Annotated in this window: 50 protein-coding genes (2 of these 50 only partly in view); 27 read left to right on the top strand and 23 right to left on the bottom strand. The window is 70.6% G+C overall.

Annotated elements, in window-relative coordinates; translation table 11 throughout:
• On the bottom strand, positions 1-97 hold the 5' end (the start) of the coding sequence (locus tag AFR_RS15140; RefSeq protein ID WP_023361352.1) for an ABC transporter ATP-binding protein. It extends 653 nt beyond the left edge of the window; the window shows 97 of its 750 coding nt (coding positions 1-97); its start codon is at positions 95-97; the stop codon falls past the left edge of the window.
• A 113-nt stretch (positions 98-210) separates the two neighbouring features.
• Here AFR_RS15140 and AFR_RS15135 point away from each other — a divergent pair, with 113 nt between their 5' ends.
• Both AFR_RS15135 and AFR_RS15130 read left to right on the top strand, forming a co-directional pair.
• A complete protein-coding gene (locus AFR_RS15135) occupies positions 211-873 on the top strand; it encodes a response regulator transcription factor (RefSeq protein ID WP_023361351.1) in 663 nt (220 codons plus the stop codon).
• Positions 870-1952 (top strand): sensor histidine kinase, encoded by a 1083-nt coding sequence (locus AFR_RS15130; RefSeq protein ID WP_023361350.1) that lies wholly within the window; start codon positions 870-872, stop codon positions 1950-1952. The genes AFR_RS15135 and AFR_RS15130 overlap by 4 nt, the downstream gene beginning before the upstream one ends.
• A gap of 3 nt (positions 1953-1955) precedes the next feature.
• Here the strand turns inward: AFR_RS15130 and AFR_RS15125 are convergent, their stop codons facing one another.
• Positions 1956-2717, bottom strand: coding sequence for a hypothetical protein (locus AFR_RS15125; protein ID WP_023361349.1), 762 nt, complete (start codon positions 2715-2717; stop codon positions 1956-1958).
• Positions 2718-2815: 98 nt separating this feature from the next.
• On the opposite strand from AFR_RS15125, the gene AFR_RS15120 reads away from it, so the two are divergent.
• On the top strand, positions 2816-4843 hold the full coding sequence (locus AFR_RS15120; protein WP_023361348.1) for a hypothetical protein: 2028 nt from the start codon (positions 2816-2818) through the stop codon (positions 4841-4843).
• Here AFR_RS15120 and AFR_RS15115 read toward each other — a convergent pair.
• Together AFR_RS15115 and AFR_RS15110 are read right to left on the bottom strand one after the other, a co-directional pair.
• Complete coding sequence (locus AFR_RS15115; RefSeq protein ID WP_023361347.1) at positions 4840-5775, bottom strand: hypothetical protein; 936 nt, start codon at positions 5773-5775, stop codon at positions 4840-4842. The genes AFR_RS15120 and AFR_RS15115 overlap by 4 nt on opposite strands.
• 140 nt (positions 5776-5915) lie before the next feature.
• The gene (locus AFR_RS15110; protein WP_084298041.1) at positions 5916-7136 is read right to left on the bottom strand and encodes an epoxide hydrolase family protein; all 1221 of its coding nucleotides are present in this window, start codon (positions 7134-7136) and stop codon (positions 5916-5918) included.
• On the opposite strand from AFR_RS15110, the gene AFR_RS15105 reads away from it, so the two are divergent.
• Positions 7121-7600, top strand: a complete 480-nt coding sequence (locus AFR_RS15105; protein ID WP_238547284.1) for a MarR family winged helix-turn-helix transcriptional regulator — start codon at positions 7121-7123, stop codon at positions 7598-7600. The two genes, AFR_RS15110 and AFR_RS15105, sit on opposite strands and share 16 nt — an antisense overlap.
• 5 nt (positions 7601-7605) lie before the next feature.
• Here AFR_RS15105 and AFR_RS15100 read toward each other — a convergent pair whose 3' ends face one another.
• The 5 genes from AFR_RS15100 to AFR_RS15080 form a co-directional block, all read right to left on the bottom strand.
• Positions 7606-8649, bottom strand: coding sequence for a Kelch repeat-containing protein (locus AFR_RS15100; protein WP_023361344.1), 1044 nt, complete (start codon positions 8647-8649; stop codon positions 7606-7608).
• A 1-nt stretch (position 8650) separates the two neighbouring features.
• Positions 8651-9043 carry a carboxymuconolactone decarboxylase family protein gene (locus tag AFR_RS15095; protein ID WP_023361343.1) on the bottom strand — a complete coding sequence of 131 codons (393 nt, stop codon included), beginning with the start codon at positions 9041-9043 and terminating at the stop codon, positions 8651-8653.
• A complete protein-coding gene (locus tag AFR_RS15090; RefSeq protein WP_041840881.1) occupies positions 9040-9903 on the bottom strand; it encodes an MBL fold metallo-hydrolase in 864 nt (287 codons plus the stop codon). The genes AFR_RS15095 and AFR_RS15090 overlap by 4 nt, the downstream gene beginning before the upstream one ends.
• A 63-nt stretch (positions 9904-9966) precedes the next feature.
• A complete protein-coding gene (locus tag AFR_RS15085) occupies positions 9967-10407 on the bottom strand; it encodes a hypothetical protein (protein WP_041840880.1) in 441 nt (146 codons plus the stop codon).
• Between the two features lie 31 nt (positions 10408-10438).
• Positions 10439-11236 carry a hypothetical protein gene (locus tag AFR_RS15080; RefSeq protein ID WP_023361340.1) on the bottom strand — a complete coding sequence of 266 codons (798 nt, stop codon included), beginning with the start codon at positions 11234-11236 and terminating at the stop codon, positions 10439-10441.
• A gap of 92 nt (positions 11237-11328) precedes the next feature.
• Between AFR_RS15080 and AFR_RS15075 the strand changes: the two genes are divergently transcribed.
• Complete coding sequence (locus AFR_RS15075) at positions 11329-11934, top strand: NADPH-dependent F420 reductase (RefSeq protein WP_023361339.1); 606 nt, start codon at positions 11329-11331, stop codon at positions 11932-11934.
• Between the two features lie 6 nt (positions 11935-11940).
• Here AFR_RS15075 and AFR_RS15070 read toward each other — a convergent pair whose 3' ends face one another.
• Entirely contained in the window at positions 11941-13173 is a 1233-nt protein-coding gene (locus AFR_RS15070) for an EAL and HDOD domain-containing protein (RefSeq protein ID WP_023361338.1), read from the bottom strand.
• A 271-nt stretch (positions 13174-13444) separates the two neighbouring features.
• Between AFR_RS15070 and AFR_RS15065 the strand changes: the two genes are divergently transcribed.
• Positions 13445-16825, top strand: coding sequence for a 3-keto-alpha-glucoside-1,2-lyase-like domain-containing protein (locus AFR_RS15065; RefSeq protein ID WP_023361337.1), 3381 nt, complete (start codon positions 13445-13447; stop codon positions 16823-16825).
• 50 nt (positions 16826-16875) lie between these two features.
• On the opposite strand, the gene AFR_RS15060 is transcribed toward AFR_RS15065, so the two are convergent.
• The 3 genes from AFR_RS15060 to AFR_RS15050 are packed head-to-tail and all read right to left on the bottom strand — an operon-like array spanning position 16876 to position 21176.
• Entirely contained in the window at positions 16876-17895 is a 1020-nt protein-coding gene (locus AFR_RS15060; protein WP_023361336.1) for a UDP-glucose--hexose-1-phosphate uridylyltransferase, read from the bottom strand.
• Positions 17892-19235 (bottom strand): DUF4832 domain-containing protein, encoded by a 1344-nt coding sequence (locus AFR_RS15055; RefSeq protein WP_023361335.1) that lies wholly within the window; start codon positions 19233-19235, stop codon positions 17892-17894. Before AFR_RS15055 ends, AFR_RS15060 begins: the two co-directional genes overlap by 4 nt.
• Positions 19236-19244: 9 nt before the next feature.
• Positions 19245-21176: a DUF4832 domain-containing protein gene (locus AFR_RS15050; RefSeq protein WP_023361334.1), complete on the bottom strand. Its 1932-nt coding sequence runs from the start codon at positions 21174-21176 to the stop codon at positions 19245-19247.
• A 161-nt stretch (positions 21177-21337) separates the two neighbouring features.
• Here AFR_RS15050 and AFR_RS15045 point away from each other — a divergent pair, with 161 nt between their 5' ends.
• From AFR_RS15045 to AFR_RS15020, 6 genes are all read left to right on the top strand, one after another.
• Positions 21338-22219 (top strand): carbohydrate ABC transporter permease, encoded by an 882-nt coding sequence (locus AFR_RS15045; RefSeq protein WP_023361333.1) that lies wholly within the window; start codon positions 21338-21340, stop codon positions 22217-22219.
• Positions 22220-22231: 12 nt separating this feature from the next.
• Positions 22232-23116 carry a carbohydrate ABC transporter permease gene (locus tag AFR_RS15040; RefSeq protein ID WP_023361332.1) on the top strand — a complete coding sequence of 295 codons (885 nt, stop codon included), beginning with the start codon at positions 22232-22234 and terminating at the stop codon, positions 23114-23116.
• 31 nt (positions 23117-23147) lie between these two features.
• A complete protein-coding gene (locus AFR_RS15035; protein ID WP_023361331.1) occupies positions 23148-24479 on the top strand; it encodes an ABC transporter substrate-binding protein in 1332 nt (443 codons plus the stop codon).
• A gap of 77 nt (positions 24480-24556) precedes the next feature.
• Positions 24557-26053: a glycoside hydrolase family 36 protein gene (locus AFR_RS15030; RefSeq protein WP_023361330.1), complete on the top strand. Its 1497-nt coding sequence runs from the start codon at positions 24557-24559 to the stop codon at positions 26051-26053.
• A 51-nt stretch (positions 26054-26104) separates the two neighbouring features.
• Positions 26105-27265 (top strand): ROK family protein, encoded by a 1161-nt coding sequence (locus tag AFR_RS15025; RefSeq protein WP_023361329.1) that lies wholly within the window; start codon positions 26105-26107, stop codon positions 27263-27265.
• Between the two features lie 63 nt (positions 27266-27328).
• Complete coding sequence (locus tag AFR_RS15020) at positions 27329-28951, top strand: serine/threonine-protein kinase (protein WP_238547283.1); 1623 nt, start codon at positions 27329-27331, stop codon at positions 28949-28951.
• On the opposite strand, the gene AFR_RS15015 is transcribed toward AFR_RS15020, so the two are convergent.
• Both AFR_RS15015 and AFR_RS15010 read right to left on the bottom strand, forming a co-directional pair.
• Positions 28948-30471: a sigma-70 family RNA polymerase sigma factor gene (locus AFR_RS15015; protein WP_023361327.1), complete on the bottom strand. Its 1524-nt coding sequence runs from the start codon at positions 30469-30471 to the stop codon at positions 28948-28950. The genes AFR_RS15020 and AFR_RS15015 overlap by 4 nt on opposite strands.
• Positions 30472-30623: 152 nt before the next feature.
• A complete protein-coding gene (locus AFR_RS15010; protein ID WP_238547364.1) occupies positions 30624-31721 on the bottom strand; it encodes an RCC1 domain-containing protein in 1098 nt (365 codons plus the stop codon).
• Between the two features lie 319 nt (positions 31722-32040).
• On the opposite strand from AFR_RS15010, the gene AFR_RS15005 reads away from it, so the two are divergent.
• Positions 32041-32274: a hypothetical protein gene (locus AFR_RS15005; protein WP_023361325.1), complete on the top strand. Its 234-nt coding sequence runs from the start codon at positions 32041-32043 to the stop codon at positions 32272-32274.
• On the opposite strand, the gene AFR_RS15000 is transcribed toward AFR_RS15005, so the two are convergent.
• A complete protein-coding gene (locus AFR_RS15000) occupies positions 32275-33918 on the bottom strand; it encodes a sigma-70 family RNA polymerase sigma factor (protein WP_023361324.1) in 1644 nt (547 codons plus the stop codon).
• Between the two features lie 283 nt (positions 33919-34201).
• Between AFR_RS15000 and AFR_RS14995 the strand changes: the two genes are divergently transcribed.
• The 6 genes from AFR_RS14995 to AFR_RS14970 all read left to right on the top strand — a co-directional run bounded on the left by AFR_RS14995 (position 34202) and on the right by AFR_RS14970 (position 42352).
• The gene (locus AFR_RS14995; RefSeq protein WP_052359716.1) at positions 34202-35575 is read left to right on the top strand and encodes a glycoside hydrolase family 10 protein; all 1374 of its coding nucleotides are present in this window, start codon (positions 34202-34204) and stop codon (positions 35573-35575) included.
• Positions 35576-35654: 79 nt separating this feature from the next.
• The gene (locus AFR_RS14990) at positions 35655-37583 is read left to right on the top strand and encodes a family 43 glycosylhydrolase (protein WP_023361322.1); all 1929 of its coding nucleotides are present in this window, start codon (positions 35655-35657) and stop codon (positions 37581-37583) included.
• Positions 37584-37641: 58 nt separating this feature from the next.
• Entirely contained in the window at positions 37642-39030 is a 1389-nt protein-coding gene (locus AFR_RS14985; protein WP_041840878.1) for a non-reducing end alpha-L-arabinofuranosidase family hydrolase, read from the top strand.
• Between the two features lie 16 nt (positions 39031-39046).
• A complete protein-coding gene (locus AFR_RS14980) occupies positions 39047-40306 on the top strand; it encodes a CE1 family esterase (RefSeq protein ID WP_023361320.1) in 1260 nt (419 codons plus the stop codon).
• 136 nt (positions 40307-40442) lie between these two features.
• A complete protein-coding gene (locus tag AFR_RS14975; protein WP_023361319.1) occupies positions 40443-41303 on the top strand; it encodes a helix-turn-helix transcriptional regulator in 861 nt (286 codons plus the stop codon).
• Between the two features lie 113 nt (positions 41304-41416).
• On the top strand, positions 41417-42352 hold the full coding sequence (locus AFR_RS14970; RefSeq protein ID WP_023361318.1) for an SDR family oxidoreductase: 936 nt from the start codon (positions 41417-41419) through the stop codon (positions 42350-42352).
• Positions 42353-42365: 13 nt separating this feature from the next.
• Here AFR_RS14970 and AFR_RS14965 read toward each other — a convergent pair whose 3' ends face one another.
• From AFR_RS14965 to AFR_RS14955, 3 genes are all read right to left on the bottom strand, one after another.
• Complete coding sequence (locus AFR_RS14965; RefSeq protein WP_052359395.1) at positions 42366-43322, bottom strand: alpha/beta hydrolase; 957 nt, start codon at positions 43320-43322, stop codon at positions 42366-42368.
• A gap of 83 nt (positions 43323-43405) precedes the next feature.
• On the bottom strand, positions 43406-44248 hold the full coding sequence (locus AFR_RS14960; protein ID WP_023361316.1) for an AraC family transcriptional regulator: 843 nt from the start codon (positions 44246-44248) through the stop codon (positions 43406-43408).
• A 25-nt stretch (positions 44249-44273) separates the two neighbouring features.
• A complete protein-coding gene (locus AFR_RS14955; protein WP_023361315.1) occupies positions 44274-45005 on the bottom strand; it encodes a tetratricopeptide repeat protein in 732 nt (243 codons plus the stop codon).
• A 90-nt stretch (positions 45006-45095) separates the two neighbouring features.
• On the opposite strand from AFR_RS14955, the gene AFR_RS14950 reads away from it, so the two are divergent.
• Positions 45096-48218 (top strand): ATP-binding protein, encoded by a 3123-nt coding sequence (locus AFR_RS14950; RefSeq protein WP_023361314.1) that lies wholly within the window; start codon positions 45096-45098, stop codon positions 48216-48218.
• Here AFR_RS14950 and AFR_RS14945 read toward each other — a convergent pair.
• Positions 48215-48940, bottom strand: a complete 726-nt coding sequence (locus tag AFR_RS14945) for an alpha/beta fold hydrolase (protein ID WP_023361313.1) — start codon at positions 48938-48940, stop codon at positions 48215-48217. The two genes, AFR_RS14950 and AFR_RS14945, sit on opposite strands and share 4 nt — an antisense overlap.
• A gap of 163 nt (positions 48941-49103) precedes the next feature.
• Here AFR_RS14945 and AFR_RS14940 point away from each other — a divergent pair, with 163 nt between their 5' ends.
• The 5 genes from AFR_RS14940 to AFR_RS14920 all read left to right on the top strand — a co-directional run bounded on the left by AFR_RS14940 (position 49104) and on the right by AFR_RS14920 (position 53954).
• A complete protein-coding gene (locus tag AFR_RS14940; RefSeq protein ID WP_023361312.1) occupies positions 49104-49754 on the top strand; it encodes a pyridoxamine 5'-phosphate oxidase family protein in 651 nt (216 codons plus the stop codon).
• A 107-nt stretch (positions 49755-49861) separates the two neighbouring features.
• A complete protein-coding gene (locus AFR_RS14935; protein ID WP_023361311.1) occupies positions 49862-50686 on the top strand; it encodes a helix-turn-helix transcriptional regulator in 825 nt (274 codons plus the stop codon).
• A gap of 108 nt (positions 50687-50794) precedes the next feature.
• Positions 50795-51730, top strand: coding sequence for an NADP-dependent oxidoreductase (locus tag AFR_RS14930; RefSeq protein ID WP_023361310.1), 936 nt, complete (start codon positions 50795-50797; stop codon positions 51728-51730).
• 50 nt (positions 51731-51780) lie between these two features.
• Entirely contained in the window at positions 51781-53388 is a 1608-nt protein-coding gene (locus tag AFR_RS45075; protein ID WP_084298039.1) for a serine/threonine-protein kinase, read from the top strand.
• Positions 53385-53954, top strand: coding sequence for a hypothetical protein (locus AFR_RS14920; RefSeq protein ID WP_148307966.1), 570 nt, complete (start codon positions 53385-53387; stop codon positions 53952-53954). The genes AFR_RS45075 and AFR_RS14920 overlap by 4 nt, the downstream gene beginning before the upstream one ends.
• On the opposite strand, the gene AFR_RS14915 is transcribed toward AFR_RS14920, so the two are convergent.
• Positions 53942-54814, bottom strand: a complete 873-nt coding sequence (locus AFR_RS14915; protein ID WP_023361307.1) for an oxidoreductase — start codon at positions 54812-54814, stop codon at positions 53942-53944. The genes AFR_RS14920 and AFR_RS14915 overlap by 13 nt on opposite strands.
• 83 nt (positions 54815-54897) lie before the next feature.
• Between AFR_RS14915 and AFR_RS14910 the strand changes: the two genes are divergently transcribed.
• Both AFR_RS14910 and AFR_RS45070 read left to right on the top strand, forming a co-directional pair.
• Positions 54898-55524, top strand: coding sequence for a TetR/AcrR family transcriptional regulator (locus AFR_RS14910; protein WP_023361306.1), 627 nt, complete (start codon positions 54898-54900; stop codon positions 55522-55524).
• Positions 55499-55675, top strand: coding sequence for a DUF1059 domain-containing protein (locus AFR_RS45070; RefSeq protein ID WP_023361305.1), 177 nt, complete (start codon positions 55499-55501; stop codon positions 55673-55675). The genes AFR_RS14910 and AFR_RS45070 overlap by 26 nt, the downstream gene beginning before the upstream one ends.
• A gap of 44 nt (positions 55676-55719) precedes the next feature.
• On the opposite strand, the gene AFR_RS14905 is transcribed toward AFR_RS45070, so the two are convergent.
• On the bottom strand, positions 55720-56736 hold the full coding sequence (locus AFR_RS14905; protein ID WP_023361304.1) for a PKD domain-containing protein: 1017 nt from the start codon (positions 56734-56736) through the stop codon (positions 55720-55722).
• Positions 56737-56829: 93 nt separating this feature from the next.
• On the bottom strand, positions 56830-57329 hold the 3' portion of the coding sequence (locus AFR_RS14900) for a response regulator (protein WP_023361303.1). The gene runs 184 nt beyond the window's last position; 500 of the gene's 684 nt are visible here — the last part of the coding sequence; its start codon lies beyond the right edge, outside the window; its stop codon occupies positions 56830-56832.

Below are 57329 nucleotides of genomic sequence, written 5' to 3'. Positions count from 1 at the left end.
CGGTCACCACACCCGGCCGGACGGTGAAGGTCATGCCGTCGAGGGCCAGGGTCCTGCCGTACCGCTTGCGCAGCCCGGTGATCGTCAGTGAACTCATGCCGACGGTTGTACGCGGCGTCCGGTCGCAGCCCGGTCGCCGTCGCTGCGACCCGGCTGCGACCCCGGACCTGGCATCGTGGGGCCCATGGCACATCGATCACACCCGGCACGATGAGGGTTCTTGTCGTCGAGGACTTCGAGATCCTCGCCCGTTCGATCGGGACCGGGCTGCGCCGGGAGGGGATGGCCGTCGACGTCGTGCTGGACGGGACCGACGCCCTCGAACGCCTGGCCGTCACGCGTTTCGAGGTGGTGATCCTCGACCGTGACCTGCCCGGCGTCCACGGTGACGAGATCTGCCGGCGGCTCGCCGGCGCCCGCAGCGACACCCGGGTGCTGATGCTGACCGCCGCCGGCACGCTCGAGGACCGTGTCGAAGGGCTCGGCCTCGGCGCGGACGACTATCTGCCCAAGCCGTTCGCCTTCGCCGAACTGGTCGCCCGCGTCCGCGCCCTGGCCCGCCGGGCGACCCCGCCGCTTCCACCCGTGCTGTCGTGCGAGGACATCAGCCTGGATCCGGCCCGCCGGGTGGCGTCGCGCGCGGGCCGGCGTCTCGAACTCAGCCCGAAGGAGTTCGCGCTGCTCGAATGTCTGCTCGGCACACCCGGGCTGGTCCTGTCCGCCGAGGAGCTCCTCGACCGCGTCTGGGACGAGGCGGCGGATCCCTTCACGTCCGCGGTCAAGCACACCATGCACCGCCTGCGCGCCAAGCTCGGCGACCCACCGGTGATCCACACCGTCCGCGAGGGCGGCTACCGGATCGGGTCGTCGTGACCGCGCCGCTGCGGGTCCGGCTCGCGCTGTCGTACGCCACGGTCACGTTCGCCGCCGGGATCGTGATCCTCGCCGTCGTCGCCCTGCCCCTGGCGGGCATCGAGTCGACCGTCGAGGTCGACAGCGCGGGACCGCGCACGATCACCGGCACCGGGTCCGGAATCGGGCCGCACCAGCTGCTCGTCAGCTCGGCGGTCGCGATCGCCGTGCTCGTCCCGCTCGCGCTCGCGGTGGGGTGGTTCATCGCGGGACGGTTCCTCCGGCCGCTGCAGGCCATCACCACCACCGCCCGGGTGATCTCCGCCGGGAGCCTGCACCGGCGTCTCGGCCTCGGCGAGCCCGCCGACGAACTGACCGAGCTGGGAGCCGTCCTCGACGACCTGTTCGCCCGCCTCGACGCCTCCTTCGACGCCCAGCGGCACTTCGTCGCCAACGCCTCCCACGAGCTGCGTACACCGCTGGCCGGCCTCAGAACCCTCCTCGAGGTCACCCTGGCCGACCCCGAGGCGGACGCCGGCACCCTGCGTACGGCCTGCCAGGAGGCCCTCGCGCTCGGCGGGCAGCAGGAACGGCTGGTCCAGGCGCTGCTCGCGCTGGCCGTCAGCGAACGTGGCCTCGCCCGCACCGACGTCGTCGACCTGGCCCGGCTGACCTCGGCGGTCCTCGAGTCCCGCCGGGACCGGGCCGCGCAGCGCGGTATCACCCTCACCGGGGACCTGGCGCCCGCGGTGACGGCCGGCGACCCCGGGCTGATCGAGAGCCTGGTCGCCAACCTCCTCGACAACGCCCTGCGCCACAACCACCCCGGCGGGGACGTGGAGCTCAGCGTCCGGACCTCCGGCGCGCAGGCCACCCTCACCGTCACCAACAGTGGTCCGGTCGTGCCCGGCGACCAGATCGAGCGCCTCTTCCAGCCGTTCCAGCGGCTCGCGCCCGACCGGCGTAGTGGCCACGACGGCTACGGTCTCGGCCTCGCGATCGTCCAGGCCGTTGCCGTCGCGCACCACGCCCCGCTCACCACCACCGCACGGCCCGGCGGGGGCCTGACGATCACGGTCGGGTTCGCCCGGGCCGCGTGAGGGTCAGCCGAAGACCGGGGCGCGGCCGGCGTCGATCCACTGCCGCCAGGCGGACAGGCCCAGAGCCCGGTCCGCGCCGATGCCACGGATCTGCAGCGGTGTGCCGTCACGACGGATGACGTAGGCGGTGCGGCGTACGGACAGGTAGTCGACCTGGGCACCCACGAAGTCGGCGGCCGTGCGGATCCCGCACTCCTCGAGGTGGCGCAGCGACGTCAGTTCCAGCCGCGACGGCCGGCTGATCGCGATCACCGCGCGGGCCAGGCGGCCGTCGCGGTCGTAGCTGAGCAGGCGCTCCTGGTCGATCTTCGGCGGGAGCGTGAACCGCTGACGGCCCGCCCCGAAGTAGCCGAGCAGGACCCGGCGGGCGCGGACCACGTCGTGGCCGTCGTGCAGGCCGTCACACCAGGCGATGCCGACACGGGTGAGGTCGATGTCGGTGGCCAGCGCGGCGGCGGCCACGGCGGCGTCACCGGGCCACACGTCGGCGTCGTGCGGGGAGGTCTTCACCCAGTCGCCGAACCCGTGCAGCGTGAAGCCCAGTGCGGTGCACACGGCCACGTCGGGCGTACCGACCACGGCAACCTCGTCGAAACCGTCCCGCCGGACCTGGGCCAGCACCACGCTCCGGGCGCCCGGGCTGGACAGCGCGACCATCGTGCCGCCCCGCGAACGCCGGCCGGCGACGGCCTCGGTCACCGCACGCTCAGTGTCTGCCGCGTTCGCGGCGAAGCCCCGCTGCATCTCGACCAGGTCCGCTCCCATGCCGGCGACAATCGGCCGGATCCGGTACGGGTTGAGCCGTTCGGGGACCCCTGATTCGGGGATGGTGCTGCGGGCGTACCGGATGATCTGGTGGAGGCATGCCCGCCAGCCGCCGCCTGCTCGCCGGGGCCCTCGCCGCCGTCCTGGTCTCCGGCGCCGGGTGCTCGCTCTTCGGCGAGGGCGACCGGACGGCGACCTTCCACGACGGCGGCGCCGCACCCACGACCGTGACCGTCCCGGCCGAGGCCGGCGAACCCAGGATCTCCGCCCTGCCCGCCGCGGCGCCCGCCACGCTCCCGCCGGGGACGCGGGCGCTCGCCAGCCCGGTGGAGGTCGAGACACCCCGTGCCCTCGAGGGCACGGCCACCATCACGATGACCTACGACCCCGCCGCGGTCCCGGACCCGGCCGAGCTGGCGGTCTACACCTTCGTCGAGGATCTGGGCATCTGGCTGCCGGCCGGCAACACCCTCGACACCGGGAAACACACCGTCAGCGCCTCGACCGAACACTTCTCCCGGTGGATGCTCGCGGTCACCGACCCCGACCGCCTCCGGTACGACCAGAGCGTCACCGAACGACTCAAGCGGACCACCGGCGGCAGCATCGTCAGCCTGATGTACGGCGAACCGCGCGCCCTGGGCTGCGACGCCGGCCGGGTCCTGGTGCCCGCAGCCGTACGCTCCGACCTCATCGTCGGCCCGGCGAAACTGTGCCAGCAGATCATGGACGACGGCTCGTACGAGCTGGAGTGGATCAACAACACCGAGCTGCCGATCGTCTTCGACCTGCCCGCGGGCTTCACCGAGACCACCACCGACTACCGCCTGAACCCGATGCTGCAGGGAGTGCTGCAGCAGCACCGCCGCCCCGGAGGCGCCATCGTGCTGCCCGACCGCAGCCTGAAAGTGGCGTTCGGGGCGGGCGAGGACGCCGAGATCCGCGGTGAGCTGGACTGGAGCATCTACTTCATCGCCCTCATGCGCCAGATCGTCGAGATCGCCATGCTCGACGAGTCGACCGACAACCCGCAGGCGCGGAAGAAGCTCGACGCGGCGTTCGAAGGCGCCGGCTGGGCCGACTGCGCGGGCGTCGGCGTCAACGAGTGGAACGACAGCCACGACGTCGCCAAGGCGGTCCGCAAAGCCGTCTGGGACTGCAAGGACAAGATCGCCCGGCTGGTCCTCGACACGTTCGTGAAAGTCGGGAAAGGCGCTTTCGACAGCCTCAAGAAGTTCTTCGGCAAGCGGCTCGACGTGCTGCTCGGCCTGGACAAGCTGATGGCGTTCGCGCGCAGCGAGATCGCCGGCCTCCTCGCCCTGCCCGGCGCGCTGACCGGGGCGCTCGACACGACGGTCACCGTGCGGCCCGGGCGGGTGATGACCTACGACGACGCGATGCGCCTGCCGGAGGCACGGCTGTTCGACGACACCATCCCCTGCAACCCGCTGCCGTCGGGCGTCTGGCCGCCACCGGGCCTGCCGGCCGGGCGGATCTGCGTACAGGCCGTCAAGCTCGACCTGGACGGCAACGGCCGGCCGGACCGGCTGCTCACCTGGCGCCCGCCCTCCCCCGGACCGGGCATCGACGTCGACGCAAAACGCACCGGCGCCGCCGCCTACCTCGACGACGGCACCTTCCACCAGCTGGAGACCCCGGTCGCACGCTGGCCCGGCATCGAAGGGGTCGACCTCTTCGACGTGGCGGCCGTGGTCCACCTGGGTCCCGACCCCCGCGCCCAGGCCCTCGTCGCCACCGGACTCGGATCGAGCACCCTGCACCAGGCGATCCTCGCCGTCGGCACGGACCGGCGGCTGCGCCCGGTGACACTGAACGACGCGGTGGCGGACATCGCCTCCGGCGGCGCGGCCGCGTACGGCTCGGCCTGGGGCTGCGCTCTGTCCCGGAAGAAGCCGATCTTCGTCCAGACCTATTGGAGCAACGACGTCACGAACCCGCGGGCGCGTCGGGAGTGGTTCCGCAGCTTCTTCACCTACGCCGAGGGCCGCCTGACCGAGATCGGCGGCGACAAGGGCACGATCGCCCCCACCAAGCTGCCGGTCACCGGCTCGAACTGCGCCACGGCCGCCGTCGCCCGCCGCGGCCCCGAGATCAAGCTTCGCTAGGGCGCCAGCAACGCCGAGCGTTCACGTTCCAGCTCAGCGATCCGGGTGCGGTTCTCCACGATCCGGGCGGCCAGCGCGGCACGGATCCGCCCGACCTGCTGCGCGGCGTCCCCGAGCCGGCCGAGCCCGTCCTTGATCTGCCCCCGCACGGACAGGTCGGTGAAGATGTTGTCGAGCCACACATCCGCGAAGCGCGTGAAACCACCGAGCTCGAGCTGAGCGGCCAGCGACGGCAGCGCCGAGTCCACGTCACGCAACTCGGCCCGCAGCACCGCCAGCCGCCGGTCCGCCTCGGCGGCCCGCGCCGCAGCGTCGTCCAACCGGCTGTGCTTGATCATGCTGCTCAGTCCCCCACCACCGAGAAACGTGTCGGCGGTCGACCAACCATGCGCCGACTCGAGCAGCTGGTTGGCCTCGCCCAGCGCCTGCGCCGCGGCCCGTGCGGCACCCTCCGCCTCGGTCAGCTCCGCAAGCTCGGCGGTGAGCCGGCCCCGCTCCCCGGCCAGCTCGGTCAACCGCCCGGCCGACCCGGCGCCACTCGCCCGCACCTGCCGCTCCTTCTCCTCGAGCAACCCCGCGTACGTCGCCGGCGCCGTCGAGGTCGCCACCAGCCGCGCCTCGACCTGAGCGAGCTGGGCGGTGAGCGCTCCGAGCCGGTCCTGCGCCTGCGCCAACCTGTACCGCGCGGTCTCCGCCTCGGCCCGCTCCCGCGCCAGCGCCTCGTCCCGCGAACCGCGCAGGTCGGCCAGCAACCGGGTCAGCGAGAAGTTCTCCAGCCGCTCGACGTCACGCTGCTCGATCGTGTGGCGGCGGCCGAGCTCGGCGAGCTCCGAGGTGAGCTGCTTGATGGCGGCGGTGATCCCGGCCTTGCGCGGCCCGAGCAACTCCCGCTCCCTGACCTCGGCGGCGAGCCGGGTGAGATCCTCATCCATGCTGGAACATCCGATCGTCGCGGGTCCGGGGCCACCCTCCAGCAAACCCGAACCCCGCAACCTGCGCGCCCGTCCCTGCCCGATCCGGATCAGCCGATGGAACTGCTGCATCGACCCGGGTCGAACACCCAGCTCGACAATCAGGTGCGCCCATGGTCCCGGAACGCGTTTCTGATCTCCGTGACCAGTACCGCAGGCTGTTCCCAGCCCGGGAAGTGGCCACCCCGTTCCATCTCGTTCCAGCTGATCAGTTTGCGGAACCGGCGCTCGGCCCATCGCCGGGCGATCGGATACGGCTCGCCCGGGAACAGCGAACACGCCGTGGGAACCTCGACCGGACGGGCGTTCTCCGCCTCCGCGCCGAGCGGTGTGTCGCGCCGGGCCTCCCAGTACCACCGAGAACTGGAAGCTCCGGTGCGGGTGAACCAGTACAGCGCGATGTTGTCCACCTGCCGTTGCAGCGGTACCCCGTCGTCGTCCGCGAACGCGATCATCCTCTCACCCAGCCAGGCGGCCAGCCCGGCCGGCGAGTCCAGCAGCGAATAGCCCATCGTCTGCGGTTTGGCACCGAGAACGATCGAGTGGGTGCCGTCCAGGAACACGAACTGATCGCGCTGGGCCATCATCGCCTGCTCCCTGGGGTCGGCGCTCTGGCGATCCTCGGGAAGGGGGGATGCGACGGGCATCGTCAGGTGCAGGCCCACCAGACGCTCGGGCACCTGGGTGGCGAGCTCGATGGTGACAAAAGCGCCCCAGTCGCCGCCGTGCGCGGCGAACCGCGAGTAGCCCAGTTCGGTCATCAACGTGGTCCAGGCCCGCGCGGTCCGGGCAAGTCCCCAACCGGTTTCAGCCGGGCGTCCGCTGAACCCGTACCCCGGCAGCGACGGAATCACCACGTGGAAGGCGTCCTCGGCCGAACCGCCGTGCGCGACCGGATCGGTCAACGGACCGATCAGATCCTCGAACTCCAGCACGGACCCGGGCCAGCCGTGGGTCAGCAGCAGCGGTACGGCCGACGGCTCGGGCGACCGCACGTGCCAGAACGCGATGTCCAGGCCGTCGATGTGTGCCCGGTGGTGACCGATCGTGTTGAACCGTTCTTCCAGCTTGCGCCAGTCGTGGCCGCGCCAGGCCTCGAGCAGTGCCCGCAACCGGTCCAGGGGGACGCCTTGCGAGGGATCGGTCCCGGGCTCCGGCAGCCTCACCTGCTCGAGGCGCTGGGTCAGATCCAGCAGGTCGGCGTCGGGGATGTGGACAGGGTAGGGGCCTGCAGATCTCTGAAGCCAGAAGTTCTTGTGTGAGAACTTCTTGTCTGATAGGTTTAGCGATCGGGTTCTCCAGGGAGATGACCATGACGGCACAAAGCGCAGACGTTCGAGGTCCCAGTCCGTCGCTTGATTCCGAGCTCACCTGGCTGCTGCACCGGGCGGCTCAGCACATGCACAACGTCACCGGTGAGCAGGCCGCAAAACACGGCCTCACCCTGCGTGAATACATCGTGCTGAGTGCCCTTCACAAGACTCCTGGCCTCACCCAGGGGGAGCTGGGCAAGGCCTTGAGCCTGGACAAGTCGACGCTGATGAGCCAGCTCGACCGGCTCGAGCAGAGGAGCCTGGTGATTCGGCTCAGCGCTCCGCAGGACCGGCGCCTGCGGATTCCGGAGATCACCGAGAGCGGTGAGGCCTTGCGGGCGAAGGTGGCCGAGACCAGCGCCGCAGCCGAGGCTTCGGTGCTCGATGGCTTCAGTCAGGACCACATCATGTCGCTGCGCCGGATGTTGTTCGCCATCATCGGCGACAGCGAGGACCCGGGGTCCTGCCTGTAAGGCGGCTACCGCAGTTCGAGTTCGAGCGTGTCCACGCTGGAGCCGCCGCCGCAGGTCGGTGCTCCGGCGATGTAGTACGCCCGTCCGGCGACCTGCGCCGCGCCGAGGCCGTGGCGGCCGCCGAGGGGCATCGAGGCGACCGTCGACCAGCGGTCGGTCCGCGGGTTGTAGACGGTCACGTCGTCGAAGGTCTCGCCGCCCGGCCCGCACTCGCCGCCGGCGTAGACGATGCGGCCGCCGAGGACAACCACGGCGCCGGCGGACCGTGGCACCGGCAGGGTTGCGGCCCTGGTCCAGCGACGGGACCGGGTGTCGTAGACGTCGTGGCGGGCGAGGTTCTGGTCGACGTCCTCCACGCGGCCGCCGATGACGTGGAGGCGATGGCCGAGGACGGCGATGCCGGCGTGGTCCCGTGATTCGGCCGGCAGCTGCGGGGCCGTCGACCACGTACGGCGTCCGGGGTCGAAGACGAAGTGGCTGCGGACGGTGCCGAAGCCGAGCTCGAACGGCACTCCCGGGATGGTCTCGATCCGGCGGGAATCGCGGCCGCCGATCAGGTGCAGCTTGCCGTCGACCGCTGCGACGCTGACGGATCCGAGCCGGGCCGGCAGGTCGGGCAGGCGGGTCCACCGCTCCCGCCGGGGATCGAACTCGTACGCCAGGGGCTGCGGATCGATGTGCACGACGTTCGTGAAACCGCCGAAGGCGTACAGCTTGCCGTTGAGGGCGGCGACACCGACGTGGGACAGCTCGCGCGGCAGCGGCGCGTGGTTCGCCCAGCGCCCGGTACGCGGGTCGTAGCTGGTCACCAGATCGGACGCGAACTGCGGTTCGGCGCCGGCGCGTTCCACACCACCGCCGACGACGTAGACGCGGCCGTTGAGCGCGGCGACACCGACCTCCGACCGCGATTCCGGCGACGGCACCTCGACGTTCCAGGTCGCCTGCTGCTGGGCCGTCCGCGATTGTGCGGGGGCTGCGAAAGCCGGCCCGGCGACACTTCCCGCCATCAGTACCGCGGCCCACAGTGCGCTGTTCCTGGTCGGCATGTCAGGTTTCCTTCCGGTCGGGGGTGCCGGCGACGGCCGAGCGGCGGACCGCTTCCATCGCCAGCGAGGTGTACGGCTGCCCGAGGTAGGCGGTGAGCAGCACCATCAGTTCGGTGAGGGCCTGCTCGTCCAGTCCGGTGCGGCGGGCCAGCGCTAGATAGGTGGACAGGCGTACGTCGGTCACGTTCTGGGCGACGAGCGCGGCGATGACGGCGATGCTGCGGTCGCGGTCGGTCAGGTTCTGGCCCTGCCAGCCGGGGCCACCGGCGGCTTCGAACGCCTCCTGCGTGTACACAGCGCCGGCGCGCTCGTTCATGATGCGTTCGGCCTCGGCGGGTTCCACCCCGAAATTGCGGGCGTAGACCTCACGCCCGGCTTCGGCGCGGGCGCTCATCCCGTACGCAGGGACGGGCCGTCGGACAGCAGCGGGATCCCCTGATAGGCACCGAGATCGTGGGCGGGCACGACCTGCATCAGCCCCTCGACGGCGATCACGTGCTGGAGACCTTGCCGGAGCTGTTCACGATCGCTGTCGGCGAGTTTGCTCAGCAGCCAGGGGCGTTCGACGCGCCGGCGGATGCCGTCGATCTGCCAGGTGAGGTCGCCGATGAACGCGTACCGCGTACCGGTGGGCAGGGTGACGAAGACGATGACCGAGCCGGTGGTGTGGCCGCCGGCGAGGGCGATGACCACGGAGCCGTCGCCGTGCACGTCGTAGCTCGACGCGAAGCCCAGGTAGGGCCGGTCGGCGAACCCGTACTCGTGGATCTCGTGGCCCTGCGACACGCTGCGGAAGACCTTGCCGTCCGGGTCGGTGGCCGCGTATCCCCGTTCGTTGGCGTTCATCCAGATCGGAGTGCCGGGCAGGCCGTCGAGGCCGCTGACGTGGTCCCAGTGCGAGTGGGTCGGCAGCACACCGAGCAGCCGGCTGCGGTCATATCCGGCGGTGTCCAGCTGGCTGCTGACCGTCGGGCCCGTCTCGTACGGGGCGCGCACGAACCGGGGCAGCATCGCGATGTGGTCGGCGACGCCGGTGCCGAACCCGGCATCGATCAGCAGGTCGCCCGCCGGGTGCTGCACCAGCACCGCCGACGAGGCGAAGTGCCGTTTGTCGCCGAACGACCCGCCCCTGAAGGCCAGGGCCGCACGGGTCACGTAGGTGCCGGTCGGCAGGTGATGGAGGGTCATCCCCGCCGGTGGAGAAGCCTCGGGCAGCGGCTGTGCCCAGGGAACGGGTTCAGGGATCGGTGGCATGCCAAAACCATACGAGCCAAGATGTTCTCAGTCAAGACGTTCTTAACCAAGAAGAACTGTCGGTCAGCGGCGGCCGGTAGCCAGCGCGACGAGGAACTGGCCGCCGCCCGGCTCGACGCTGGCGGTCACCGGCAGCCCGGGTGCGAGCCGCGAGAACCGGTCGACCAGCCAGTCCGCCGCCTCCTGCGCGTCCTTCCTGCTCGGGCAGCGGGCGACCAGCTCGCGCCCGCCCTTGCGCTCGAGACGGTCGGCCACGGTGATCAGCGGCGCCGGCTCCACCACCTGCAGCCGGTCCGGCCAGGCAATGACGACCTTGACCGCACCCTTGCGGGTGTTGCAGGCCCGGTGGGCGAGCCGTTCGGTGACCTTGGCCTTCTTGTCGGCGGTCCGGCTGTCGACGCTGGGACCTCGCGGGTCGTTCACCGACATGTCGGCGTCGACGGGCTCGTCGCAGACCCAGCATCGCCAGCCGTCACGTTTCGCCACATCATCCAGAAGACTCATCCGAGCAACCTAGCCTGCGGCGGGAGGCTTCCTAGTGCTGGTCCGCCTCGAACTCCCCGGGGTGGTCGGGGCAGACGAAGATCCGCAGCTCGCCGAAGCGGCCGACGTTCGTGCCCACCGTGTCGTCGCTGGCGATGGTGAAGAGCAGGACCATCGCGGTGCCGCAGACCTCGCAGTCGATGGGGCGGGGCTCGTTCAGGCGCCAGGTGGGCCAGCCGCCGACTTTCCAGCCGGGCAGGCAGGTGATGACGTCCCCGCGGGTGCCGGGAGGGCTGTGCTGCTCGATCAGCTTCTGCAGCGGCGGCCGCAACGCCTCGGGCAGTTCCTCGTAGTACGGGAAGTCGATGAGCTCCTCGGTGGTGAACGAGCACGGTGTGAGCGTGTAGCAGTCGTCCACGTCGTAACGCGCCGGCTGGGGCGGGGTCTCCAGGATGTCGTGCACGTCGGCGGCGCGACGCCATCTCAGCTCGACGATCGGGCTGACCTCCGCCTGGTTGCCCGGTGTTTCCCAGTGGGTGTTCGGGCACCACAGGAGTTGCAGCAGGTCGAACCCCTCCGGCCACCACGGTCCCGGCACGTCGGCGGCGAAGATCTGCGCGACGGGCACCATCGCCACCGCGGGAAAACCTGATTCCTCGACCTCGTCCGGGAACGAACAGCTCGGCCAGGTCTCGGTGCGGGGCCACAGCAGCGGACCGCCGATCGAACTGTCGCGAACCCCGGGCGCCCCACGGCTCACGTCGAGGATGACGGCCCTCCTGGCGTACGGGGAAAGGCCCGGCAGGGCACTGAGGATCTCGGCAGCGGACGGACGCGGAAAGTTCGGCACGCAGGCACCCTAGGGCACCGGGGCAAAGCCGAAGTTGAACCGGTTCAAGCATTTCGCGGACAACCGCGGAACGGCGAGCGCAGAATTTCCTCATGCGAATCGGAATCATCGGCGCTGGTGAACTGAGCGGGTCGTTGGCCGGGTGGTGGACCGAGGCCGGTCACGACGTTGTTGTCGGTTCTTCGCAGGCCGGAACGAACACTGCCACCGTCACGGACGCCGCCGCCTTCGGCGACGTTGTGCTCTTCGCCCCGGAGTGGGCGACCGCGCACGATCTGATCGACCTCACCGCCGGCGCCCTGACGGGCAAGCCGGTGCTCGATGCGACCAATCCCGTCGTCTGGAGCGAGACCGACGGCTACCAGCGTGCGGTTCCCGACGATCTCAGCGGCATCGAGACGTTGTCGGCGTGGGCGCCGGATGCCCACTGGGTCAAGGCTTTCAACACCTTCCCGACGACCGTGCTGAAGCGGCGCCGGGGCCGGGATCCGTTGCTGGCCGAATTCATCTGCACCGACCACCGTGATGCACGGGGTGCGGCGAGCCGTCTGATCCAGGACGCGGGTTTTGCGCCGTTCTTCGCCGGCCGGGCGAGCAACGCCGGTCTCACCGAGACCGGCGGCCCACTGCAGATGCGCGAGGTCGACGTCGCCGATGCAACCGCCACCTTTGCCCTGGCGGTCGGCAGCAACTGGTGAGGCGCCCTACCGGGCGATGCGCGGGCGGCGCGCCGAGGTCTGCCGCTCGACCGGGCCCGCGGCGCCCATGACCTGGTTGCACCACGCCGTCGCGGCCAGGTACGCGTGCACGGCAGCACCGGGGTCGACCAGCTCGGCGAGGCCGGACGGGTCGCCGGTCTCGTAGTCCCGGACCGCGGCCAGCAGATGCCCCAACGGGCCGGCGCCGTCGGCGAGCGCATCGTTGACCTCGTCGGTGAGGGGCAACTGCTGGGCGAGGGCGGGCCGGGACTGCCCGATGAGTTCGGCGATCCCGGCGAGCAGCCCGACGCAGAAGGCCGCGTCGCCGGGCAGACCGGCCTGCTCGGCCACGCTCTGGCACATGCGGGCCCGGATCATCGTCGGGATCAGCTGCTCCTCCCGGGCCTTGGACAGGTCGCTGAGCAGCATGAGGGTCACCCAGTGCCGGATGGTGGGCAGGCCGAGCAGCACCGCGGCCTCGCGTACCGACGACACCCGCGCGGGCAGGCCGGACGCCGCGGCGTTGCTGGCTTGCAGCAGCCGGTAGGTCAGGGCGGGGTCGCCGGGGATGAGCGAGACGGCCTCGTCGAAGTCGACCTCGGCAGCGGCGAGCACACTGACGAGCCGCAGGCGGCTCAGCCGGGCCGGGGAGAGTTCCGCCATCGACACGACGTGCGGACGACCGAGCACGCTGCCCTGGAACAGGCTGAACCCCAGGGCCGGCGCCCGGTGTTTCTGCGCCTCGGTCTCCAGCTGCGCGGCGATCAGCCGGAGGTGAGGGTGGCGCTCATGGCAGGTGCGCGCGAGGTCCATCACGCTCTCCGCGGCGCCCGGCAGGTTGATCTTCAGGTACGCGGCGACCGGCAGCAGCCGGTCGGAGAAGTCCGCTACCTCGGCGGTGACCGCGATGGTGAACCCGCCGGCGGCGAGCGCTTCGATGCCCGTGAGGACGGCGTCGTCGAGGTCGGCGGCCACGACGACCTCGAGGATCACCTGACCGGGGTCGAACGGCATCGGCAGATCGCCGACGAGGAAGTCCCGGGGCACGGTGACGAGGCAGGGGCGGTTGCCGACCAGCTCAGGCAGCCCGAAGTCGGTGAACGTCCTGACGAACAGGCTGGTGACCTGCGCCGGCGCACCCCGGAAGAGCAGCTCGCAGGCGAAGACCTCACCGTACTGGTCGAAGATCACCTGCCGGCCGACGTGGACCGTGGGCTGCTCGACGGCGCGGGGATCCACGTTTCCAGGCTAACGAGGCGCCGGGCGGCGCGCGGCCGAACGGCCGTGAACTTTTAACGGACGAGCCAAAAGTTTCGAATGATTACAGCAAAGTTATGGACTGGCTCTAAAAAGAACCCTAACGTAAACAACCATCGATGGTTGTCGACGTCGGAGATCGAGCCACCGCTTCCGTGCGGAAGAGTCCCGAGGCCGGGGCGAGTCGCCGCAGTCCCGGCGGCCTCGTCGACCGGCTGCGCCGACTGACAATGCCGCCGCCCTGGAGCGCTCGATGAAGAGATCCGTCCCCTCACGACTCCCCACTCCCCTGCTGGCCTGCGCCGTCCTCCTCGCAGCCCTGCTACCCGCCACACCGGCCGCCGCTGCCGCTCCGCCGCCCCAGCAGCCCGGCGTCACGCTGCGGACCTTCGACCTGCAGACGTCGCGCGACTCGATCTGCACCCTGAAGCCGGGCCAGACGCCCAACATCGACAAGCTCATGCCGACGATCAACTGGACCACGGCGGCAGACTTCGGGCTCGAGGACCGCTACCAGAGCGAGGTCATCGGCAACGTCAACATCACCACCGCCGGCACCTACGCGTTCCGGCTGAGCAGCGACGACGGCTCCCGCCTGACGATCGACAGCACGAGGGTCATCAACAACGACGGCGCTCACGGAGTCGTGGCCGTCGAGGGCAGCATCGCGCTCACCACCGGCTACCACGCCCTGCACATCGACTTCTTCGAGCGTGACGGCGGCCAGCAGCTCACGCTGGAGTGGCGGCCCCCGGGCGCGACCGCCTACGCCGTCGTGCCGACCTCGGCGCTGAGCACGGATGCCGATGTGGTCCGCGTGACCGCGCCGGGTCGCAAGGAGTGCGAGGGCTCCGCGGACAGCCCCGGTGACGGTCTGCCGCTCACCTCCGTGCACCCCGGCTTCACGCTGACCAACCTGCGCCCGAACGGCTTCCAGCCGCAGGTGACCGCGATGGACTGGTACCCCGACGGCCGCCTGGCCATCGCGACCTGGGGCGGCAGCGACACCGTCGCCGGGGAGGTCTACATCCTGAGCAACGTCACGGGCAGCACCTCGCCCGGCCAGGTGACCACCAAGCGCATCGCCACCGGACTGCGCGAGCCGATGGGCCTGAAGATCGTCGACGGCAAGGTCTACGTGTCGCAGAAGCACGAGCTGACCGAGCTCACCGACACCAACGGCGACGACGTTCTCGACCAGCGCCGAACCGTCGCGACGTGGCCGTTCGACGGCAACTTCCACGAGTTCGCGTTCGGTCTGCTGTACAAGGACGGGTTCTTCTATCTGAACCTCTCCGTGTCGATCAACCTCGGTGGCGCCACTACCGAACCGCAGGGTTCACCGAACCGCGGTACCAGCCTGAAGATCAACCGGTCGACCGGCGCGGTGCAGTACGTCGCCGGCGGTCTGCGCACCCCGGACGGGATCGGCTGGGGACCCGAGGGCGACATCTTCGTCACCGACAACCAGGGCGGCTGGCTGCCCTCCTCGAAACTGCTCCAGATCAAGCAGGACCGCTTCTTCAACCACTACACCAACCCGGACGGCCCGTACGACAGCCAGCCGGTCACGCAGCCGGTCCTGTGGCTGCCGCAGAACGAGATCGCCAACTCGCCGAGCACCCCGCTGCTGCTCAACAGCGGCCCGTACTCCGGGCAGATGCTGATCGGCGACGTCACGTACGGAGGGATCCAGCGCGCCTTCCTGGAGAAGATCAACGGCCAGTACCAGGGCGCGGTCTTCCGCCTGACGCAGGGCCTCGAGATGGGCGTGCACCGGCTGAGCCAGGGACCGGACGGCGCGATCTACGCCGGTGGGCTCGGCGCGGGCGGCAACTGGGGTCAGGAAGGCAAGCTGACCTACGGCCTGCAGAAGCTCACCCCCAACAGCACGAGCGTCTTCGACATCAAGGCGATGCGCGCGGTCGCCGGCGGCTTCGAGCTCGAGTACACCCAGCCCGTCTCGACCGACACCGCGGCGCAGCTCGCCGCCCGCTACCGGGCCGAGCAGTGGCGTTACGTCCCGACACCGGCGTACGGCGGGCCGAAGGTCGACGAGGAGCAGCTGGGGGTCACCTCGGCGACGCTGTCGTCGGACCGGCTCAAGGTGACGCTCAAGCTGTCCGGTCTCAAGCCGGGCCGGGTCGTGCACGTCCGCTCCCCGCGGCCGTTCACCTCGACCACGGGATCGTCGCTGTGGAGCACCGAGGCCTGGTACACCCTGAACAGCCTGGCCGACGGCACCACGGTCCGCACCGACCAGGTCGAGGCCGAGAACGCCGGGCTCAGCGGCCGGGCCGGAACGGCCAGTGACCACCCCGGTTACACCGGTACGGGCTTCGTCGCCGGCATCGACACCGTGGGGGCGGCCACCACGTTCAGCGTGACCGTCCCGTCGGCCGGCACCTACCCGGCGACGCTGCGCTACAGCAACGGCCCGAACCCGTCCGCGGGTGTCAAGACGATGAGTCTCTACGTCAACGGCGCCAAGGTCCGTCAGGTCAGTCTGCCCAGCACCGCCAACTGGGACACCTGGACCACCAAGGTGGAGTCGGTGAGCCTGAAGGCCGGCGGCAACACGATCGCCTACAAGATGGACACCGGCGACATCGGCAACATCAACCTCGACAACCTGGCCATCGGTACGTCTACGGGCACAGCTACGGCGCCCCGCACCGGCACCCTCACCGGTATCGGCGGCAAGTGCCTCGACATCGACCAGGCGAACGCCGCCAACTACGCCAAGGTGCAGCTCTACACGTGCAACAGCTCGTCCGCCCAGAGCTGGACCCGCGACGGTGACACGCTGCGGGCGCTGGGCAAGTGCCTGGACATCGACAACGGCGGCACCGCCAACGGCACGAAGGTCCAGCTGTACACCTGCAACTCCGGCGCCGCCCAGGTGTGGCAGGCCCAATCCAACGGATCGCTGCTCAACCCCCAGTCCGGCAAAGTGCTCGACGTCGCCGGCGGCGCAACGGCGGACGGCACCCAGGTCCAGATCTACGAGTACGCCGACGTGGCGCAGCAGAAGTGGACGCACAACGGCACCAGCCGGGTGACGCTCTTCAACGGCGGCAACCTGCAGGCGTTCCAGAACGCCGACGGCACCGCACCGACCTGGCCGGTCTCCGGCGGCTCGGCCGAGGTGCTCGGCGGTGATCTGCGCACCAAGCAGACGTTCGGCGACTTCAAGCTCCACGCGGAGTTCTGGCTGCCGAACCTCCCGGCCGACGTCACGGGTCAGGCCCGGGCGAACAGCGGCATCTACCTCCAGGACCGCTACGAGCTGCAGGTCCTCGACACCTTCGGCAAGGCCACCCTGGCCGACAACGACAGCGCCGCCATCTACCTGAAACGAGCGCCGTCCGCGAACGCCGGAACCGCCCCGGAAACCTGGCAGACCTACGACGTCACCTTCCGGGCGGCCCGCTGGAACGGCACCACCAAAACCGAGGACGCCCGCGTGACCGTGGTCTGGAACGGCACCACCGTCCACAACAACATCGCCATCGACGGCCCGACCGGCAACGGCGCGGCCGAGGGCCCGAACTTCCTCCCCATCCGCCTCCAGGACCACGGCGACCCGGGCGCCAACGTCCGCTACCGCAACCTCTGGATCGAACCCGCGTAACCGCCCGTCCCCCGAAGACAGGTGACCAGGGTTGCTGACAGCAGCCCTGGTCACCTGTTTTTCATGACCGCTCGCAGCCGTTCGGCGGCGTCCTCGGCGGTGATGTCGCGTTGGGGGCCGGCGAGGAGTTCGTAGCCGACCATGAACTTGCGGATCGTTGCCGAGCGCAGCAGGGGCGGGTAGAAGTGGGCGTGCAGGTGGAGTTCGGGGTGCGGTGAGCCGTCGGTGGGTTGCTGGTGGAGGCCCATCGAGTAGGGGAACTCGACGCCGAAGAGGCGGTCGTAGCCGGACGTCAACCGGTGCAGGATGTCGGCGAAACCCTCGCGGCCCGCGTCGTCGAGATCGGGCAGGGCGCCGCCGTGCCGGCGGGGCAGGACCAAGGTCTCGTACGGCCACACCGCCCAGTACGGCACCACGGCGACGTACTCGTCGTTGTGGCAGACGATGCGCCGCCCCGCCCGTAGTTCGGTGCTCAGGTAGTCGCAGAGCAGGCAGCCGCCCGTGGTGGCGTACGCGCGCTGCCTGTCGATCTCCTTGGCCGGGAGGCCGGGGATCTTGTCCTCGGCCCAGATCTGGCCGTGCGGGTGCGGGTTGCTGGCGCCCATCATCGCGCCGCGGTTCTCGAAGATCTGGACGTGGCGGACCCACGGGAGGCTGCCGAGTTCGGTGGTCTGAGCGGCCCAGGTGTTCACGACCCGCCGCAGCGCCGGGATCTCCAGGCCGCTCAGGGTGACGTTGTGCCGGGGGTCGAAGCAGACGACACGGCAGATGCCACGAACGGGTTCCGCGACGAGCAGGCCGTCCGGGCCGGGACCCGGGCCGGCGGGTGCCGGCAGCAGCGCGGCGAAGTCGTTGTCGAAGACGAACGTCGACGGGTACGCGGGTGTCACCGCCCCCGCCGCCCGGGTGTTGCCCGGGCACAGGTAGCAGTCCGGGTCGTGGTCCGGCCGTGGCGCGGGGCTGGTGTCTTCCACCTGCCCCTGCCACGGCCGGGCGGTGCGCTGCGGAGACACCAGCACCCATTCGCCGGTGAGCTGATCGAGTCGCCGGTGCGCACCGGGGGCGGTCATCGGGCGGTCACGGAACCGAGGGTAAGCCAGCCGGAGGTGGTGTTCTGGCTGGTGTTGGCGAAGCGCAGCGGGGTGCCGCCGGGCAGCGGGTTGGGCAGGCGCAGGACGATGTCGTACCGGCCGTGGCGCAGGCCCCGGGTAGTGATGCGCGCCGACAGCTCCGTAGGGGCGTCGCCGGGCTGGATGCCGTCGACGGTCCAGCGGGTGGGCCAGCGCCGGACGACATGGCCCGAGCGGTCGACGGCGGCGAGTTCGGCGGGCCAGTCGTAGTAGAAGGGCGCGACGCCACGGTTGGCGATGCGTACCGAGGCACGGCCGGGGGTGAGCTTGGCCGCCGTGACGGTCAGCTCGTAGCCCAAGGCCCGCGCACCGGCCACGGCCCGCTGGTACTTCTCACCGGTGAAGCCCGTACCGGTGAACGCGGCGTGGTTGATCAGCCAGGACGCGTGGGTCTGGTCGACGGACTCGCTGTAGTCCTCGTACTGCGTGCAGCTGACCGGCTGGTCCCACAGGCAGGACTGGATCTCGGGTCGGAGTTCGCCGCCGACGGGTTCCCGGCGCCACTTGCCGGTGACACCCTCGTCGATCAGCCGCTGGACGAAGTGCCAGGACGTCGGTGGCAGCGTCTCGAAGGCGAACGAGTCGTCGTGGTACCCGATGTCGAGGTTCTTGTTCAAAGGGCTGGGATAGCGGGCCAGCAGCCGGGTCCGGTCGAAGGCGTTCTCGTAACGCTGCAGGATGCGGGTGAGGATGTCGTCGCCCGGCATCCAGTTCTCCGGCTGGGTCGTGCCGTCGTAGGGCCAGGTGTGCCACTCGCCCCAGAAGCCGATCAGGCCCAGGGTGAGGAAGCCGATGCGCGGGTCGCCGTCGTAGCGGCGGCCGAGGGCGGTGATGAAGTTCTCCAGGGCCGCGACCAGGCGCGGGTCGCTGTAGTCGGGGGCGACACTGACGCCGTTGTTGCCGAAGTCGGGGTACGGGCGGGTGAGCAGTCCCTCGTCCAGCAGGTACTGCGGGATGCCGCTGGGCCGGCCGGGGTAGTCGAGGTAGAACCGGAACACACTCTGGTGGCCACGGGCGGCGATGGCGTCGAGCTGACTGTCGAACGCGTCCCAGTCGAACTTTCGCGGTCCGGTCATGACGTCGCTCAGCGGCAGATAGAACCACTCCATGCTGTGCGGGAAGGTCTCGTAGTCGCCGGCGAAGGGCAGGAAACCTTTGAGGGGGTTGTCCGCCGGAGCGGCCGTGTAGGTCTGCGGTGTCCACTGTGGCCGGGCAGCGACGGCTGGTGTTCCCGCGGCCAGGGTGAACAGGACGAGCAGGGCGAAGAGTGCTTTTCTCATGGGGTTTCCTCAGCCGACCGTGATGCGGTCGATGTCGGGTGCCCAGCCGGACGGGTTCGCCACGGAGATCGTGGTGGTGCCCGCGGGCAGGCTCAGGGTCACGGTGGTCGAGCCGACGGTGTTCCAGTCGGCGGTCGCCGGGAACGTCACCGTCTGGCCGTTGATCACGGCGGTGCGGGTGACAGCCGAGGTGTAGTGGACGGTCACCGCGCGGTTGCCGCCGGTGCCGCCTGCGACACCGTTGAAGACCAGGGTCGCGCCGTTGCCGACATAACCGACCTTGGAGCCGCCGGAGCACGCGGCACAGGCGGCCACAACGGCGCCGTTGGTCCGGGTGTTGCCCCCGGCCTCGGCCTCGTAGCTGACCGGCGTGCCGCCGTTGGAGGTGCCGACGGTGACCGCACCGAGGCCGAGCCAGCCGTCGGACTGCTGGGTGGCGTTGGCGAAGCGCAGCTTCTTGGCGTTGGCGCTGACCGTCTCGAGCGGGTTCTTGACGCGCATCACCCACTGGTAGTCACCGGCGGCGACACCGGAGAGGTTCACACTCTGCTGGAAGTACTGGCGGTACCCGAAGTCGCGGTAGCTGGGGTCGCCGCCGGCGTTCCACTCGGGGAAGTTCCGGATCGACAGGGGCTGCACGGTACGCAGATCCCACGGCGTGTCCCACGTACCGACGACGGCACCGGAGCTGTTCTTCAGCCCGAGGGTGACCGTCCACGGGTAGTAGAACGGCGCCACACCGCTGTTGGCGATGCGGACGCCCACTTTGGCCGTACCGGAAGCGGTGTTGGTGAAGTAGGCGTTGTCGACGGTGAGGTTGTAGCCCATGAGCCGGACGGCGGCACCCACGTTGGCGTCACCGGCGGCGTAGTTCCCGCTCTGCTCGTTGATCATCCAGGTGGCGTGCAGGAGCTCGATGCAGGCCTTGAGGTTGTCGACGGCGCCCGAGCCACCGGGCCAGGACTGGAACGCCGTGGACTGGATCTCCGGCCGCAGCTCTCCCCCGATCGAGCTGGTGATCCACTTGTTCTCGGTCCCGGTGGCCAGGGTCCGGGTCAGCTGCGAGTAGGACGCGCCGCCCAGCGACGACGGCAGGGTCACGCCCTGCAGCGGTGAGCCTTCGCGGTAGCAGAACGAGTCGTCGTGGTACCCGATGTCGCGGCTGTTCGCGGCACCACCGGCCACGTCCGGATAGCGGATCTCCACCTTGGTGGTGGTGAACGCCGTGTCGAACGCGCTGATCAGCTGGGCGCCGTTGGCGTCGGTGGGCATGTAGTTCGGCAGGCCGTCGGCCGTGTCGGTGTCGTACGGCCAGGTGTGCCACTCGCCCCAGAGCCCGACCAGGCCGAGGTGGATGAAGCCGAGGCGCGGGTCGCCGTCGTAGCGGGCGCCGAACGCGGCGATGAAGTTCTTCATCGCGGTGATCAGGAACGGGCTGTTGTAGTCCGGGTGCGTGACGTTCCAGTACGTGTCGGAGCGGTTGGCCACGTTACCGGCGAAGCAGGCCGGGATCGCGTTGGCGGGATGGCTGCCGGTGCCGCCCGGATAGGTCAGGTAGATGCGGATCGCGGCCTGGTTCCCGTTGGTCGCGGTCTCGGCCAGCATGCTGTCGATCAGGGACCAGTTGTAGCTGCCGCAACTCGAGGCGTTGGTCATGACCTCCGACAGGCCGAAGTATCCCCAGGTCAGCGCGTGCGGATAACCGACGTTCTGGTTCGCGCCGGGTGAGTAGAACTTCGCGAAGCCCTTGAGCGGGTTGTCGATCGGGCCGGGCGCGGCGGTCAGCGGGTGGGCCTGCAGCGCCGGGTCGGGGGTGGCCGGCGCGGCCGGGCGTGGGGGTGGTCCGGCCGGTGCGGCCTGCGCGGCGGCCGGGACGAGCGTGCTGCCGAGGACAACGGCGAGGACGGCCGCCAGAGCCCGGCGGACGGGACGTGACTTCATGGGGATCTCCGATGGGGGTCGGGTTTCACGGGGTCGGGTTCACGGGTCGGGGTTACGCGCTCATTTCGAGGAGGTATTGACAAAGTATTGAAGGTCTACATCATTATTCGAGAACGGCGCGGCTGGCAAGAGCCAAGCCGGACACGGATATGAGGCGAGGGATGAGCTCGACAAAACGGCGCGACGACCGTCGCGCGGCGTGGTGGTTCCTGCTGCCGGTGTCGGCGGGGTTCGTCATCTTCTACGGCTACCCGGCCGCCCGCGGCGCCTGGTACTCGGTCACCGACTACACCATGCTCAACACGCCCTCGTTCGTGGGCGCGGACAACTACGCCAAGCTCGTGCAGGACGACCAGTTCTGGCACTCCCTGCAGGTCACGGCCTGGTACGTCATCCTCAACATCGCCTCACAGACGCTGCTGGCCCTGGGCATCGCGGCGCTGATGCACCGGCTCACGGGCTCGGTCCTGCTGCGGGCGACACTGCTGCTGCCGTGGCTGGTCCCCAACGTCACCGTCGGTCTCCTGTGGATGTGGCTGCTCGACACCAACCTGGGTTTCGTCAACCACCTGATCACCTCGCTCGGGCTGGCACCGGTCGGCTTCCTCACCGACGCCACCCTGGCCATGCCGTCGGTCGCGGCCATCAACACCTGGGCCTACACCGGGTACACCGCGCTGCTGCTCTACGCCGGGATGCTGCAGATCCCGCAGCACCTGTACGAGAGCGCCGCGATCGACGGCGCCGGCGAGTGGCGGATGTTCCAGCGCATCACCCTGCCGCTGCTGCGCCCCGTTCTTGCGCTGGTGCTCGTGGTCTCCCTGATCGGGTCGTTCCAGATCTTCGACACCATCGCGGTCACCACGCAGGGCGATCCGGCCTCGGCCACCCGCGTCATCTACCTCTACATCTACGAGCAGGCATTCAAGTACTTCCACCTCGGGTACGCCGCCGCCGCGGCCGTCTGCCTCGCCCTGATCCTCGGCGTGTTCACCGCCATCCAGATGCGCCTGTTGCGGGCGTCCCGGTCGGACCTGGCGTAAGGGGCCTGACACATGCGCAAGAAGAACTTCAGTCTCGGCCGGCTGCTGGCGTGGGTGGTCGTGGCCGTGATCGTCGTGGTCACCGTCTTCCCGTTCTGGTGGATGGTGCGCACGGCACTGACGCCCGCCGCCGACCTCTACACCGACAACGCGGGTCTGCTGCCGCACGACCCGACTCTCATCAACTTCGCCCGGGTGCTCGGCCTGACCAGCGAGGCGGAGGCGCGGGCGGCCGGCGGCTCGGGCGCCCACATCAACTTCGCGCGGTACCTGCTCAACTCGGTGATCTACTGCGGGCTGATCGCGTCGTTCCAGACGCTGTTCTGCGCGATGGCCGGATACGCCTTCGCCCGGCTGCGCTTCCCCGGGCGTGACCTGGTCTTCGCCGTCGTGATCAGCGCGCTGATGGTTCCGCCGATCTTCACGCTGCTGCCCAACTTCGTCCTGGTCAAGGATCTCGGCCTGATCAACACCATGGCCGGCATGGTCGCGCCGTCGATCCTGATGACCCCGTTCGCGGTGTTCTTCCTCCGCCAGTTCTTCCTGTCGCTGCCCCGCGACGTGGAGGAGGCCGCCGTCCTGGACGGCAACGGCCCGTGGGGCATCTTCTGGCGCATCGCCCTGCCGATGAGCCGGGGCCCACTGCTCACCATCGCGATCACCACCACCGTCTGGGCCTGGAAGGACTTCCTCTGGCCCCTGCTGGTCGGCCGCGGCGAGGACAACCGCCTGGTCACCGTCGCGCTCGGGGTGTTCCTGCAGCAGTCGCCCAACACCCAGCCCGACTGGACCGGGCTGATGGCCGCCTCGACGCTGTCGGTCCTTCCCGTCCTCGTCCTGCTCGGCTTCGTCGGCAAACGCCTCGTCCAGTCCCTCAACTTCACCGGCAACAAGTGAGACCCCGTCCCCCTGCAGAAAAGGAAGTCCGATGACCCGTAAAACGCGCGCCGGAGCGGCCCTGCTGTCGCTGGCCATCGCGGCCGGCCTGACCGGTTGCTCCGCCTCCGACGACGACGCCGGTGGTGCCGTCACCCTCGACTACTGGCTCTGGGACGACAACCAGAAGGCGTCCTACCAGGCGTGCGCCGACGCGTTCACCACCGCCAACCCGAACATCAAGATCCAGATCACGCAGTCGGCCTGGGAGCAGTACTGGCAGAACCTCACCACCCAGCTCGCGGCGGGCGAGGCCCCCGACGTGTGGACCAACCAGGGCTCGTACTACCCGCAGTTCGTCAGCGCGGGCCAGATCCTCGACATCGAGCCCTACGTGAGCGCCGACAAGGTCGACCTCTCCCAGTACCAGGCCGGCCTGGCCGACCTGTTCACCAAGGACGGCAAGCGGTACGGCCTGCCGAAGGACTGGGACACCATCGCGCTGGTCTACAACACCGACCGGCTGAAGGCCTCGGACCTGGCCGACCTGACGTGGAACCCCCAGGACGGCGGCACCTTTGAGAAGCTCATCGCGAAGGCCACCGTCGACACCAGCGGCCGCGACGGTCTCGACCCCGCCTTCGACAAGTCCAAGGTCAAGACGTACGGCTGGCTGCCCGAGTGGGGCGACGGCTCCCAGGGCCAGAACGGCTGGGGCATCCTCGCCGCCACCACCGGCTTCACCTACCTCGACAAAAATCCCTGGGGTACGCAGTACAAGTACGACGACCCGGCACTCGCGCAGACCATCGAGTGGTTCAAGTCGCTGATCGCCAAGGGGTACAGCCCGCCGCTGGACAAGTCGTCCACGCTGAGCCGCGACGCGCTGCTCAACGCCGGCAAGGGCGCCGTCACCACCGCGGGCTCCTGGATGATCAACAGCTATCTCGGTGACAGCGCCAAGGCGAAGTTCGCGTTCGCGCCGCTGCCGGCCGGGCCCCAGGGCCGCAAGACTCCGATCAACGGCCTGTCCGACGCGATCTGGGCCGGCACCGAGCACAAGGACGAGGCCTGGAAGTGGGTCAAGTTCCTGGCCTCCCCCGAGTGCCAGAACATCGTCGGCGACAACAGCGTGGTCTTCCCGGCGATCAAGTCGGCGAGTGAGCGGTCCCTGGCGGCCCACAAGGCCAAGGGCCGTGACGTCCAGGCGTTCGTCGACGAGGCGCAGGCGCCCGGTGGCACGTTCTTCCTGCCGATCACCGAGCACGGCAACGAGATCAGCCAGATCGTGCAGGACTCCATCCAGTCGTCCGTGCTCGGCCAGAGCGACTCGGCCACCGCCTTGAAGAAGGCCAACGAGCAGGTCAACGCGCTGTTCAAGTAAGCCGGCCGCAGCTCTCCGGTGCGGCGCTCACCGCCGCACCGGAGACACCGACGTCCTCACCTTCGCCAAGGAGAACCATGGCAACGCTCATCGAGCTCGCCGGTCGCACGTTCGCCCTCGTCCACGAAGGCCCCGGCCGCCCGCAGGCCGCCGACGGTGGCCTGATCCTGCCGCCGGGGCGCGTCGCGCTGCTGCACGAACTGGGCGACGCCCTGTTCTACCGGCACGGGCAGAACTCCTGGAGCCCGTGCGGGTGGCGGCGGCTGAGCGAACCCCCGCTGCGCATCGCCAACCCCCAGCGACGCCTCACCGCCGACGACGACGTCTGGGACGATCCGGCCCGTCACCACTCCTCCGCGGTGGCCGCCCTCGACGCCGGTGACGGCACCGTCCTGCTGCTCGGGGCGCTGGGCCTGGGCACCGCCCGCCTCGCGGCCGACCACGACACCCTCACCGGCTGGTACGAGCACGGTGGTCAGCCGTGGTTCGCCGCCTACGGCCCCGAGGAGGAGGTGTTCGCCGCGTACACCGGGCACCTGGCCGCCTCGCTGGGCAGCAGCAGCCGCCGCGCCGGCAACGTGTGGTCCTCCTGGTACGCCTACTACGAGGCGATCACCGAGCAGCAGCTGGCCAAGGACGTCCAGGACCTGCAGGGCCTGCCCTTCGACGTGGTGCAGGTCGACGACGGCTGGGAGCAGCTGGTCGGCGACTGGCAGCCCAACCACAAGTTCCCGTCCGGCATGAAGGCCCTGGCCGACCGCATCGGCGACGCCGGGATGACACCCGGCCTGTGGCTGGCGCCGTTCATCGCCCTGCCCGGCTCGCAGTTCGCGCAGCAGCACCCCGGCCTGCTGCTGCGCGACTCCCGGGGCGAGCCGGTGATCGCCGGGAACAACTGGGGAACCGGCTATCACGCCCTCGACCTGTCCCGCCCGGCCACGCTCGACCACCTCGGCGAGATGATCCACCGGGTCGTGCACGAGTGGGGGTTCCGGTACCTCAAGCTCGACTTCATCAACGCCGGCGCCGTGCCGGGCGTCCGCGCCGGTGACGCCGAGCGCGAGCAGACCTACCGCGACGCCCTCGCCCTGGTCCGCCGGGTGGCCGGCGACGACGTCTACCTGCTCGGCAGCGGCGCCGTCCTGCTGCCGTCGCTCGGGATCCTCGACGGCCTGCGCAGCGGCCCCGACGTCGCCCCGATGTGGCAGAACTACGCCACCGACGACCCGTCCGACGCCATGGCCCGCAACGCCGTGGTCAACACCGTGCACCGGCTCTGGCACCAGCCGCTGGCCGAGGTCGACCCGGACGTCGTCTACTTCCGCAGCCGGCTCAACCTGCTCACCGATCAGCAGCTCGGCTGGCTGCGCGACCTGGCCGACATCTGCCGGTTCCGGGCACTGTCCGACCCGCCGAGCTGGCTGACGGCCACCGAGCTCGAGGACCTGCGGGCGTACCTGTCGGCACAGCCGGAGATCGCCCGGCGCAGCCGTTACGTCTGGACCGTCGACGGGCGGGAGGTCGACTTCACCCCGGCGATCACTCCCGCGGCACAGGCGTACCCGATCACCTGACCCTGGTATTTTGTAAAGCTCGTAGCGTATTAGGGGAAGATCTTGACTGAGATGGCGACGGCCGGGGCCGACCTGCCGCGGCTGCGGGAGCTCAACTCCCTGAGCGTCGTGCGGGCCCTGCGCGCTCACCCGGCGGCCACCGTCACCGAACTGTCCCAGCGCACCGGGCTGTCCCGGCCCGCCGTCGACGTCATCGCCCAGGGGCTGGTCACCGACGGCTGGGCCAGCATTCTCGAGCCCGGCGCCAGCAGCGTCGTGGGCCGGCCCGCCCGCCGCTACCAGTTCCGGGCCGGCGCCGGTCACGTCCTCGGTGTCGACGTCGGCGTGCACAAGATACTGGCGCTGCTCTCCGACCTCGACGGGACGATCGTGCACAGCGTGCGCCACTCCGTCGCCGCCGACGCCGGTGCCACCGAACGCCTCGCCGAGCTCGACGAGGTCATCAACGCCTGCCTCACCGAGGCGGGCAAGACACCCGCCGACATCTGGGGTGTCGCCATCGCGGTCACCGGCGCCGTCGACGCGACCGGCCGCACCAGCTTCTTCACCCCGCTGCCCGGCTGGAAGAGCGTCGACCTGACCGCGCACCTGGGCGGGCGGTTCGCCTGCCCGATCCTGGTCGAGAACGACTGCAAGCTCGCGGCCCTGGCCGAGCGCTGGAAGGGCGCGGCGCAGGACGCCAACGACATCGTCTACGTGCTCGGCGGCATGCGCACCGGCGCCGGCCTGATCATCGACGGCGTCCTGCGCCGCGGATTCGGCGGCGCCGCGGGTGAGATCGGCGCGCTCAAGCCGATCCGCTGGCTCCAGGCGCCCGCACACCTGCAGAACTGCCCCGGCGTCCCCAGCACCGTCGGGCCCGACGACGCCGCCGCGTGGGTCTTCAACGCCGCCCGGGCGGGTGACAAGGCGGCCCGAACCGCCGTCAACCGGTACGTCAAGGACCTCGCTGTCGGCACCGCCGCGCTGGTGCTCACCCTCGACCCGCAGGTGGTCGTCTACGGTGGCGGCTTCTCCCGCTCGGCGGATCTCATCCTCGATCCGCTGCGCCGCGAGATCCACCGCCTCTGCCTGCGGACGCCCGAGGTGCGCGCCTCCACGCTCGGTGCGGACGCGGTCGCCCTCGGCGCGCTGAAACTGTCCCTCAACGAGGTCGACGACCGGCTCTTCAGCGCCGGTCTCTCCGCTCCCGTGGCGCCCCGACGCCACTGAGTAGTTGATCTCCAGCCCGGGGCGAGGATGCACGGGCGACCCGGTCACGGCAGACTGCCAGTGATGAACGGCGATGGAATGTCCAGCAGGACGGACAAAAACCCCGGAAACGGCCCGGTTCTCGGAGGCCGGTATCAGCTGATCTCCCAGATCGGCGTGGGTGGCATGGCCGTCGTCTGGCAGGCGTACGACACGGTGCTGGCGCGTACGGTCGCCGTGAAGGTGCTGGCCGGCCACTCCGCCGACGACCCGCAGTCGCGGGAGCGGATCCGCGCGGAGGCGCAGGCCGCGGCGGTCCTCTCGCATCCGAACATCGCCCAGGTCTACGACTACGGTGAGGCCGAGTCCGGCGGTGCGCTGATCCCGTACGTCGTGATGGAGCTGGTCCGCGGGGGCACGCTCCAGCGTCGGCTCAGCGAGGGCCCGGTGCTCCCCCGGTACGCGATGCGGCTGACCGCGGAGATCGCCGCCGCCCTCGCCGCCGCGCACGCCGAGGGACTGGCCCACCGTGACATCAAGCCGGGCAACGTCATGCTGGCACCGACCGGCGCCAAGGTCGTCGACTTCGGCATCGCCGCCGCGATCCGGCCGCCGGGTTCGGGCACCGACGACTTCGAGGTGTTCGGCACACCCGCCTACCTGGCCCCGGAGCGCCTGCTGCACGACGCCGTCGAGCCGGCCTCCGATGTCTACGCGCTCGGCGTGCTGCTCTACCGGCTCCTCGCCGGCCACTCACCGTGGACCAGCGAGACCACCACCCAGATGCTCACCGCGCACATCTATCTCGAGCCGGCCCCGCTGGAGCAGATGCCCCAGGTGCCGCCCTATGTGACCGCCCTGTGCAACCGGTGCCTGGCCAAGGACCCCACCGAACGCCCCAGCGCCCGCGAGGCAGCGGCGTTGCTGGCCCACGCCGCCGGGCTGCAGGTGGTCACCGACGAGCCCCCGGCCCAGCCGGCGGCGATCGTCGACACCGAGCCCTCCGTCCTGATCCGTGCACTCGGCTCGCCACCACCACCGCCCCCACCGGCCGACGCGGAGCCTGCAGCCGTCCCGTCTCCCCCGGCCGGCGACGATCCGGGATCCGCACGGCGGATCCGGCCCGTCCTTGCCGTGGTCGCCGTTGTCCTGCTCATGGCGGTCGCCGTCTCTGTCTGGCTGCTGCGACCGACGGACGAGACAGCGGCGGAATCGGCGCCCAGGTTCGGGTCGACCGGTGCGCCCGCCCCGAGCCGGGGCGCAACCGATCCACCGCCCGGCGCCTCACCGGCACCGGCCACCACCGCACCGGGTGATCCCGCGGCAGGCCCGACCGCCACGACGACCACCACGGCCGGTCAGCAGCCGGCCAACGCGATCAGCCCCGGCGATCCGGCCGCCCCGCCACCGCCACCGCCGTCACCGGGGGCCACTCCCCGAACCCCCGCTCCGGAGCCGACGGCCACGACGACGACCCCGCCCGCCGAGCCGGTCGAACGCACGCTGTCCTCGTCCGCGGGCTCGGTGCGGGCCACCTGCCCCGAGGCCGGCACGGCGCAGATCCTGTCCTGGACGGCCACCAAGCCGTACAAGGTGACCCAGGGCGACAAGGACCCCGGACCGTCACCGGCGGTGTCCTTCAAGCACGGCAACAAGCAGGTCACCATGACGGTGACCTGCAGCGGTGGCGTCCCGTCGGCCTCCTAGGCCAACGGCGGGCGTACCCGGAAGGAGCCGTCGGTCCGGAAGGCCGTGCTGCCGTCGGTCTGGTCGACCCAGAGTTCGTTGTCGCGGTGGCGCAGGAACCAGCCCGGATAGTTGGACGACTCCAGGGCCACGGAACCGGGTGCCGCTCCGGGCCGGGCGCAGAAGGTCGCGTCGCCGCGGAACAGCGGTGTGCGCTGGTCGGGGCTGAGCCGCAACCGCCAGGAGGAGTGCCGCAGGAAGCGGCCGTCGGCATAGCGGAACGAGTAGCAGCGGCTGTCGGCCAGACCCGGGACGGCGATGAAGGTGGCCGTGACGTTGGTGGCCGGAGTGGCCTTGACCAGCACGCCGAGACCTTTCTCGGCGGCGACGAACCGGCCGGGCGAGTTCTGCGACTCCAGCGACAGAGGTCCTAGGGCGACAGTGGCGCTACCGGCACCGGTCGAGGCCCGCGGTGCAGGCGCCGACGCCGATGCGGGAGTCCCCGGAACAGCCGTGCGCGCCGTCGTTCGTGTCGGCGCCGCGACGACTTGCGGCGCCGGCGGCGGTGGCGGTGGAGCCGCGAGCTGGACGGTCGTGACACCCGCTCCGGCCACCAGCGCTCCGGCCGCGACCGTGGAAACCAGCGGATGCAGCGCCGCCGCCTGCACCAGCTGGCCGAGCAGTCCCGCTTTCGCCCCGGCTGAGGCGGCGGCCGGCACCGCGACGCCGACGGCCGCACCGTCGGCCGCGAGCTTGCCGAGCACACCCAGCCCGAGCCCGGCCGGCACGGTGAGCAGGGCAAATGTCGGGAAGAGCCGCTCGACGGCCACCGCCGCGGCCGAGGTCCGGGTGCAGACGGGGCAGGACCGGACGTGCCGGGTCAGCCGTTTCCGCCACAACGGGCTCGGCGTGCCGTCCCAGGTCCGCGTTTCCGCCGCCAGCCCGGCACACCGCGGCCGCTGTTCCAGCGCGGCGGTCAGGGCGCGGTTCGCGTCGAGGTGGCCCCGCATCCGCTGCAGGCGAACTCCCGCGTGGGCGACGCTCAGCCCCAGGGCCGAGGCGAGCTCGGCCCGGGACAGCTGGTCGGCGACCTCCAGCCACCACAACGACAGCAGGGCCCGGTCGTCGGGATCGAGCCAGCGGGTCGCCCGTTCCACCTGCTGACGCTGGCGGGACAGGTCGACCCGGAGCGCGGTGAGGTCCTCCGAGGGGCTGTGCACGTCGGCCAGGGTGACGGCTTCGGTGATCCGCGCGGTCCGCCCGGCGCTGCGGTCCTGGCGGCGCAGGTGGGTGCCGACCTGCCGGATCGTGATGGTGACCAGCCAGGCGCGGAAGGTGTCCGGTTTCCGGAGCCGCGGGAGCTTCTGCAGGGCCCGCACCATCACGTCCTGCACGACGTCGTCGACGTCGGGGTGCGGGCCGAGGGCGCGGCGCACGATCGAGTAGACCAGCGGCAGGTGGGTCGCGGAGAGCGATTCCAGCGCACGACGGTCGCCGGCCTGTGCGGCGACGACGGCGTCATCGGTCCGTGTGGTTCGCATCTCCCCATCAATGTCGTCCGGCGGACGCGCGTCGCACGCCGGACGTCCGTCGACGATCCAGGTGCCAAAAGTCCCCGGAAAGTGTTACGAACGCGGGGCCGCGGGAGTCGCAGCAGCCGTTCCCTGCCACCGCGACCCCCGCACACTCCTGGTCAGGCGGGAAGAACCACCTGCCCCGGAACCGGTCGCTGCGTGCTAGTGCCGTCGCCGAGCTGGCCGTTGGCGTTGTTGCCCCAGCACCACAGGCTGCTGTCGCCGCGGAAGCCGCAGATGTGGAAACTCACCGCGAAGTCGCTGGTCCAGGCGGTGCCGGTGCCGATGCGGGTGGGGGCGTACCGGTGGGTCGTCGTTCCGTCACCCAGCTGCCCGGTCGCGTTGTTGCCCCAGCACCACAGGCTGTTGTCGGTACGCACAGCACACGCCGTGTCGAAGCCCGCCCGGACCTCGGTCCACGTGGTGGCCGTCCCGACCTGGACGGGCGCGGTCCGGTGGGTGCCACTGACGCCCAGCTGTCCGTAACCGTTCTCACCCCAGCACCACAGTGTCCCCTGGGCGCGGACCGCACAGGTGAAGGCGTAACCGGCTGTCACACCGGTCCACGTGGTCTCGGTGCCGACCTGCGCCGGGGTGTCCCGGAAGCTCAACCCACCGAGGCCGAGCTGCCCGTCGGTGCTGTCACCCCAGCACCACAGAGTCCCATCGGTACGCACGGCGCAGGTGTGCGCGAACCCGGTCGTGACACTCGCCCAGGTGGTCGCCGTGCCGACCCGGACAGGGCTGGTCGCATAGTAGGGGTCGGTCCCGATCCCCAGCTGCGCGAACCGGTTGAAGCCCCAGCACCACAGCGAACCGTCGGTACGGGTCGCGCAGGTGTGGCTGTCCCCCGCGCTGACCGAGGCCCAGGTCGTGCCGTCGCCGACGCGTACCGGGGAGGTTCTGGAGGTGGTCGTGCCGTCACCGAGCTGGCCCCGGAAGTTGTTGCCCCAGCACCACAGGGAGCCGTCGGTGCGGACCGCACAGGTGTAGCTCGTGCCGGCATCGATGCTCGCCCACGTGGCGGCAGTCCCGATCCGCACGGGTGCGGTCCTGGCCGTCGTGGTGCCGTCACCCAGCTCCCCGAGGTAGTTGCTGCCCCAGCACCACAGCGTGCTGTCGGTGCGGACGGCACAGGTGTGCCCGTATCCCGCGGCGACGTCGGAGACCGCCGAGACGCTCGACGCGGCCGGGCTCGCGGCGGCGGCACCGGTCATGACGACAGTGCCGGCCACGGCCGCTACGAGGCCCGTCAGCAGACCCCACCAGCGATTTCGGCTTTTCATGATCCCCCTTGCTGTTACCGGTAACAGAACCAATCACCAGCAGGTTGCCAGAATGTTTCCAGACATTCAAGAGTGCAAATGCGGACGTGGTCGCACAGTCCGGCACGACACTTGAATCCACGTATCGAGCACGGTGAAACGTTGTAACGACATTGTTGACCATCAATGGTATTCGGCTCGCGGCCACTGCCGGGCAGCGCGCCTCGAGCCGCCGGCCGGACGTGCCGCAGAGCTTCACGACACCCGGCCGGTGATCCGGGACCGCCACCACGCCGCCACCATCGGGGCACGCCGAAGGCCCAACGTCATTGATGTCGGCCAGATCCAGCCGGTGATCCGCGACTGCACCAACGCCGCCACCAGCAGTGGGGCGCGCCGAAGGCCCAACTTCACTGATGTCGGCCAGATCCAGCCGGTGATCCGGGACTGGACCAACGCCGCCACCAGCAGTGGGACGTGCCGAAAGCCCGACCTGGCGGCGTGATCATCGGGTCAGCGGCGGCCGTACCCGGAAGGAGCCGTCCGCGAGGAAGGCCGCACTGCCGTCCGACTGATCGACCCACAGTTCGTCGCCGCGGTGGCGCACGAACCACCCCGGATAGTTCGACGCCTCCAGGGCCACCGACCCCGCCACCGATCCCGTACGCGGGCAGAACGTCGCGTCCCCCCGGAACAACGCGGTGCCGGCGTCACGATCGAGGCGCACCCGCCACGAGGCGTGCCGCAGGAACCGTCCGTCGGCGGCGCGGAACGACACGCACCGGGTGTCGGCCAGCCCCTCGACCGCGGTGAAGGAGGCAGCCGCATCAGTGGCGGAACCGGGCCCGACCAGCACGCCGAGGCTGTCCACGCCGGCCACAAAACGTCCGGCCGCGTTCTGTGACTCCAGCGAGAGCGGTCCGGTGTCGACCTCGCCGCCGGCCGCCGGGGTACCGCCGGCCCCCGGGTTTCCGCCGCCGGACGTGCCGGCTCCTGGCGTGCCGGCCCCTGGCGTGGTGGTCCCTGGCCTTCCGGCGCTGGGGGTCCCGGCGCTGGGAGCGCCGGTCCCCGGCGTGCCGAAGCCGGGCGTGCCGGTCGGGGCTGTGATGGTGCGGGCCGGTCCCGTGGCGACCCGCGGTATCGGCGGCGAGGGGACGGCAAGCTGGACGGTCGTGATCGCGGCCCCCGCCACCAGCGCACCGGTGGCGATCGTCGAGATGACCGGATGCAGCGCCGCGCCCTGCACGAGCTGTCCGAGCAGCCCGACCTTCGCCACCGGGACAACACTCGGTCCCGCGGGACCGAGCAGGGCCACCGGTGCCGCACCGGCGACCGCAGCACCGTCGAGCGCCAGTTTGCCCAGCACCGCCAGGCCGAGCCCCACCGGAACGCTCAGCAATGCGAACGCCGGGAGCAGGCGTTCGGTGCTGACCAGCGCTTCGGAGGCCCGGGTGCACACCGGACAGGTACGGACGTGCCGCGTCAGGCGTTTGCGCCACAACGGACTCGGTGTGCCGTCCCACTTCTCGGCGGCCGCGGCCAGCTGGGGGCACCGGGGCCGCCGGTCCAGCGCCGCCACGAGGGCCCGGCTCGTCTCGAGCTGGGTGCGCATCCGCTGCACCCGGACACCCGCGTGGGCCAGGCTCAGACCCAGCGCCGCCGCGACGTCCGCGCGGGTCAGCTGGTCGGCGATCTCGAGCCACCACAGCGACAGCAGGACCTGGTCGTCGGGGTCGAGCCAGTGACCGGCCCGCTCGGCCTGCCGGCGCTGCCGGGAGAGGTCGACCTGGAGCGCCGTCACCTCCGCGGACGGGCTCCGGGGGTCGGCCAGCTCGGCGGCCTCCTCGATCGCGGCGATCCGCCCGGTGATGCGCTCCCGCCGGTGCTGATAGGTGCCGACCTGCCGGATCGCGATGGCCGCCAGCCAGGCGCGGAAGGTGTCCGGCGTGCGCAGCTTCGGCAGCTTGCGCAGGGCCCGGAGCATGACGTCCTGCACCACGTCGTCGACGTCCGGATCGTCGCCGAGGCCGCGGCGGACGATCGTGTAGACCAGCGGCAGGTAGGTCGTGGCGAGCTGTTCCAGCGCGCGGCGGTCGCCCGCTTGCGCGTCGGCGACAACGGCGGCATCGCTGGTCCGGGTGGTTCGCATGGCCCGGGCATCGTACGCCGAATGACCGGCGCCGAGCCCGGCCGGATTGGACCGGGTGCATTGTCAGAAAGATTTCCGAAAACCGTTACGCCGCCGGAATGCCGCGAGTCGCGCCTTTGGGGATCCAGACCCTTTGTCATCCCCTCTTGAATGCTCCGAAACATTCTGGATATATTACTGACCCTCGATGGAAGCGCTCCCACGCCGTCCGTCGAACGCCGGTTGTTAACGCTCACAATGTGCGGTGATCTCGCCCGCCGAGCTCTACGAAAGGCACATCCCCATGAACCCTCGAAGTCTGTTCCGCAGGCGGCGCACCCTCGTGCTGTCCGCCGCGAGCGCCGGCGTGGTGCTCGCGGCCAGCATCGCCGTCGTCGGCACCGCCGAGGCGGCGAGCACTCTGGGTGCCTCGGCCGCCCAGACCGGTCGCTACTACGGCGCCGCGATCGCCGCCGGCCGGCTCGGTGACTCGACCTACACCCGCATCCTGAACACCGAGTTCAACTCCGTCACCCCCGAGAACGAGATGAAGTGGGACGCCACCGAGCCGTCACAGGGCCGGTTCACCTACACCAACGGCGACCGCATCCTCAACCAGGGACTCTCCAACGGCTCCAAGGTCCGCGGGCACGCTCTGCTCTGGCACGCTCAGCAGCCCGGCTGGGCCCAGGCGCTGTCCGGCAGCGCGCTGCGCAACGCCGCGATCAACCACGTCACCCAGGTGGCGACCCACTACAAGGGCAAGATCTACGCCTGGGACGTGGTCAACGAGGCGTTCGCCGACGGCGGCAGCGGTGGCCGGCGTGACTCCAACCTGCAGCGCACCGGCAACGACTGGATCGAGGCGGCCTTCCGTGCCGCCCGGGCCGCCGACCCCGCCGCCAAGCTCTGCTACAACGACTACAACACCGACGGCATCAACGCGAAGTCGACCGGCATCTTCAACATGGTCCGCGACTTCAAGTCCCGGGGTGTCCCCATCGACTGCGTCGGTTTCCAGTCCCACCTGGGCACCGGCATCGACTCGACCTACCAGGCCAATCTGAAGCGCTTCGCCGACCTCGGCGTCGACGTGCAGATCACCGAGCTCGACATCGAGCAGGGTGGTAACCAGGCGAACATCTACAGCACCGTCACCAAGGCCTGCCTGGCCGTGTCGCGGTGCACCGGCATCACCGTGTGGGGCATCCGGGACACCGACTCGTGGCGTACCGGCGCCAACCCGCTGCTGTTCGACGGCTCGGGCAACAAGAAGCCCGCGTACACCGCGGTCCTGAACGCTCTGAACGCCGGTGGCACGACCAATCCCACCACGCCGCCGGTCACCTCGCCGCCGGCCAGCCCGACGACCCCGCCGCCGTCCGGATCCGGCTGCACCGCCACCGTCTCGCTGAACAGCTGGAGCGGCGGATACGTCGCCACGGTGAAGGTCACGGCCGGATCGTCCGCGGTCACCGGCTGGACCGTCAGCGCGACCCTGCCGTCCGGCGGCGCCCTCACCGGCGTCTGGAGTGCGACCAACACCGGCACGACCGGCGCGGTCAGCTTCCGCAACGTCGAGTACAACGGCCGCATCCCGGCCGGTGGCAGCACCGAGTTCGGCTTCCAGGGCACCGGGACCGGCCCCAGCGCCGCTCCGGCCTGCCGGGTCGGCTGAGCCTCTCGTCCCGTACGCGACGACCGCCGGCCCGGATCACCGGGCCGGCGGCGGTCCCCACCTCGGCAAGGAGTTCCCGATGCGTCGCACCCGTCCCCGCCTGTGGATCGCCGCAGGTCTCGCGCTTGCCGTCAGTACCGCCGGGCTGGCCCTGGCCACCAGTGCCCGTGCCGCGGCCGGTTGCAAGGTCACCTACACCGTCACGAACCAGTGGCAGGGCGGGTTCGGCGCGAACGTGACGATCGACAATCTCGGCGACCCGATCACCGGCTGGCGCCTCGGGTGGTCGTTCGGCGCGGGTCAGACGGTCGCGCAGCTGTGGGGCGGCACGGTGAGCCAGACGGGTGCACAGGTGACCGTGACCAACGCGGACTACAACGCGAGCCTGCCCACCGGGGGAAGCGCCTCGTTCGGGTTCAACGGGACCTCCGGCGCGAGCAACCCGGCACCGGCGAGCTTCACCCTCAACGGCGTCGCCTGCACCGGCGGAACAGCACCGACCACACCGGCCGGTGGCACCTTCACCAACCCCGTTGTCTGGCAGGACTTCGCCGACGGCGACATCATCCGGGTCGGCGATGTCTATTACTACTCGGCCTCGACGATGCACTACTCCCCAGGCGCCCCGGTCCTGCGTTCCTACGACCTGGTGAACTGGGAGTACGCCGGGCATTCGGTGCCGCGGCTGGACTTCGACTCCAACGCCTACGACCTCAACGGCGGACGCGCCTACGTCAAAGGCATCTGGGCATCAGCGTTCAACTACCGGCCCAGCAACAGCACCTACTACTGGCTGGGCTGCACCGAGTTCAACCGCACCTACGTCTACACCTCCGCCAACGCCGGTAGCGGGTGGGGCAAGAAGGCCCGGATCAACAAGTGCTACTACGACGCCGGGCTGATGTTCGACAACGACACCCCGTACGTCGCTTACGGCAACGGCACCATCAGCGTCGCCCAGCTGTCGTCGGACCTGACCTCCGAAGTCCGCTCGCAAGCCGTGTATCAGACCCCGTCGAGCATCGGCACCCTCGAGGGCGCGCGGATGTACAAGCGGGGGAACTACTACTACATCTGGCTCACCCGCCCTGCGAACGGTCAGTACGTGTTGCGCTCGACCAGCCCTTGGGGCCCGTACGAGCAGAAGCAGGTTCTGTTGAACCTGCCGGGACCGATCTCCGGGGGTGGGGTCCCGCACCAGGGCGGTCTGGTGCAAACCCAGAACGGTGACTGGTGGTACATGGCCTTCACCGACGCCTACCCCGGCGGGCGGATGCCGACCCTGGCCCCGATCACCTGGAGTGCTGACGGCTGGCCGGTCCTGCAGACCGTCAACGGCCGCTGGGGCGCCACCTATCCGCGCCCGAACCTGCCCTGGCACCCCGTCACCCCGATGACCGGCACCGACACCTTCACCGGCACCACCCTCGGACCGCAGTACGAGTGGAACCACAACCCGGACACGAGCAAGGTCAGCGTGAACAACGGCCTGCGGTTGTCGACCGCGACGGTCACGGGCGACCTCTACAACGCCCGCAACACCCTGACCCGCCGCATCCAGGGACCGTCGTCGACCGCGACGATCGAGCTCGACTACTCGGCCATGGCCAACGGCGACCGCGCCGGGCTGGCCATGCTGCGCGACACCTCGGCCTGGATCGGCATCCGCAAGGACAACGGCGCCACCCGCATCTCGATGACCAACGGCCTGACCATGTCCACCAGCGGCTGGACGACAACCGGCACCGGCACCGAACGGGCCGGCGCGGCCATCAGCGGCGGCAAGGTCTGGCTGCGCGTCAACGCCGACATCCGCCCGGGATCCGGCCGGACCGCGACGTTCTCGTACAGCACCGACGGCGTCACCTTCATCGGACTCGGGCCCGCGCTGACGCTCAACAACGACTGGCAGTTCTTCATGGGCTACCGCTTCGGCGTCTTCAACTACGCCACCCAGTCCCTCGGCGGTGCCGTCTCCGTCAGCCGGTTCACGGTGAGCACCCCGTGAGCCTGCCGGCGCCGGCACTGACCTGCACGTGACCCCCATCCCCCACAGGAGGCAGCTCATGAAGAGATCAAAGGTGAGGAACGTCGGCCTGACCGCGGCCGGTGTGGCACTACTGGGTTCCGCCGCGGTTGCCGTGGCCCTGCCCGCCGGTGCGGCAGCCGCCGGATGTTCGGTGGACTACACCGTGTCGTCGCAGTGGCAGGGCGGCTTCGGTGCCAGTGTCGCCATCACCAACCTCGGTGACCCGGTGACAAGCTGGTCGCTGACCTGGTCGTACACCGCCGGGCAGACGGTCACGCAGGCGTGGAACACCACGCTGACCCAGAGCGGCTCGGCGGTCACCGCGAAGAACGTCAGTTACAACGGGTCCATCGCGACCAACGGGTCGGTGTCGTTCGGCTTCAACGGCTCGTCGCCCGGGAGCAACCCCGTACCGGCGAGTTTTGCTCTCAACGGTGTGGCCTGCACCGGGGGGACGACAACACCGACCACCCCACCGGTGACCCCGCCGGTCACCACACCGCCGCCCGGTGGTTCCTGCACGCTTCCGACCTCGTACCGGTGGAGCTCGACGGGATCGCTGGCCACTCCGAAGTCCGGGTGGGTGTCGCTGAAGGACTTCACCGTCGCGCCGTACAACGGCAAGCAGCTGGTCTACGCCACCACCCACGACAACGGTACGTCCTGGGGGTCGATGAACTTCAGCCCGATCACGAACTGGTCGGAGCTGGCGTCGGCGACCCAGACCAAGATGAACTCCGGCACGGTGGCGCCGTCGCTGTTCTACTTCGCGCCCAAGAACATCTGGGTGCTCACCTACCAGTGGGGCTCCTGGCCGTTCATCTACCGGACCTCCAGCGACCCCACCAACGCCAACGGCTGGTCCGCGCCGCAGGCATTGTTCACCGGCAGCATCACGGGGTCCGGGACCGGGCCGATCGACCAGACGATCATCGGTGACAGCCAGAACATGTACCTGTTCTTCGCCGGTGACAACGGCAAGATCTACCGGGCCAGCATGCCCATCGGCAACTTCCCCGGCAACTTCGGCTCCTCGTACACCACGATCATGAGTGACACCACCAACAACCTGTTCGAAGCACCCCAGGTGTACAAGGTCGCCGGTCAGAACCAGTACCTGATGATCGTCGAGGCCATCGGCAGCCAGGGACGCTACTTCCGGTCGTTCACCGCTACCAGCCTCAACGGCTCCTGGACACCGCAGGCCGCGACCGAGAGCAACCCGTTCGCGGGTAAGGCCAACAGCGGTGCGACGTGGACCAACGACATCAGCCACGGCGAACTGCTGCGTACCAGCGCGGACCAGACCATGACCGTCGACCCGTGCAACCTGCAACTGCTCTACCAAGGCCGTAACCCCAACTCCAACGGCGTCGACTACGGCCTGCTGCCGTACCGGCCCGGACTGCTCACCCGCCAGCGCTGAGAAGGAGGAACTTGTCATGACACACCACAGAACATCGATCCGCCGGCTGCTCGCAGCGGCCTTCGCCACCGCAGCGATGCTGGTCGGGGTCGTCGCGATCGGCGGGCAGAGCAGTGCGCAGGCCGCCACCCCCGGGTGCGGCAAGAGCCCGACCCTGCGCGACGGCACCTACACGATCCAGAGCGGTGGCCGGGCCCGCAGCTACATCCTGCGACTGCCCGCGAACTACAGCAGCAGCCAGTCGTACCGGCTCGTCGTCGGGCTGCACTGGCTCAACGGCAGCGCGAACGACGTGGTCGGCAACGGGTTCTACGGTCTGCAGCAGCGGTCGAACAACAGCGCCATCTTCGTGGCGCCGCAGGGGCTCGACGCCGGCTGGGCCAACACCGGCGGCCGGGACGTGACACTGGTCGACGACATCCTGCGGGTGGTCGAGAACGACCTCTGCGTGGACACGAGTCAGCGCTTTGCACTCGGCTTCAGCTACGGCGGCGCCATGAGCTTCGCCCTGGCCTGCGCCCGTCCCACCGTGTTCCGCGCGGTGGCGCCGATCGCCGGCGCCAACCTCAGTGGCGGCTGCAGCACGGCGTCACAACCGGTTGCCTACTTCGGCATCCACGGCACCCGTGACAGCGTCCTGAACATCTCGTCGGGCCGTGCGATCCGGGACACCTTCGTCCGCGCCAACGGCTGCACGGCGCAGAACCCTCCCGAGCCGGCGTCGGGCAGCGGGACACACATCACCACCGCGTACACCGGGTGCCGGGCCGGATATCCGGTCCAGTGGGCGGCCCACGACGGCGACCACGTTCCCCTGCCGACGGACCGCAACGCCTCGACGTCCTGGGTCTCGGCCGAGGTGTGGCAGTTCTTCACGCAGCTCGGCAGCACCACACCGCCGTCGAACCCGCCGTCGACACCTCCTTCCACGCCTCCTTCGACACCGCCGCCCGGCGGGGCCACTTGTCGCGCGGTTGCCACCGTCAATGCCTGGAGCTCCGGCCTGACCGCTGACGTCACGCTCACCAACACCAGCGGTACGCCCCTCAACGGCTGGACGCTGGCCTTCACCCTGCCCGCGGGTCAGACGATCACCGGCGGCTGGAACGCCACCTACGCACCGGCCTCCGGACGGGTGACGGCGACCAACGTCAGCTACAACGGGTCCGTGGCGCCCGGTGCGTCCGTCAGCATCGGGTTCCAGGCCAACCACACCGGCAACAGCGGGGCCCCGAGCTCGTACGCGCTCAACGGCACCACCTGCTCCACCAGCTGATTCCCGCTCCACGGCCGGCCGGTCGACCCGCGGGGTCACCGGCCGGCCGCATCTCATGGGGGGATCGACAATCCCAGGCTGCCCCCGGTTTTCAGTGGTAGAACCAGACCGACTGACAACCGTGGAGGACCCAACCATGATCGACCGAGCCGGGCTCGCCGAGTTCCTGCGCCGCCGCCGGCAGCTGCTCCAGCCCGAGGACGTCAGTCTTCCGCGCGGGCAGCGGCGACGGACCTCCGGCCTGCGCCGCGAGGAGGTCGCCGCGCTCTGCCACATCTCGGTCGACTACTACAGCCGCCTGGAGCGCGAACGCGGCCCGCACCCGTCCGAGCAGATGATCGCCTCGATCGCCCAGGGCCTGCACCTGTCACTCGACGAACGCGACCACCTGTTCCGCCTCGCCGGGCACAAGCCGCCCCTGCGCGGCTCGACCAGCGAGCACATCAGCCCCGGCCTGCTGCGCATCTTCGACCGGCTGACCGACACCCCCGCCGAGATCGTCACCGAGCTCGGCGAGACGCTGCGGCAGAACGCCCTGGGTGTCGCCCTCACCGGTGACCTCACCCGGTACACCGGTCCGGCCCGTTCGATCGGCTACCGGTGGTTCACCGATCCGGCCTTCCGCGCTCGGTACCACCCGGACGAACACGCCCTGCTCGGCCGCGTCTTCGCCTCCGGCCTGCGCGAGACGGTCGCCCGCCGCGGTCCCGGCTCGTGGGCGGCCCAGCTCCAGCAGCTGCTCCTGGACCGGAGCGAGATGTTCCGGACGGTCTGGGACGACCACGAGGTCGGTGTCCGGTTCAACGAGGTCAAACGGTTCGTGCACCCGGAGCTCGGCGACCTCGAGCTCACCTGTCAGTCGCTCCTCGACCCGGACCAGTCACACCTGCTTCTCGTCTACACGGCGGTCCCCGGCAGCGAGAGCTACGAGAAGCTCGAGCTGCTGTCCGTCATCGGCTCCCAGCAGATCGGCGCCGGTGAGACCTCGCACGCCTGAGGGGGATCGGCGATCCGAGGCTGAGCAGGCCCTTAATCCACCAGCCGCGCTGCCCCAGCCTTGATGCAGACGCCGGACCGCTCCGGCCCGTCGTGACACCGAGGAGAGCAGCCATGAGCCGCAGCATCGACATCACCCTCCCCCGCCTCGCCGGGAAGCGCGCCGTCGTGACCGGCGCCAGCGACGGCATCGGCCTGGCCATCGCCACCCGCTTGGCCCAGGCCGGAGCAGAGGTGATCATGCCGGTCCGCAATCCCGCCAAGGGTGAGAAGGCCGCCGACCGCATCCGCGGCCTCGTCCCGAACGCCCAGATCTCCACCCGCGCCCTCGACCTGTCCTCGCTCGACTCGGTGGCCGCCCTCACGAGCCGCCTGACCGACGAGGGCCGGGCGATCAACATCCTGGTCAACAACGCCGGCGTGATGACCCCGCCCACCCACCAGGTCACCCAGGACGGCTTCGAGCTGCAGTTCGGCACGAACCACCTCGGCCACTTCGCGCTGACCCAGGGGCTGCTGTCGCTGCTCAAGCAGGGTGCGGCCCGCGTCACGCACCAGACGAGCATCGCCGCCCGCAGCGGAACGATCAACTGGGACGACCTGAACTGGGACAGGAGCTACGACGCCAACAAGGCGTACCGCCAGTCCAAGATCGCCGTCGGCCTGTACGCCCGGGAGCTCCAGGCCCGCAGCCAGGCCGGCGGGTGGGGCATCACCAGCAACTTCGCCCACCCCGGTGTCTCGCCCACGAACCTGCTCGCCGCGCAGCCCGGCCTGGGACGCCCCAAGGACACCACCGCCGTCCGCGCGATCCGCGTGCTCTCCCGCCTCGGTCTGACGGGGACGGTCGAGTCCGCAGCACTCCCGGCGCTGCTGGCGGCAACCGGCCCGGCCTCCACCGGCGGGCTCTTCTACGGCCCTCAGGGCCCCGGCAAGGTCGGCGGCGCGCCGGCCGAGCAGGAGCTGTGGGCGCCGCTGCGCAGCATGGACGACGCCCGGCGCCTGTGGGAGGCCTCGGAGCGCCTGGTCGGTGTGCGCTTCGCCGTCTGAGGGCCGGTGGCCCTCACGAATCCGGCTGGAGACGGCTGCGCAGGAAGGTGAGGATCTCGCGGCGTGCCGGCCGGGCGGCCGGCACGAGACCCGGCACGCTCAGGAAGCTGTGCACGGCCCTGGGGTAGCAGGTCAGGCGAGCGTCGGTGCCGTCCTCGCGGAGCCGTTCGGCGTAGCGGCGCCCGTGGTCGGCCAGCGGATCCAGCGCGGCCGTGACGATCAGTGCCGGCGGCAGCCCGGCGAGGCTGTCGAACTTGAGGGGCGACACGACGCGAGCGTCGAGGCTCGGGGGGACGCTCAGCTTGCGGGCTGTCCGCAGCCGGGACAGCGACAGGGTGGGGTTGCCGGCGTTCTCCCTGATCGAGGGGTAGTCGGTCATGGTCGCGGTCAGGTCCGTGGCGGGATAGTTCAGCACCTGGGCACGCAGCGGCGGGCCGTCCTTGCGGGCGCGAAGGGCGATGAGCGCGGCGATCGTGCCGCCGGCGCTTTCGCCCAGGACCACGACGGCGCCGGGATCGACGCCCCAGCCTGCGGCCTCCCCGACGAGCCGGACGACGGTGTCGTAGCCGTCCTCGACCGGCTGGGGCAGCGGGTGCTCCGGGGCGAGGCGGTACTCCACCGCCACGACCACCGCGGGGCACCGGGCTGCGAGGTGGCTGTTGAGCCAGTCGTTCTGCGCCGCAGTTCCGGCGAAGAACCCGCCACCGTGGAACGACACGATCAGCGGCAGGTTCCCCCGGGCGAGCTTCGGGCGATGGACGCGCAGCTTCAGGCGGCGACCCGGCAGCTCGATGCTGGTCTCCTCGAGGTGTGCGCGGCGGTCGGGCAGGCCGGTGACGATCCGTGCGGCAGGGGAAGATGCGGCGCGATTGGCTTTGTCCCGCACGAGGATCACCTGATCGTCGGTCAGAGCCTCCCAATCCACGGTGTCCCTGAGGATGCGGGTGCCCAGTGGAGCTCTGCTTCTCATGTGTCCTCCGGGGGTGCGAGACGCGACCGGGTCACTGTCACAGCCGTGTCCCACCGGTGGATTGGACGAATGTTCCCGCGCCGTCAGTGACGGTCGGGCCAGGCCACATCGTCGACGGCGAGGAACGGCGCGCTTGCCACCGTCGCGGGTGTCACCCCGGTGAAGGTCAGGACATCGCGGTGGAGGTGCGACTGGTCGGCGTAGCCGCTGTCCACCGCAGCCACGGCGGCGGCCTGACCGGCGGCGAGGCGATGAGCCGCCGCATCGAACCGGATGAGCTGGGCGGCACGTTTGGGGGCGACGCCGATCTGCGACCGGAACCGGGACCACAACCGTTTACGGCTCCAGCCGACCTCGGCCGCCAGTCCGTCGACCCGCGTCCGCCCCCGGCTGGCCATCATCTGTCCCCAGCAGAACGCGACTTCCGGATCAACGGCGCGGCCCTCGTCGTGACGCCGGGCCAGCGCGACGTCCACGAGCGTGAACCGCTCCTCCCACGACCTGGCGGCCCGGAGCCGCTCCTGGATCCGCACGGCGTCGGCTCCCCAGAGGTCGTCGAGGCTCAGCACGACCCCGCTCAGTTCCGGGGCGGCGCCCAGAACCGCACGGGCGACCACCGGCGACAACCGCACCTGCAGGCAGGAGAAGCTGCCGGCCGGACCCTGCCCCCGGGCGCGGTCGGGGGCGAGGCCGGCGACAACACAGCCGCGCTGTTCCCGCCCCTTGCCGTCGGCGACGACCAGGGCCCGGTCGCCGAGGTCGAAGACCACCATGACACCCGGATGCGGCACCACCTCGACGTCGACGAGGCTGGTGGCCCGATCGCTGAACCCCGCCATCGTGACGCCCGCGAGCCGGCTCGGCCGCACCGGGACCGCGATGTCCCAGGCCGGTGCAGCGAGGCGGACGGGCGCGGCAGAACGCACCCCACGATCGTACGGGGCGCCGGGTTCAGCTCTGCCACTCCAGGCCGAACGCTCCGGCCGGGTCGAGGATCGCACCGGACGCGTACTCGGACGCGAAGCCGTCGGCGCCCAGGACGGCGACGGCGGTGGTCCGCAGCCGTGCCAGTTCGGCGGCGTCGTCGGGGTCCGGCACCTGGGCCAGGACGGCGAAGGCGCTGTCGGTGAAGCCGATCATGCGTGCGGCCTGCGCCTGGTCGCCGTCGGCCGAGGCCAGCGCGGCGGCGGCCACACCCAGGTACGGCACGAAAGTGCGGTAGCCCTGCCGGAACACCCGCTCGCGGCCTTCGGTGAACAGCTGCCGGGCGCGCTCGAGGTGGCCCAGGTGCAGTTCGGTGAAGGCCAGGTTGTGATACTCCGAGTTGACCGTTTCGGCCCGTCCGAGGGCCTCGTTCAGCTCGATGCCGGCGAGGTAGCGGACGCGGGCCTCGGCATGGTCACCGGAGAGACGGGCGACCGCGGCCAGCACGTGCCGGGGACGCTCCTCCAGGGCACGGTCACCGGCGTGGACGGCGACGGCCAGTGCCTGGCCGGCGAGTTCCTCGGCGCGGGGCAGGTCGTCGCCGCGCAGGGCGACGCGGGCCAGGGCGTAGAGAGCCTCGACCTCACCGGCCGAGTCCCCGTCGGCGCGGGCACGCTCGATCTCCAGGGTGGCCATCCGCAGCACCTCGGCGGTGTCACCCTGGCGGAAGGCCGTGCGTACCTCGTTCTGGAAACTCATGCGGCGACGGTAGTCGGCGGCTGTTGACGACCAGTGGATCCCGTTAGTCTTCGCGTACGGCTTGGGGAACCCGGGAGGAGTGGTGCGGGCGTGGCGTCGGGCGGCCTGCGTCTGCAGATCCTCGGTCCGCTGCGGGTCCGGCACGAGGGCAGCGAGCCGGCCACCTTCACGGGGCAGCAGGCCTGTCTGCTCGCGTTGCTTCTCGCGCGGGAGCAGCGCCCGATCAGTGCCGCCGGGCTGATCGACCTGATCTGGGGCGACGACGTCCCGGCCAGCGCCCTGAACATCCTCCACAAGTACATCGGCGCACTGCGGCGGCTGCTGGAGCCCGGGCTGCCGGCGCGGGAGCCGGGCTCGTACCTGGTCCGTCGCGGTCACGGCTACCTGATCGAGGCCGTTCAGGGCACCTCAGACCTGGCCGACTTCCGCGCTGCTGTCGCCGTGGCCGAGACCGCACAGCAGCCGGAAGCGGCGCTGGACGCGTACCTGGAGGCTCTGGCTCTGTGGCACGGGCCGGCGGCCGACGGTCTGGAGTGCGGACCGGCCGCGGCGGCGATGTTCGCCGCGCTCGACGGCGACTTCTTCGACACGTGCGAGGCGGCGGCCAGGGTCGCTGTTTCGGCCGGGCGGCCGCAGCGGGTGCTCCGGCCGCTGCGCCTCGCCGCTGCGATGGCGCCGTTGCACGAGCCGGTGCAGGCGAGCCTCGTCGACACGCTGGCGGCGGCCGGTCAGCAGGCCGATGCCCTGCTGGTTTTCGACGCCGTGCGCAACCGGCTCCGCGACGAGCTCGGCATCACACCCGGCCCGGCGTTGCAGGCCGCGCATCAACGGGTGCTGGCCGAGGCGCCGGCGACCGGCGGCGTCCGGCCGGGCCCGGGCGGAACGTTCGTCGGCCGGGCCGACGAGCTCGCGACATTGCGGCAGGCGGTGACGGCGGCGCTGGGCGGCGGCACCGGGTTTGTCCTGGTCGAGGGTGAGCCGGGCAGCGGAAAGACCCGTCTGCTGGAGGAGGCCACCGACGAGGCCGGGCGGCGTGGGGTGTTCACGGCCTGGGGAAAGTGCCTGCCGGGTGACGGGACGCCCGCGATGTGGCCCTGGGTTCAGGCGATCGGCGCGGTGCTCGACGGTCTGCCCACCACCACCCGCAGGGAAAGTCTCGCCGGTGAACTCGGCCGGATCACCGCACCGCACACCGCCGTGCGGCCGCCGGACGAGGGCACGCAGTTCCGCCTCTTCGAGCAGGTCGTCGCCGTTGTCGGTCAAGCCGCGGCGCGGTGCCCGGTGCTGCTCGTCATCGACGATCTCCAGTGGGCCGACGCCGCCTCGCTGCGGCTGTTCGGCCACCTGGCCACGCGGCTGCCGGGCGCAACCGCGGTCGTCGGCCTGCTGCGGGACAGCGCGCCCGTCCCCGACGCGGCGCTCACCGGGATGCTCGCGGCGGCCGGCCGCGTCCCGGGTCACCGCCGGATCCGGCTCGGCCCGCTCAGCCCGGACGACGTGGCGCAGCTCGTCAGCGGCGAGACCGGGCAGGACGCCGGTCCGGCCGTCGCCCGCAGCATCCACACCCGTACGGCCGGCAATGCGTTCCTGGTCCGCGAGCTGGCCCGCCTGCTGGCCGACGGTGGTGAGGTCACCCCGGAGCGGACGGAGGTGCCGGCCACGGTGCGGGACATCGTCCGCGACCGGATGGCCGGTTTGGACCAGCAGGCCGGACAGGTGCTCCGGATCGCCGCGCTGCTGGGCCGCGACGTCGACGTCCGTCTGCTGGCCGCGGCGGCCGGCCTCGACGGCGAGACCTGCCTCGCCCGCCTCGAGCTGCTGACCGCCTCGGGCCTTCTCACTCCGGTACGCGGAGACCCGTTCTCCTTCCGCTTCGCGCACGATCTGGTCCGCGAATCGGTCGTGGCGGCCACCCCGCCGCTGCCGGCGACCCGGATGCACCTGCGGATCGCCGACGCGCTCCAGGGCACCGCAGCCGTCGACGAGTCCGTCGCCGAACGCTTCGCTCACCACCTCTGGGCTGCCGGCCCGCTGGCCGACCCCGCCCGTACGGCGGACGCGCTCGTGCGCGCGGGCGGCCACGCGGCAGCCAAGTCGGCCTTCGACGCCGCCGAGCGGCACCTGCAGTCAGCCGCGCAGCTGGCCCGGGCCGCCGGACTGGCGGAGTCGGAGCTGTCCGCGCTGTCGCAGCTCATCATGGTTGCCGGGATGCGATCGGGTTACAGCGCGGCGGCGCCCGGCCTGCTGAAGAGGGCCGAGCACCTGGCGCGAGGGCTGGGCCGGGAGCGGCAGGCCACCGAGTTCCTGTTCTCCCGCCGGGCGGCGCACTCCCAGGCCGCGCAGCTTCAGCACAGCGGGCGGCTGGCGCACCGGCTGCTCCAGCAGGGTGAGCGGTCCGGCGACCCGGTCGTGCGGGCGTACGGTCTGCACGCCTGGGGCATCCACCAGTGGGACATCGGCAACGTCGGCGAGGCGTTCCGCCACCTGAGCCGGTCGAACCAGACGATGGTCGACGACCTCGCCCGGCGCGACGAGCAGCCGCTGCGGCACGACCTGCGGCTGTTGTCGGCCGGGATGCTGGCCGAGACGACCGCCCTGCACGGCGACGTCGGGGCGGCGCGCGGCCTGCTCGACACCCTGGAGGCCACCGCGGGCGACGACCCGTACGCCGTCACGGTCTGGGCCGCCTTCTCCGCGCGGGTCGCCGCGATGGTCGGGGACCCGGTCTGGGCACTGCGAGTGGCGGAGCGGGGCATCGCCGAGGACCCCGGGTTCTCGTACACATTCTTCGGCGCCTATCTGCGGCTGGCCCGGTGGTGGGCGAGGGCCGTGACCGGCGTGGATCCGGCCGGTGCGGCAACCGAGGCCGAGGCGGTCATCACCACGGTGCTTCTCGACCCGCCACGCTCCAACCTGCCCACCTGGTACGCCCTGCTCGCCGAGATGTGGCTGGCCGCCGGGCGGGTGGACGACGCCGCCAAGGCCCTGGACCGGGCCGACGAGTTCCTCGAGGCCCACGGCCAGCGGTACGCCGAAGGTCTGCTCCTGCTGGTGCGGGCCCGGTTGCTGCGGGCCCGCGGCGAGCCTGACGCCGCCGTCCGGGCCGCGGCCGGGCGGGCCCGGACGCGGTCCGTCGAGCGTGAGGCACACCTGTTCGCCGACCGTGCCGACGCGTTGCTGGCGTCGCTCGCCGAGCCGGCCGAGCCGGTCTAGTTCTCGACGTGGTCGGCGGCGGCCAGGATCGCCGTGATCGTCGCCTGCGGGTTCGAGATCATCGAGACGTGCGACCCGGCCACCTCGGTGGTCTTCGCGTTCGCCCGAGCGGCCATGGACCGCTGGGTCGCAGCGGGGATCACGAGGTCCTCGGTGCCGACCACCGCCCAGCTGGGCAGGATCTTCCAGGCCGCGGCGCCCGACGGCGTGGCGTTGGCGCTCAGCGTGATCGGCCGCTGACCGGCGACCACCAGCAGGCGGTCGGTCTCGGACAGGTCCTGGGCCATGGACTTGTGCACGGTCTCCGGCTTCAGGAAGGCCTCCGCGTCACCCTCCGGCCCACCCGGGTAACCGACGATGTCGAAGACCGTCGTCGGGTCGGGCACGTCGAACGCCGACCCGGATCCACCCAGGATCTGGAAGACGGTCTCCCCCTCGTCGGGGATGAAGGCGTTCACGTAGACCAGGGCCCGCACGTCGCCGCCGGCCGCGGCGTTGGTGATGACAAAACCACCGTACGAGTGCCCGACGAGCACCACCGGACCACTCGTACGCTGGGCGACGAACGACGAGAGGTACCCGGTGTCGGCTGCCAGCCCCCGGAGCAGGTTCGGCGGGGCCAGCACGGTGTAGCCCCGTTCCTGCAGCTCCGAGGTGACCGCGTTCCAGCTGGAAGCGTCGGCCCAGGCGCCGTGCACCGCAACGATCGTCGGTTTGGCCATCTGTCTCTCCCCACGTTGTCCGGTGGTCGACCCACCGCCGGCATCGTGTCGCCGGCCGGTGCAGGAGAAGTGCAGCACCGGGGCCGTGCTGACGCCGATCGATGCACTGATCGTCAACCGGCCGGTTCTAGCCTGACCGTGACGACCGCCCTGGGAGGGTTCCGTGCCGCACCGCTACCTGACCGCGCTCGAGACGCCCTCGGTCGAGGCCGCCCAGCGGGAGTACGGCAGTCACACCGCCATGCAACGTCTGCTCGCCGGCTGGGACACCGACGCCGTGCTCGGCGCCGAGGAGGCCGCGTTCCTGGACGAGCGCGACAGCTTCTACCTCGCCACCGTCGGCGAGAGCGGCTGGCCCTACGTACAGCACCGCGGCGGACCGCCCGGGTTCCTGAAGCTTTTGGACGGCGATGCGGAGGCCAGCGTGATCGGCTGGGCCGACTACCGGGGCAACCGCCAGTACGTGTCGGTCGGCAATCTCGGTGCGTCCGCCCGCGTGTCGCTGATCCTGGTCGACTACCGCCACCAGCAGCGCCTCAAGATCCTCGGCGAGGCCCGCACGGTCGACGTCAGGCAGCCCGAAGGGGCGGCGCTGGCCGAGCAGGTCAGCACCCCGGGTTACCAGGCGCACGTCGAACGTGTCATCACCGTCCGCGTGCACGGGTACGACTGGAACTGCCCGCAGCACATCACTCCCCGCTGGACCCGCGCCGAGCTGGCCCCCGTGCTGGAGAAGATGCAGGGTGAGCTCGCGGACCTGCGCGACCGCAATCGCCGGCTGGAGCAGGAACTCGCCGCGCTGCGGGACGCCTGAGCAACCCTGCTGTCTGCCGGGGACAGGATGTCCCTGGATAAGTTCGGCCTTCACCTGTTTTCCGGTTCACGTCACGATTGACCGGTCGAACACGGGAGGCTGAGACGATGGACCGGGCACAACTCGCCGACTTTCTCCGGGCCCGCCGCGAGGCGCTGCAGCCGGAGGATGTCGGGCTCCCCCGCGGCGCCCGGCGCCGGACCGGCGGACTGCGGCGCGAGGAGGTCGCCGCACTGTCCGGCATGTCGGCGGACTACCTGGGCCGGATCGAGCAGCAGCGCGGTCCACTGCCGTCGGAGCAGATGCTGGCCGGGCTGGCCCGGGGCCTGCACCTCAGCCTGAACGAGCGGGACCGCCTCTTCGCCCTGGCCGGGCACCCCGCGCCGCGCCGGGTCCTGCGCGACGATCACCTCAGCCCCAGCATGATGCGCATCGTCGACCGCCTCACCGACACGCCCGCCCTGGTGATGTCCCGGTTCGGCGAGACGCTGCTGCAGACCCGCCCGGCGGTCGCCCTGCTCGGTGACTTCATGCGGTTCACCGGCCTGTCCCGCTACCTGGTCTACCGCTGGTTCACCGACCCGGCGACCCGCGAGCTCTATCCGCCCGAGGACCACAACCTGCGGGGCCGGGTCTTCACCGTGGACCTCCGGACGGCGTACACGGCGGCTCCCGAGGGCCGGGCCGGCGAGATCGTCGCGGCACTGCTGGAGGTCAGCGAAGAGTTCGCCGAGATCTGGCGGCTGCACGAGGTGGACGTCACCCACCACCACGACCTCAAGCGGTACCGGCACGCCGAGCTGGGCGAGCTGGAGCTCTACTGCCAGCCCCTGGTGGATCCCGAGCAGGCCCAGGAGCTGCTCGTCTTCACCGCGATCCCGGGCTCGCCGAGTCACGAGAAGCTTCAGCTCCTGGCCGCCGTCGGTCGCTGACCCGGCTGTTCGCCGGCTCACACCACGAACCCATTGCTTCGAATTCGCAGCAATGTACACTCACAAAGTGCTTCGAACTCGAAGCACTGAATCGAAAGAGGGATTCCCATGAAGGCGATGCGTTTCCACGAGTACGGCGACCCGGGCGTCCTGCGGTACGAGGACGTGGACCAGCCCGTCCCCGGCGCCGGTGAGGTGCTGATCCGGGTGGCGGCGACCTCGTTCAACGGTGTCGACGGCAACATCCGCGGCGGTTTCATGCAGGGCCCCATCCCGGTGACGCTGCCGCACACGCCCGGCCTCGACGTGTCCGGCACCGTCGAAGCGCTCGGCGACGGCGTGCCCACCTTCCCCGTCGGCGACCAGGTCATCGGCTTCCTGGCCATGACCGGTGAGGGCGCCTCCGCGGAGTACGTCGTGGCTCCGGCCGAGATCCTGGCGTCGGCGCCCACGAGCATCCCGCTGACCGACGCGGCCGCCCTGCCGGTGGTCGGCCTCACCGCCTGGCAGGCACTCTTCGACCACGCCGGGCTCGTGAGCGGGCAGCGGGTGCTGATCAACGGTGCCGGTGGTGCGGTCGGTGGCTACGCCGCGCAGCTGGCGAAGAGGGCCGGCGCATACGTGATCGCCACGGCCGGGCCGGGCAGCAGCGAGGGAGCCCGCAAGGCGGGCGCGGACGAGGTTGTCGACCACACCACGACCACGGTGACCGACGCGGTGACCGAGCCGGTCGACGTCGTGCTCAACCTGGCGCCGATCCAGCCGGAGCAGCTGGCCGCGCTGGTGACGCTCATCCGCCCCGGCGGAGTGCTGGTGAACACCACGGTGTGGATGCCCGCACCGTCCGACGAGGAGCGCGGCGTCCGTGGGATCAACCTCTTCGTCCGCAGCGACGCGGGCCAGCTGGCGCAGCTCGTGACGCTCGTCGACTCCGGCGAGCTGCGCGTCGACGTGGCCCGGCAGGTGCCGCTGGCCGATCTGCCCGCCGTCCACGCCCAGGCCGCCACCGGTGACCTGCACGGCAAGGTCGTCATCGTCGCCTGACGGGACCGGCGCGGGCGGGCGTTCAGGGCCTTCGATGTATCGTCCTGCGCGTGACAGATCCACTCCTTCCGGGGGATCCGGCCGAATTGGGCGGCTACCGGCTGCTCGGCCGGCTCGGTCAGGGTGGCATGGGTGCCGTCTACCTGGGGCGGGGCGCCGAGGGGCGGCTGGTCGCCGTCAAGATGATCCGGCCCGAGTTCGCGTACGACACCGAGTTCCGGGGCCGGTTCCGCAGCGAGGTCAACCGCGCCCGCCAGGTCCCACCCTTCTGTACGGCCGAAGTGCTCGACGCCGACCCCGACCACTCGACGCCGTACCTGGTCGTCGAGTACGTGGACGGGCCGAGCCTGGCGCAGGTCATCGCCGGGCAGGGTCCACTGAGCGGCGGGAGTTTGCACAGCGTCGCGGTCGGGGTGGCCACGGCGCTGAGCGCGATCCACGGCGCCGGGGTGATCCACCGTGACCTCAAGCCGGGCAACGTCCTGCTCGCGCGGGGCATGCCCAAGGTCATCGACTTCGGCATCGCCCGCGCGTTCGAGGCGACCAGCCAGCACACCCGTACCGATCAGATGGTCGGCACGGTCGCCTACATGGCGCCGGAGCGCTTCGACACCGACGGCGGCGCGGTCGGCCCGGCAGCCGACGTGTTCGCCTGGGGTGCCGTCGTCACCTACGCGGCGACGGGGCGCACGCCCTTCCAGGCGGACTCCCCCGCGGCGACAGCGGCCCGGATCCTGACCCAGCCACCGGAGCTGAGCGGGTTGCCGGAGCCGCTGCGCTCGGTGGTCACCCGCGCCCTGGCGAAGGACCCGGCCGAGCGGCCCACCGCGCCTCAACTGCTCAACCTGCTGCTGGACCTCGACGCCGCGGACACGACCGAACTGCTGCGTCCGGAACTGCTGCGGACGGCGGTGGCTGCGCAGCGCGCTCCCGGGCGTACCGGGAAAGGGTCGAAGCGGAGGATCCGCGCGGCGGTCGTGGCCGGCGTGGGTGCGCTGGTGCTGGCCGGGGCCGGTCTTCTTGCCGCTCAGGCCCTGCCCGGGCTGGGTGCGGCCACCGACGACGTGATCGGCGACGCGGCGCCGGCTTCGGCACGGCCGTCGCTGAGCCGGGCCGCAGGCGGGACCGAGATCTTCGACCGGCTGGACCGGCCGGGCCAGTGGAAGGACACCCGCACCGACGCCGACGGACGGTGCCTCTTCACCGACGGGCGGCTCGAGGCCCGGACGGGGATGTCACCGGTGTACCGCTGCCAGGGTCCGGCGGACTCGTTCGCGAAGGACCAGGCGGTCAGCGTCGACGCGACGGTCCTCACCCCCGGGTCGTGCGCGGTGATCTGGCTGCGGGCGACCGGCGCGGACGCCTATCTGGTGTCGCTCTGCGAGTCCGAGGTCAGGCTGGGTGTCGACGCCGCGGACGGCGTCACCGGCGAGGTCCGGGCCGCGGTGACCGGCACCGGGCTGGGACGTGCGCGCCGGGTCGAGGTCGTCGTCCGCGACGAGAAGGCAACCGTCGCGGTGGACGGTACGGAAGTGCTGGCCACCCCGCTCGGGGAGGCGTCACTGAAGGCCGGCCGGGTGACGTTCGGCGTCATCGACGACATCATCAGCGGCGACGCCCGAGCCGCGTTCACCCAGGCGAAAATCATGGAGCTATGAGACGCAGCATTGTGGTCCTGACGCTGGCGCTGCTGGCCGGTGGGTGCGGCACCGCCACCCCGGACGCCTCCCCCACCCCGGCTTCCTCGGCGACTTCGGCTTCCCCGTCGGCTTCGACTCCGAGTGCGGGGGCCACGAGCTCGCGGGCGGCGCCGCAACCGCGGTTCGCCGACCTGACGCAGGGCAGCACCACCTCGGTGGTGATCCTGCACGCCTACGACAGCAAGAACGCGTCGGCCGTGGTGGAGCCCATCATCTTCATGACCGGCGACGCGTACTGCCGGACCTTCAAGATCAAGCGCACGGACGCCCGGTGTGTCAACCACGCCTACGTCACGGAGGAGAGCAACACGAAGGTCACCGTGCCGATCGACGCGCAGGCGAAGTTCTTCACCTGGGAGGACGCCCAGGGCGACGTCTGCATCGACGCCCCCGAGAAGGGCGGCACCTGCCCCATGACCGCCAAGGAGTTCGGCGGGTGGGTCGAGCTCAACAAGAATTCCATGATCGCGGTGGCCACCGAGGACGGCGTCATCACGCGGATGGCCATCGTCTACACACCCTGAGACGGGAACGGTACGCCCGTCAGCCGCTCGGACAGTGACCACAACCGCGCGGCCAGCTCGGGATCCCGGGCCTGCGCGGAGCGGTTGATCAGCTCGGGTGCACCACGCATGTGCGCGAAGTGGCTCGGCCCGGCGAAGCTGTTGCCCGGGACGTCGGCGACCGCCGCGTACAGGACGGGAAGGGCGCCCTCGTCGGGGCTCTGGGCCAGCAGCCGGACCATGAGTCTGCCCGCGAGGCCGCTCTCGGCGTACATCTGGCTGGCGACGAAGCCGGGGTGGGCCGCCTGCGCGAGGACCTTCGAACCGGCGGCGTCGAGGCGGCGCTGGAGTTCGGCGGTGAAGAGCAGGTTGGCCAGCTTGGACCGGTTGTAGGCCCGCGACTGCCCGTAGCGGGTCCGCTCGTCGTTGGGGTCGTCGAAGTCGATGCGGCCGACCCGTTCGGCCTGCGAGGAGACGGTCACGACCCGCCCGTCGACGTGCGGCAGCAGCAGGTTGGTCAGCGCGAACGGGCCGAGGTGGTTGGTGCCGAACTGCATCTCGAAGCCGTCCCCGGTACGCCGCAGCTCGGGCACCGACACCCCGGCGTTGTTGATCAGCAGATCGATCGGGCCCTGCCAGCCGGCCGCGAAGGCGCGGACGGATTCGAGGCTCGCCAGATCGAGCCGGCGCACCTCGGTGTCACCGCGGATCGTCCGCGCAGCCGCCCGCCCCTTCTCGGTGGTGCGGACGGCCAGAACCACACGCGCCCCGGCTCCGGCCAGCGCGCGGGCTGTCGACAGGCCGACGCCGGTGTTCGATCCGGTCACGATGGCGGTCCGGCCGGTGAGGTCGGGCAGGTCGGCAATGGTGAACCCGGTCATGGTGTCTTCCTCCGCTTGATTGCACTCAGTGGCATCACTGTACGTCGGTGATGCCACTGAGTGCAATCGCGGTAGTCTGAGGCGTGGCCAGATGGGAACCCGACGCGTACGGACGGCTGCGTGACGCGGCCCTCTCGCTCTTCATCGAGCAGGGTTTCGAGAAGACGACCGTCGCCCAGATCGCCGAACGCGCCGGCCTGAACCGGCGCACGTTCTTCCACCACTTCGCCGACAAGCGCGAGGTTGTTTTTGCCGGTCAGGGCGAAGCAGACGCGCTCATCGCGACCGAGATCCGGGCCCAGCCCGATTCCGTCGGCCCGCTGCACGCAGCCGCCGCCGGCCTGAAGCTGCTGGCCCGCTCGACCGAGCAGTACCGCGAAGGCGCCGTCAAGCTCGGCCCGGTCATTGCTGCCAGCCCCGAGCTGCAAGAACGCGAGCTGGCCAAGCGCGCCGACCTGGCCGGCACCATCGCGGCCGCCCTCCGTGAGCGCGGAACAGCCGATCAGACGGCGGTCATCGCCGGGTGGGCGGCGGTCGCAGCGTTTTTTGTCGCGCGCAACCGCTGGAACCAGCCCGCCAACCGCCGCACCTTGGCCGGCCTGATCGACGAGTCACTCGAGCAGTTCGTCAGCGCGGCGGTGACCCCGGGCGATTCGACCGCCGGTCCCGGGGTACCCGATGGTCATGGCTTACTCGATCCGTTGCGCTGACTTCAACAACGACTGCCCCGCCCAGTTCAGCACCCCTGACGAGGACGAACTGCTGCAGCACGTCGAACTGCACACCAAGGTCGTCCACCAGCCGATGGAGTGGACACCCGAACTGGTCGAGGTGGTCAAGACCCACATCACCAAGTCGTGAACGGGCACGGCGCCCCGGACCGCTGAGCCCGGGGCACCGCTGAATCATCTGATCGTCACCGCGGCGGAAACCCGCTGATTGTCCGCCAGGTTCGCGTCGCGGTTCGGGTCCGGATCGGCTGTGGCCCGGAAGGTGAGCGTGCCGGCGGCCCGGTCCTCACCGGTGACGGTGTAGCTGAACGAGAACCGCGTGGTCCGGTTGCCCCGCTGGACAGGAACCGGCTGGGTGATCGCGTCGACGTAGGCGAAACCACCGGGAATGCTCCGCTCGACGACCACCCGTACGGTTTCGTCGTAGCGGGTGTTGCGGACCTCGGCGCCGACCGTGATGGTCTGCCCCACCCGCGCTCGCCCGGGTGCGGTGACCCGCACGATCGCCACGTCGTGGGTGCGGACCTCGACCAGGCGGGTGGTGGACGCCGTACGGCCGTCGGTGGTGGTCACCGTCAGCCGTACCTGGTAATCGCCGTCGACGGTGAACTGATGCACCGGATTGGCCTCCGTGGAGGTCGATCCGTCGTCGAAGTCCCAGGCGTAGGACAGTCCGGTGTCTCCCGGGTCCGAAGCGATGCTGCTGAAACTGACAGGCTCGACCGAATTCGGTGCGAACGGCGGGTAGATGTCCACCAAGGGCGGCGGCGGCACGGCGAGCTCGAACGTGGCCTCACCGATCGCCGCGACCTGGAAGTAGTAGGTCCGGCCGGCCTGCGCGACGAACGTCAGTGCCTTGTACTCCGGCCGGCAGCCCGCCAGCACCAGACCGGAGAGCGACGAACCGACGTAGGCGGCGATCTCGGCGTCACCGGTGATGGTCCGCGCCGAGATGGAGCCGGTGGTGGCAGGCGTGTAGGAGTACCAGGCCGTGGCCGACGAGAACACACACGATTGTGGCTCACGGTCCTCCCGGGTGGCACCCGTGTAGTTGCGGGTGTCCGAGAACGGCAGGGTCCCGACCTGGACCGCCGCGGCAAAGTTGTCGTTGGACGGTACGGCCAGGGCGGCGGTCTGCATCCCCAGCAGCAGCACGATCACCCCCGTGACGGCTGTACCGAATCGCGCCACACTTCTTCTGTCCACTACGGACCTCCCGTGTTCCGGAGATGGATGAGGTCCGAAGTCTCGCGGCGGCAACGATAAGGGACGGTTAACGGAGTCCTAAACTTCGCGACGGTCGGGCCGCACCAGACCGGTCTGGTACGCGATGACGACCAGTTGCGCGCGATCCCGGACACCCAGTTTGGTCATGGCCCGGTTGACGTGCGTCTTGGCCGTCAGCGGTGACACGTAGAGCCGTTCGGCGATGGCGTCGTTCGACAGCCCGGCCGCGACCAGGGCCAGCGTCTCGCGCTCTCGGCTGGTCAGGACGTCGAGCGCGTCCGGGGTGGGCAGCGGCGACGGCTCGGGCATGTCGAGGAAGCGGGTGATCAGGCTTTGAGTGGCCTTCGGGGACAGCAACGCCTCCCCGCCCGCGACGACCCGGACGGCGTCCAGCAGATCGGCCCGGTTGACACTCTTGCTGAGGAAACCGCTGGCGCCCGCACGCAACGCGAGCAGGACGTTCTCGTCGAGTTCGAAGGTGGTCAGGATCAGCACCCGGACACCGGCCAGGTCCTCGTCCTCGGTGATCAGCCGGGTCGCCTCGATGCCGTCGAGCT

It is taken from the genome of Amorphoplanes friuliensis DSM 7358 (genome assembly GCF_000494755.1).
Lineage (GTDB): Bacteria > Actinomycetota > Actinomycetes > Mycobacteriales > Micromonosporaceae > Actinoplanes > Actinoplanes friuliensis.
This window is presented reverse-complemented; position numbering and strand designations above follow the sequence as displayed.

Excerpts from the sequence above, each read along its gene's own strand:
- AFR_RS15055 (WP_023361335.1), bottom strand. The coding sequence starts at position 19,235 with ATGAGAAAAGCACTCTTCGCCCTGCTCGTCCTGTTCACCCTGGCCGCG.
- AFR_RS14975 (WP_023361319.1), top strand. The coding sequence starts at position 40,443 with ATGATCGACCGAGCCGGGCTCGCCGAGTTCCTGCGCCGCCGCCGGCAG.
- AFR_RS15105 (WP_238547284.1), top strand. The coding sequence starts at position 7,121 with ATGACCATGACGGCACAAAGCGCAGACGTTCGAGGTCCCAGTCCGTCG.
- AFR_RS15120 (WP_023361348.1), top strand. The coding sequence starts at position 2,816 with ATGCCCGCCAGCCGCCGCCTGCTCGCCGGGGCCCTCGCCGCCGTCCTG.
- AFR_RS14930 (WP_023361310.1), top strand. The coding sequence starts at position 50,795 with ATGAAGGCGATGCGTTTCCACGAGTACGGCGACCCGGGCGTCCTGCGG.
- AFR_RS15045 (WP_023361333.1), top strand. The coding sequence starts at position 21,338 with ATGAGCTCGACAAAACGGCGCGACGACCGTCGCGCGGCGTGGTGGTTC.
- AFR_RS14965 (WP_052359395.1), bottom strand. The coding sequence starts at position 43,322 with ATGAGAAGCAGAGCTCCACTGGGCACCCGCATCCTCAGGGACACCGTG.
- AFR_RS14945 (WP_023361313.1), bottom strand. The coding sequence starts at position 48,940 with ATGGCCAAACCGACGATCGTTGCGGTGCACGGCGCCTGGGCCGACGCT.
- AFR_RS15135 (WP_023361351.1), top strand. The coding sequence starts at position 211 with ATGAGGGTTCTTGTCGTCGAGGACTTCGAGATCCTCGCCCGTTCGATC.
- AFR_RS15100 (WP_023361344.1), bottom strand. The coding sequence starts at position 8,649 with ATGCCGACCAGGAACAGCGCACTGTGGGCCGCGGTACTGATGGCGGGA.
- AFR_RS15000 (WP_023361324.1), bottom strand. The coding sequence starts at position 33,918 with ATGCGAACCACCCGGACCAGCGATGCCGCCGTTGTCGCCGACGCGCAA.
- AFR_RS15020 (WP_238547283.1), top strand. The coding sequence starts at position 27,329 with ATGAACGGCGATGGAATGTCCAGCAGGACGGACAAAAACCCCGGAAAC.
- AFR_RS15095 (WP_023361343.1), bottom strand. The coding sequence starts at position 9,043 with ATGAGCGCCCGCGCCGAAGCCGGGCGTGAGGTCTACGCCCGCAATTTC.
- AFR_RS15085 (WP_041840880.1), bottom strand. The coding sequence starts at position 10,407 with ATGAGTCTTCTGGATGATGTGGCGAAACGTGACGGCTGGCGATGCTGG.
- AFR_RS15065 (WP_023361337.1), top strand. The coding sequence starts at position 13,445 with ATGAAGAGATCCGTCCCCTCACGACTCCCCACTCCCCTGCTGGCCTGC.
- AFR_RS45070 (WP_023361305.1), top strand. The coding sequence starts at position 55,499 with ATGGCTTACTCGATCCGTTGCGCTGACTTCAACAACGACTGCCCCGCC.
- AFR_RS14990 (WP_023361322.1), top strand. The coding sequence starts at position 35,655 with ATGCGTCGCACCCGTCCCCGCCTGTGGATCGCCGCAGGTCTCGCGCTT.
- AFR_RS15010 (WP_238547364.1), bottom strand. The coding sequence starts at position 31,721 with ATGACCGGTGCCGCCGCCGCGAGCCCGGCCGCGTCGAGCGTCTCGGCG.
- AFR_RS15030 (WP_023361330.1), top strand. The coding sequence starts at position 24,557 with ATGGCAACGCTCATCGAGCTCGCCGGTCGCACGTTCGCCCTCGTCCAC.
- AFR_RS15115 (WP_023361347.1), bottom strand. The coding sequence starts at position 5,775 with ATGGATGAGGATCTCACCCGGCTCGCCGCCGAGGTCAGGGAGCGGGAG.
- AFR_RS14920 (WP_148307966.1), top strand. The coding sequence starts at position 53,385 with ATGAGACGCAGCATTGTGGTCCTGACGCTGGCGCTGCTGGCCGGTGGG.
- AFR_RS15075 (WP_023361339.1), top strand. The coding sequence starts at position 11,329 with ATGCGAATCGGAATCATCGGCGCTGGTGAACTGAGCGGGTCGTTGGCC.
- AFR_RS15015 (WP_023361327.1), bottom strand. The coding sequence starts at position 30,471 with ATGCGAACCACACGGACCGATGACGCCGTCGTCGCCGCACAGGCCGGC.
- AFR_RS14995 (WP_052359716.1), top strand. The coding sequence starts at position 34,202 with ATGAACCCTCGAAGTCTGTTCCGCAGGCGGCGCACCCTCGTGCTGTCC.
- AFR_RS15060 (WP_023361336.1), bottom strand. The coding sequence starts at position 17,895 with ATGACCGCCCCCGGTGCGCACCGGCGACTCGATCAGCTCACCGGCGAA.
- AFR_RS15090 (WP_041840881.1), bottom strand. The coding sequence starts at position 9,903 with ATGCCACCGATCCCTGAACCCGTTCCCTGGGCACAGCCGCTGCCCGAG.
- AFR_RS14935 (WP_023361311.1), top strand. The coding sequence starts at position 49,862 with ATGGACCGGGCACAACTCGCCGACTTTCTCCGGGCCCGCCGCGAGGCG.
- AFR_RS14970 (WP_023361318.1), top strand. The coding sequence starts at position 41,417 with ATGAGCCGCAGCATCGACATCACCCTCCCCCGCCTCGCCGGGAAGCGC.
- AFR_RS14915 (WP_023361307.1), bottom strand. The coding sequence starts at position 54,814 with ATGACCGGGTTCACCATTGCCGACCTGCCCGACCTCACCGGCCGGACC.
- AFR_RS14955 (WP_023361315.1), bottom strand. The coding sequence starts at position 45,005 with ATGAGTTTCCAGAACGAGGTACGCACGGCCTTCCGCCAGGGTGACACC.
- AFR_RS15125 (WP_023361349.1), bottom strand. The coding sequence starts at position 2,717 with ATGGGAGCGGACCTGGTCGAGATGCAGCGGGGCTTCGCCGCGAACGCG.
- AFR_RS15050 (WP_023361334.1), bottom strand. The coding sequence starts at position 21,176 with ATGAAGTCACGTCCCGTCCGCCGGGCTCTGGCGGCCGTCCTCGCCGTT.
- AFR_RS15040 (WP_023361332.1), top strand. The coding sequence starts at position 22,232 with ATGCGCAAGAAGAACTTCAGTCTCGGCCGGCTGCTGGCGTGGGTGGTC.
- AFR_RS14980 (WP_023361320.1), top strand. The coding sequence starts at position 39,047 with ATGACACACCACAGAACATCGATCCGCCGGCTGCTCGCAGCGGCCTTC.
- AFR_RS15025 (WP_023361329.1), top strand. The coding sequence starts at position 26,105 with ATGGCGACGGCCGGGGCCGACCTGCCGCGGCTGCGGGAGCTCAACTCC.
- AFR_RS14985 (WP_041840878.1), top strand. The coding sequence starts at position 37,642 with ATGAAGAGATCAAAGGTGAGGAACGTCGGCCTGACCGCGGCCGGTGTG.
- AFR_RS15035 (WP_023361331.1), top strand. The coding sequence starts at position 23,148 with ATGACCCGTAAAACGCGCGCCGGAGCGGCCCTGCTGTCGCTGGCCATC.